The organism is Vibrio sp. ECSMB14106 (assembly GCF_000972265.1).
GTDB lineage: Bacteria > Pseudomonadota > Gammaproteobacteria > Enterobacterales > Vibrionaceae > Vibrio > Vibrio kanaloae.
Window position 1 is genome coordinate 1 of the sequence record NZ_LAUM01000023.1, and the last position, 57,671, is coordinate 57,671.

The following is a 57,671-nucleotide window of genomic DNA, read 5'->3' on the forward strand; positions in this document are numbered from 1 at the left end:
CCCAACGAATCAGAACGATTATATTGGGAAAACTCTAAAACCGTGGCCATTTTTAGTTGACCACTACAGTCATACCTATCTCGAAAGCCTTTTAACGAGTTTGCTGAACAACCTATTATATCCGCCAAGCTTTTAATCGCTCTTGTCTGGTTCCCAAAACCCAATCGATTAAGATGACCAAATTTTGCCAAATAAAGCGCCGATATTAACAGGTCTGTTCTATTAACTTCTGACGTGGGCATAGGGGTACGCAAAGTGTCTTTCTTAGGAGTGAATATTTCTGACTCATTTCCTTGTAGTTGGATATTGAAGAAAGGTTCTATCAATTGCCAACTGCGTAAAAACAGTTCAGATGTATCAGCCACACCATTTCCCAATGACAATAGTGGTTCCATCACTTCTGATTTGAATTCGGATCTTGTGAGAACAAAATCAAAGTTTATCTTTTCATCATTCGCCGATATTTCTTGGAGTTTATCCTTCACAACATCAAGTTCAGAACAAACATTCGCGTTAGTGAATGGTGAGACAAAATAAATAGAAGATGTTTGATCGGGGAAATAGCGCTTCGCAATTAGTGCTGATCTAACTAACTTTTTATAGACCCTCATTGCCGTTGTTAATTTATCACCATAATTCAACCCACCAAGGTGAAAAGCTACATCTATGAAATATAGTCGGTTGTCGTAGAATGAAAGTCCTAGTACATCAACCTCTGCTTGACGCAATAGTTGCTCGTAGCTATTTTTGCCAAAAGCTTCCGGCCAAAGCTCATGAGCCGTATCAAAAAGTTCCGTTATCTCATCAGACTTAGGCAACCATTCAGGCGATGCTTTCCAGTTTAACTCAGCAAACTCACAACCACGGACATGTCGTAGCCATGAGCGCAAAAGAGATTCTGCTATTTCAATCTTCACAATACAGGCTTCCTCTTGATCGCCTTGTTTAGTTGGTATCCCCAAAAAAGAAGTATAGCAATGCTTAATTGGCAGAACTGCTCCCAAGCACGTATCAGATAGAAATACGCAGACAAAGTTGCTTTTGTTCCTGAGGAACACTAGAAACCCCAATAGGCCACTTCTAAGTCTTGATTATGGACTGTTGACATCCCCCATTCGAAGAGTACTCTTGTAATAGGGCGTCCGCCTTACTTGCGTATGAGTAAAAACAGACATTTCAATAAATGATTATCTATTAATGAATTAATTTTAATGACCTTTGGCTGATTAATATCGACTCAAAAGGTTTAAACGTGCGCCCGGAGTCGATCTAAAAGTCGGAGCATTAATCATGTTAGATAAGCAACTCGTACATGCCTTTCATCAATCATTAAAAAATTACTTACCGGATCTTAAATTAGGTCAATCCAGAGAAGTGGTTGCATCTTTTTATGGATTTAAATCTGCGGCTAGCTTAATTAAGGCTGGTTTCGTGCTATCTGAGTATGACCTTGATAGCATACAAGCAGATTTTTATGACGATGAATTTAACCAACACAATGAAACACGATTATTATTCACCAACGAAAAAAACGTTCGACATCGCCTTAGAAGGCTATCTAAAGCTGTACTAGCAGATGCAAGATTAGAAGAGCAAGTCCTTCTACATATACGTAATAACCTGTTTCTAAAGAACTGTAAGTTCTACAGTTGGAATGAGATCGAACCATGGATGGTAGATAGTTTAGGTGAGAAACTAGTTGAAAAATTGAGCCATGAAGGTAGCGCGTCCGCTGCGTATTCATATGCTGTTCATCACTTCGATGGGATTGAAATAGACGACAATGCAGGCCCGCACGAGGACTACTGGTATAAAAGGTACATTTCTGGCGAGGTTTTGGAAGGGGGCGCACTCCGCTTTGCAAAAGAATACGAAGAAAAACTATCTGTTCAATCCGAGTATCTATCACTACTAAAAAGAGCGGCAGAGTTAGGCAGTAAAGAAGCAATGATGCAACTCGCTGAAAACACTGATGACGTAGAGGTAATTCGAGAGTTGGCGAAACAAGGTTACTATCCAGCAATTGAGTTTGCTTATGAAGCCTATAGTGACACTCAATATGAGGAATTGCTTGCATTTAGTGGAAATACAGAAGCTATTCTTAACCTCATGGAAAAATACGAACATTCCTCAAAAGAAATTGAACAATATAAACTCGTTTTTTTGAACGAGCTAGCCAACCTTTATGGTTATTACCCGACCCAATCGATTGCTGATAATGATGAAGATTATGGGCCAGTATTCATCCTTTATGCAGGCATATCGCTTCCTAAAGTAAGCAAAGAATTGGAGCTGAAAGCGAAGGCAGAAGCTCAAAAGGTTTTCAACCAACATAACTACTAGTTAATAGTAAAAGCAGCTTTCGAACTTTGTACGGGGGCTGCTTTATCCCCTAATGCAGCACATTCGAAATATAAACATTTAGGTTACAGACTCTAAGGCGCTTCTGTCCCGGAGCTAGCCGGAACAGGTTCGTACTAGAGATCTAATTAAATGGTCAACTTCAGCATGCCACTACAACCACTACAACGATATTCAACTTATCTTTTCGAACAACTTTGCCAGATGTTCTTGGAGAAGGCTATAAACTATCAACGAGAGCAATATTGACACTGAAACTTAACTAGTAGATTGATACATAAGAGGTTTCAGTCTTTCTCCATCTAGAGTAACTTGATCCGAATATATCATTAACTGAGAATAACCATGAAGGCCTCTCCATCGGAAATGTAAAGGAACCCTATAAATTTCCCGATCATTGACGAGCATAACAATATTACTCTGCTCATCATCCTCTAGAAGCAATATGGGCTGATAGTTTATGGCTTGCGAAAAAGATGAATAGCAACTTGATTCTCTTAAAGCATATGGAAAAATCCAGATGTTGAGGGATGCATGAAGGCTAGTGTTTAAAGGTTTTGGCAGGGGAATATTAAAATCGCTAATATAGACGACCATATTTTTAGGGAATGCAATGCCATGGTGCACTTGTACTCTTGGTATGCGAGTTTTTAAACGCCAAGTGTCTATGATTAGTCTGCAAGCATCCCTTATAAGATTGCGAACTAGAACAAATAAAAAGACGATAAAATAAACACTTAGCGCAAATAGGATAAACTCAAAGAAAGTTATGTCACTTTCTTCATTATATAGTTCTGGCGGTATTCGAGCTGCGTAAGTAGCCGATACCAACAATTTTCCCAGAATCATTCCTTAGTTCACCCTCAATGCATTTAGACAAGTGTAATTCTAGTTGATAATGCAGGTAGGGTTACAGGATACAATAAAGAGTTAAACACAACAGCAAGCTGAGTTGCTTTATCCCAAGTTAAGACTTAATCCGCACCACCAGTTTTAAATACCAAGTTAAGTATGTCTAAGTCTAAGGCACTTCTGTCCCTAAGTGACCCATCACTAAAACCTAAAAACTTACTTTCAATGCATAAATATTTGCTGCGACACATAAGATATATTTGGGCAAATCACGACTGATTGAAAACGCGAATTTGTTCGACGACACTGATAATGGGGCAGAAGTGCTTCAGAGTGATTTTTGCAACAGGCTCTTGCAAAATTGGGGTTGGAGTTTGTCCAACAGCTTGTTGGCCAAATCAATCTTATGATGGTTTTCCAGTACCTAAACTTGTTTTGGGGCACTTTAGAGTTAGAAGAGCCAACTTTCTCTCGCCAATTCAACCTAATTTGTTGTGAACTATTAGTAAAAAGAGCCAGCACAGCTAGTTCTGGCTCAGCATTGGAGATCAAGTTACTTTGATAAGTGGCCTTTTCTCATTTTGAGGATTTACTAGGCTTTAACCCTGGTGTATTTCCTGGCGTTTTTTTATTGTCACGTCGACGTTGATCTGGCTTTCCTGTCGATTTAGCGATTGGTTTTGGACCTGGTTTCAAACTCATTATTATATCCACTCTATTATTGAGGTTATTCCTCATTCACGATCTGTGGGCAGTATTGAGACCTTTCAAGGCATGAGCAAAAAACAAATAAAAAGAATGTGAGTTCAATCGCTGAAATACGTTTCGTGGCACTTTTGAGTTAGAAAGTACCACGGGTAAAAATTCAGCCTATGAAGGTTCTGAATAGAAGCGAGTAGGGTACTAAGGGCGAAGTCTATCCTACGGGTTAATGTGACTTACACCCAATACACAGTCTTGAATGCCCGTATAAAGAGCAAAGAATTACGGAATATATAAATACTGCTTATTACACGAAAATGACTGAGTCTACTTAACAACGATTTTTTCCTTCATTTCAATGATTCCGTACTGAATCATATCACTCCATGTTAGTTGTTTGCATATCGTCCAATCACGGAAACAAGGCTCTACAGAGAGAACCCATATCACTGCAACTAAACAAGAAAATAAGCTAACCATTATTATGCCCATGATGAAACTATAATAAGCGGGATATACACGAGCACCTTCCGGTAGTGGTTTGAATTCTGGCGTGATCCTTCCTATTCCAATCTTGACATGCAAAGGTTTGATTTGTGTATAGGTCGGCTTATCTTTCTTATTATTATTTTTCCAATGCGATATGTTGGGTGGTGAGACCCCACACAGGTCTGCGATATCCTTTTGCTTGAGCCCCATTTGGATTGCTAAATCATAGATATTGTCGAAATTTTCTACCTTTCGATTATCGTAAGCGGGGTCTCTTAACCACATTCTCCAAAACATATTAACCCTTAAGTTGTTGATAGATAACGGAATAAGTAGTTGTTAGCATCACTTAAGTATAATTAAGTATTCAAACTATGACAATGTAACTAGTTTTATCAAGCAACTCAAATATGAACCACTCAGGTTAGGTAGGAAAAAATGAAATTAAGTTATGACGAAGAGATACCAAAGCATGTTGTAGATTTATTGGTTTATGTATTTCTAGAGCAGCAGGAAGAGAAAGAGCCTATCGCTATCTTAAATGAATTGAATACTTGTTGGGACCAAAAAAATTGGGGCTTAATTGAGGGGCGTGGTCAAACACAGGAAGAAGCTTTCGACAATGCCAAACAAAAAATCTCAAATCGATTCGGCGAGAGATTGAATGAAGTTACTTGGACGGGTAGTTGTAATATGCATGATTACGATGAACGAATTCGATTGCCCTATTACACTAAGTTTCATTATTTATCGCATAAGTACAAGGTAACGATAGTATTAACACAAGCTGAATTTAATCAGCTAAATGGATGCTTTATGAGTTTAGGTAGTATTAAAGCGGTTAAATACAGCGATAAGAAGTCTCGTTATCCGCATCCTGCAACAATAGAACTTTATGCAAACAAGATTATTCAACGTGATGATGAGTCAATATTTGTCGATTTGATTCGTTCGGTTGAATCTGTATCTCCTACAACGGAACAAAGATTGACTGGTCTTCAGAAACTACCATTTGATTTGCTCTGCGACATTGATCAAGTAGGCTTTGGTGGGGACAACATAGATAATCGTATTTTGGCTTATCTAGAAGACCTTGACCCATCGATTATTAATGAAATGCGATAAAAGGAGATACGTGCGCAAAACTTTCCGAGTAAAAGTGGTACAAGGTAGTACTACTCACAGCCCTATCATAGCTAAATATAGGCATAAGATGCAGTGAGTAGTACTTGTCGAACTGACTGTTCTGGCGCAATAGCGTTTTATAGTAGCCACACTAAGACGATTTTATCTCGTATCTAATTGGAAAAAGGAAAGTCTCATCGATCTATAGGATTAATTACAAGTCGTATTTCCGTAGTCATCTGAATAGCATGTAGTACCGTCTGAGAATGTCGTATTCCCATAATCATCCGAATAAGACGAAGTCCCATCACTATATGTAGTATTTCCGTAATCGTCCGAATACGATGATGAACCATTACTAAATGTTGTATTCCCATAATCATCTGAGTACGAAGAAGATCCATCACTGTACGTAGTGTTACCATAATCATCGCTATACGCAGAAAGGCCATTGGTGCATGTGGTATTACCGTAATCATCACTATAGCAAGTCGCGGCATTAACATGTGCCGCACCTGATATAAGGGCTAGAATAAGAAGTCTTTGCATGATTTTGCTCTTGTAGTGACTAATTGTATAAAGTGTAGTAAGGGTATTTTAGCTTAATTGAGTCGCTTTCGTCTCTAAGCGGACAGTAACATATATGCGCTATCTGGTTGAAAAACCTAGCTCTGTCACCAAAGTTAATTCGCCACAACGTTTGTCTAACATACATATAGTATCGACTGTATCGACTGTATCGCAGCTATCTAAATTATTTCAATATGTCTAAGCTACCACATAGTTCTTCAACTTTTGTATACGCTTCTGCGCCGCTATATAAGTTCTGAGAGTAGTGTGTTGTAGGCTTCTTGTATAACTCGTAAAAATAGGACTTACCTTTTAAGCAAACCTTTTCACCAAGAAAAATTGCTTCTTCACTATAACCAATATATCCAATGTATCCGACGTAGCCTCCAACGTATGACTGTCCTGTGAGTTTGAGAACCATCCCATCTTTAAATGTTAAGATCTCATTAGATTCACCTTCAATATTGTATGACGTTAGTTCAGAAGCTGCGGCACTTCCGAGCATTGATAGAGCAAGTGACGTTGCAAGAGCTAATTTTACGGGCAATGACATAGGTTGTTACTTGGTAAACAGGGGAGGGAGGAGTTTTACTCAAAAATTACTAGCTCCTTTTGATTGAGATCATGATGACTTCATTCAACTCGCTTTTGTTTAGAAATGACTTAGACAGTTTTTCTAATAGTTGAATGTGGTTAGAAATACGCCTAAGATTTTAATCAAGAAAAACTACTGTATAAGTCCACCTTTCGTCCACCCTTAATCCACCCAAGCAAGATTGGGATAAAGTGGGGAAGGGGAAAGTTGATTATTTTCAGTGTATTGCGCGAGATTTACGACGTTTATGAGGGCTCAAAAACGGTGAAACCCCGATGTTGGTAGCATCGGGGTTTCGAATTTCTAGATTTTTCGACTGGTAAGATCGATTATCTTTTCTATGCAGAAGGCTTGGATTTATCCAATCTTATTCCTTGGTAGGGAATTAGATACGGATGAAGTCCATGTGCTCAACTTTAGGCTTGAACGCGTGACGTTGAACGTCTTGCGGTTTAACCTTAACTTCTGCGCCGTCAATCACTAGAGTGATTGTTTCGTAGAATTCAGGCTTATCCATTTGGTTGATCACGTCAGCGTGAACAAGTTCGATAGCTACAGCTGCTGCTTCGCCACCGTAGATTACAGCTGGGAATTTACCAGCGTGACGTAGGCGGCGGCTCGCACCTTTACCTAGTTCAGTACGTACTACTGCTTCAAATTTCATAGTTTTACTCTCAAATTAGTAAAAATTAACTTCACACCTCAATGCGACCTTGAGTATGTGGCAATGCTTAAGCATAAACGAGATCATGCTTAAGCGAGCGCGGATACTAACATCACATAATTAATTGAGCAAGTAAGATCCTTTTTGATCGCTAATTTAGAGGACTAAAAAATTTGTTTGTCGATAAAGTGTTCGTTTATGTCGATGATGTTTGGTCTGTCTTTCAAATGTCGGGCTATTTGGAAAATAGAATTCACCCTCTTTGGTTAAAGGTAGAATTAGACAGTAATAGTTACCAACTTACTCAATAACCGGTATCGAGGTTCTAACGAGTCTGAGAAACCTTTAGGATTAGAGAGGCTCTTAAGCCACCCATAGAGCTTTTGCGGAGTGTTAGACTACCTCGATAACTGTGAGCCATCTCATTCACAATATTAAGCCCAAGTCCTGTTCCTGGTGTGGTTTCGTCAAGACGAATACCTCGCTTCGTTACCTGTTCGAGTTTTTCTTCAGGGATACCTTGTCCGTCATCCTCTACAATTAATTCAACATTGCCGTCAGTAAGCTCCTTGGCGTGCACTCGAATAATACTACGCGCCCATTTATAGCTGTTCTCGAGCAGGTTTCCGAGCATTTCATCGAGGTCGGTTTTTTCAACTGCGACATCAAGTTCTAAATCCAGTTCGTTGACCATGGTTACGTTGTTGTCGGCATAGACTTTGTCAAACGCCATCGCAATTGCCTCGACACGTTCACAGGGCGACGACTTAACCGAAAGGATGTTCATTGCGCCTGCCATACGTGCACGGCCAAGGTGATAATCTATTTGGCTTTGAATTTGATGGATAGGTTCCTGTAAGAGTTTCTTCTCATCATCGGGAAGCCTCTCTATTTCATTTTTGAGAACCGATAGTGGTGTTTTTAAGGCGTGAGAAAGGTTGCCTGCGTGGTTACGAGCTCGCTCTAACAATTCTTGATAATGGAAGAGTAAGGCATTGAGATCGGACACTAATGGCGACACTTCTTTTGGGTAATTATCGCTTAAGCCTTGTTGTTCCCCCTTTCTTAGTAATGCTAACTCTCGTTGCATCTTATTCAGAGGAAGTAGAGACCAACTGACTTGAATACCAATCAACAATAAAACACCAACGAACAATAGCAGTAATATAAGCCACACTTGCCCTGTGAGCTGATTGAGTGTCGATTCTAATGAGTTGTCATTCATACCTATAGTTATAGTGACAGGGTCACTTATTTCGGGGAGGTAGATATCTTGCTCAATATAGATCAGCTTCTCCTCTTTAGGCCCTTTGACTGACGTATGTATCGGTGACCGTTTTATAGTGAGGTCTTTGTCCCATAGCGAGCGAGAACGAATGATTTGATCTTGGGTTGAGGCGCGCCAATAGATACCGCTGTAAGGTTGGTTTAATCTGGGGTCTGAAAGGCGCTCAGCCATTATCAGCGCTCCATGATTATTGGTTTCGATATTGGCTGTTAGCTCATCCATGGTTAAGCCAAGCTGTTGTTTCATGTCATCGACGAGGTAGTCGTTAACCAGTTTTGGTATACCGATACCTGCTGCTAATATCATAGCACCTAGCCAAAAAGCCGCAGCAAGGAGCAAGCGGCTTTTTAGGCTGGTGTTTTTAAGTGTTTTTCTTTTTAAATTCATTCATTACCAGCCAGTTTATACTCATCAGCAGTACGATGATCTGAATAGGCTGTCCACTTATATTGAGAGGGTTACTCGGCATTTAATTGGTAACCAAGCCCACGAACCGTTTTGATGATCTTCGGTGCGATTTTTTTACGAATACGACCAATAAACACTTCGACAGTGTTTGAGTCACGGTCGAAGTCTTGCTTGTAAATATGTTCAATGAGCTCAGTACGAGATATGACTTTGTTCTGATTATGCATGAAGTAAGCAACAACTTTATATTCTAATGCTGTCAGGCTTACAGCTTGCCCTTGCCAAAGTACTTTAGAGCTGCGAGTGTCTAAGCTTAAGTCACCAATCTGAAGGATAGGTGATGCACTACCAGATGCTCGACGTAGTTGAGTTCGAATCCGAGCGATTAGCTCAACCATTTCGAAAGGCTTAGTGATGTAATCGTCGGCCCCTGCGTTTAATCCTTCTACACGCTGAGTTAGGGTGTCACGAGCGCTCAAGATAATAACTGGTGTATTGATGTTTTCATCTCGAATGCCTTTTAATATTGTTAGCCCATCAAGCTTTGGTAAACCTAAATCAAGAACGATCGCGTCCCATGCTTCTGATGTTGCTCGGTAAAGTGCATCGATCCCATCTCGAGAAAGTTCTGGAACCCAGTCGGCTTCCTCGAGTGTTTCAATAATCTGTTGTCCCAAACGCGGCTCGTCTTCAACGACTAAAATTTTCATGACGGGTTCTTCTTCTTATTTTTAGGCTAAATCTTGCTGATATCGCTGGTTAACTTTTCAGCGCCTACTAGTGATGGTCCTTTTTGATAGCTTCTTTAAAGTTGCGACCTTTTATCATCAGCATCTCTAATGTTTCAGCATTGTATTCAACTTTGATAATGTTGTTTTGAAAATTGATTTTCAGCTCATAGACCCAGACGTCATCGTCTTCTTCTAGCTCTACTTTTATAATTCTGCCGTGCAGATCATTTTCGACCGCTGCGTACATTTCTGAGAAAGGACGAATATACCCTGCTCGTACAGCGTCATAGACTTCATCTTGATCTTCTTCAAATTCGATACGAGTTCCTGCTTTATGGACATCTTGTACAAGGTCATGGCCGTTATGAGCTGAATCAGCCCATACGCCAACAGAAACCAGTAAGCCTAAGCTTAAAGAAAACAAAGAAATCATAGTTTTATTAAACATAGCGAATCCTTGGGAAGGTTGATAGCCTGCAGTATAAAAAAGTTATTCTGAATAGAAAATGAACCAGATTCATTCTGAGATTTAGGCTCTTGGAAAGTGATACGCTAGCGATGTTGGAGTTCATCTTCGAATATCTTGTCCCTCATTTTCCAAAAGCGCCCAACTTTGCGTGCAATTACGAATTGAGGAGGGCGGAATCTATGTTGGTGAGCGACCACTTTTGTAGGTGAGGACTCTTCAAATGACCTGTGTCTGTCGGCAAGGTGGGGGCGAACAAACTGATCCTTAAAATTTTGCTTTTGCTTCTTGGTGGTTAATGACCAAAATTCATGTACTTGTGCCTGGTTTTCGCCGCGGTAGGTGACTTTAAGTTGTGATTTGCCTTTGTCGTCTTTAAGCACGTTGAGATCCATTTCCAGACACTCAAACACCAAGGCATCTTTTAGGTTGAGTGCTTCTTTAAGCTTTTTGTCTGGGTCAACCAGAGTTGCATCGCACTCATGACAAATTCGCGCGGCAATGTCGTTGTCCGCACCACACTCACCACAATATTTCGCTCGGAAGCGATAGTTACAGTGTTCGCGTTCGCCCGTGTCTTCATCGGTAAAGTAGCCTTGGCATTTACGACCAAAATGTTCGAGTAACAAGCCATTACTGTCTAGTTTGCCCCAGAAATTGTTGTTGAAGCCACAAGCAGGGCAGGGAATAGTAATGATCTCACTGTCTGAATCGGGTTTAGGATCGCCGACTTCTGGTTGGTAAAGGTCATAGCTGTTGCCCGCGTAATCGAGCACCAAACACTCTTTCTTGCCTGGAGATAAACGTAAGCCACGGCCTACGATTTGTTGGTATAAGCTGATGGACTCTGTGGGGCGCAATATGGCTATTAAATCGACATGCGGTGCATCAAAACCTGTTGTCAAAACTGACACGTTGACCAAGAATTTTATTCTACGTTCTTTGAAGTCATTGATGATTTGGTCGCGTTCTAACGTAGGTGTGTCACCAATGACAAGCGATGCTTCACCTTCCGGCAGTAAACCGAGGATCTCTTGCGCGTGTCGAACGGTGGCGGCAAATACCATGATGCCGAGTTTGTCTTGGGCTAAGAGAATGATCTGGTCGACAATCTGCGGTGTAGCGCGTTTTGATTGTTCGATCACCATGTCTAACTCGGCTTCTTTGTAGCGACCCGTGCTTGCTGGCTTTAATTGCGAGAAGTCGTAACTCAATACTGGCGCATCTATCATGCGGGCAGGGGTTAAGAATCCTTCATCAAGTAGGTAACGAATGGGCAGCTCAAAGATACAGTCTCGAAAGAAACGTGGCTCGTCTGAACGCACTTGACCGCGGGTGTGATATTGATAAATCCATCCCATACCAAGACGATAAGGGGTCGCTGTTAATCCAAGCACCTTAATTCCCGAATTATTTTCACGTAAGTGAGTGATTACTTTCTGGTAGCTACTATTCTTTTCGTCAGGCACACGGTGGCATTCATCGATAACTAAAAGTGAAAATTGATTGGAGAATGAATCGAGGTTACGGACCACGGATTGAACCGATGCGAATACCACTTGTTGGTCGGTCTCTTTGCGGCCTAAACCAGCAGAAAAAATTGAGCCTTTTAACCCATAACCTTCATATTTTTCATGATTTTGCTCTACCAGTTCTTTAACGTGAGCTAGCACTAGCACACGTCCCTTCGCAAGCCTTGCTAATTCAGCAATCACAAGGCTTTTGCCTGCCCCGGTTGGCAGTACCAAAACCGCTGGAGTTTGGTGTTTTCTGAAGTAATGAATCACTGATTTTACGGAGTCAGCTTGGTACGGGCGGAGTGTATACATATCGCATCTTGTAAAATGAAAAACAAATAGTGTGAAATAGCTCAACTAATTGAGCAAAGGTGACTATAATACCTGACTTAGATTAGTTGAGGTATTCATGCGTTTAGATAAATTTCTGTGCGATGCATTAGGCGTCACTCGAAGAGAAGCAACACACTTATTAAAATCCAAGGCAGTGACAGTAAATAATGTCATTCAAAAAAGCGGCTCACTTAAGGTAACTGAAGAGTGCGTGGTAGAATGGCAAGGCAATGAACTGCATGTTCACGGTCCACGTTATATCATGCTGTATAAGCCAGAAGGCTTTGTCTGTTCGCATGAAGATGGCGCAAATCGCATCGCGTTTGAATTGCTTGATGAAATCAAAATGGACAAGCTACACTTTGCTGGTCGTCTAGATGTTGATACTACGGGTCTTGTGTTGATTACTGATGATGGAAAGTGGTCTCACCGTATTACTTCGCCAAAGCACAAGTGCGAAAAGACGTACCGTGTGTGGTTGGTTGAACCTGTTGAAGACGATTACGTTGAAAAATTCAAAGAGGGCATCCAGCTTAAGAGCGAAGATGGCCTAACACTTCCTGCACATCTTGATGTTCGTGCAGAACGTGAAGTGCTGTTAACGATTCACGAAGGCAAATACCACCAAGTTAAACGCATGTTTGCTGCACTTGGTAACAAGGTAGAAGCACTGCACCGTGAACGTATTGGCGAAATTGAGATGGACGAATCTTTAGAGCTAGGTGAATACCGTTACCTAACGCAAGAAGAAGTCGATTCTATCTGGAAGTAGTCTTTTCTGTCGTAAGATGTAGCCGACCAAGGATAGCGTCGGCTGATGATGTTGACTGGTACTAGGAAAGTTTCAGCCATTATTCCTATTTGTTATTGTTATGCCCATATTCGTGTATTGTTGTGCGAATGTTCCTGCTCACATAAACCTCGTACTTAGTCGGAGAGTTATGCAAACATCTACCCAACAGACCCTAAATTCACAACCACAAACTCCTCAGTTAGGTTGGATGCTATTTTTGGTTCTGGGTGCGATTGGTGCGCTGACACCACTCGCCATCGATATGTACCTGCCCGCAATGCCAACGATCGCCAAAGATCTCGGCGTAACAGCGGGTGAAGTACAAATCACACTCACAGCTTACACCGCAGGTTTTGCGTTAGGTCAGTTGTTACATGGTCCATTAGCCGACAGTTATGGTCGAAAGCCAGTTCTACTGATTGGTGTTTTCTTCTTTGCGATTGCGTCTGTTGTGAGTGCCACTACTCATGGTATTGAAGCGTTAACGTTAGTTCGTACTGCTCAAGGTTTTGCAGGGGCGGCGGCGGCGGTTATTATCCAAGCCGTTGTGCGTGATATGTTTGACCGTGAAGATTTCGCAAGAACGATGTCGTTCGTTACCTTGGTGATGACGGTTGCGCCACTTATCGCACCTATGATTGGTGGTTACTTGGCATTGTGGTTCGGCTGGCGTTCAATCTTTTGGGTCTTGGCTATTTTTGCGGTGATTGTGATTCTCGCGGTAATAATCAAAATCCCTGAGACACTGTCTGTTGATAATCGCCAGCCACTGCGCTTTAAAACGACGATTCGTAATTATGCTCGTTTATGTAAAAACCCGACCGCTATGGGCCTGATTTTCTCGGGTGCGTTCTCGTTCTCTGGGATGTTTGCATTCTTAACCGCGGGTTCTTTTGTCTACATTGATATTTATGGCGTACGCCCTGACCTGTTCGGTTATCTGTTTGGCCTGAACATTGTTGCGATGATTCTAATGACGACAATCAATGGTCGAATCGTTAAAAAGGTCGGTTCTCATACCATGCTAAGAACAGCGTTGGTCATTCAATTACTGGCTGGCGTGGGTTTACTGGCCGGTTGGGCATTGGATCTCGGGCTTTGGGGTATTGTGCCGTTTGTGATGCTGTTTATCGGTACTATTTCTACAATTGGCAGTAACTCCATGGGTCTATTGCTAAGTGGTTATCCAAACATGGCAGGCACGGCTTCATCGCTTGCGGGAACATTAAGATTTGGTACTGGTTCTGTCGTTGGAGCGATCGTTGCGATGCTACCAAGTGACAGTGCTGGGTCTATGGCTATGGTAATGGCTGCGTGTGCAGTAATGTCAGCATTACTATATTGGACATTAGGAAAGAAGGCATAATGTCAAAATACTATATTGAAATTCAGAAGTTAGTGAATGATGCGCTAGGTGAGTTATACGCTCTGCATAAGTCAGGTAAAGCGATTGACGCACCTATTGCAAACAACCTTTACCTTGTTCGTTGGGTAACCAAAGCGATTAAGGCTCAATCTTACGATCGCGTGATTGTGCCGGACTTAGTTCGCTGGCAAAAGCAGGGGCGCTCAAAGGGTAACAACTCTGATTTAACCTTTACCTTCAAACGTATCTCTGCTTTCTACGGTCAGTTTTTCCCTAAAGGCGAGGAGCCGAAAGCGCTAAAAGACAGCGATGTTGAAGCGTTTATGGACAAGATGTACGAGATGGGTTGGAGCGTATCAAGCGAAGACGAGCTAACCACTGGTGGAAAAATCCAGTTCTTTACCGATGGTGAGCACTCATTTGCCTTGTGTGGCAAACAGTGTGACGACTCTTTCGACGGCGAGTTAATGGTTAAGCCAATGAACTGGTTTGTTCGCGGAAACCACGCTGAGTTTATTCAAGCGGCGATGGAAGCGGGTTTTATGCTTCACAAAGTGACGGACTACAAGTCTGCGGTGAAGTACCACGGTGAATATATCGTTTATCCTGCAAACCAAGGCAATCAATTGGCTGAGATTCCAATTAGCTTTATTGGCTAGTAGCGGATTCGGGATACGAAGAGCGGAATTATCCGCTCTTTTTTTGCCTCTCATAGCGCGTGTCGCAAATTTGCTGTTTAGTCTTTTCGCATCCCGTCCCCCGAATCTCGCACCTGCTTTTAATCTCTTCGCATCCCGTCATCCGAATCTCGCATCTGCTCTTGTGCTTGCTCCTCAATCGCCTTCACCATGCCTTTAAAAATAAACAGGTGAGCTGGCATCATCGCAAACCAATACAGTAATCCTAGAAAGCCCTTTGGATGCCACCAAGCCGAGATGTTCAGCTCGCGAGAATCACCGTGGTCAGAAACGGTAATCTCGAGTCGCCCTAAACCTGGGCCCTTCATTCCGAAAAGCAGAGATAAGAACTGATTCTCTTCGCAACGGATCACTTTCCACGAATCGATTTTGTCACCCACTTTTAAGTTTGGGCCTTCAGGCATTTGTCGAACGGGTATACCGCCACCGAACAGAACATCTAACCATTCGCGTGTGCGCCATAGAGCATTAGCAAAGAAGTAACCCTGCTTAGGGCTGCCTATTTGCTGTGCGACATACCATAGTGATTCTAATGATGCAGTTGAATTGATACTTGCACCGGTTTTCTTGGGGTAGTAGCCATACCCAGCTTGCCATCGTTTGAACGCGGTTTTATCGAAGCCCCAGACATTACTTTTAACGAAATTTCCTTCAGCGTGAATGGCTTGTTCAACCATGCTTTCGAAGGAGATAAGTTTCTGAGGGTACATTTCTCTTATGGTCGTCGAACTAGCAATAAAGTCATGCTTTAAACCTGCAAGAAGTGCTCTGCCTATATTTGAAGGGACAGAAGTTACCACGCCTAACCAATAGGAGGCGATTTTAGGTGTTAGCAGGGATGTAGCCCAAAGCCTCAGTGGTCGATCGGCCGTTTTGGCAATATGTGCAAACTGGTTGCGGTAAGAGACAATGTCTGGACCGCCCACCTCAAAGATTTGATTATCACTTGGTGTGTATTGTGCGAGTTTGAGTAGGTAATGATTAAGGTTCTTTAAGGCGATAGGGTTGGCTTTCGAGTCGACCCATTTTGGCGCAATCATGATTGGTAGGTTGTAAACGAAGTCTCGCATGATCTCGAATGCCGCAGAGCCTGGGCCTATGATGACGCCTGCTTGAAGCTCGGTAATCGGAACTGGCCCTTTACGAAGCAACTCACCGGTTTTCTTTCTCGCTTGAAGGTGTTCTGAATCACCGGTTTGAGGCTGAAGAGAGCTGAGATAGATAACGTGTTGATTCTTCGGCCCAAGCGCTGCAATAAAGTTACGCGCCAAGCTGAGTTCGTAATCAATGAAGTCGTGGCCTTCCGCCATCCCGTGGACAAGGAAGAAGATAAGGTCAAAGTCGGGAACCAAAGCTTGTGTTGCCGTTTGGTCTGCCAGATCGAGATATTTGAGTGACAAATTCTCATGAGGCTCAGTTCGCGCTTTTAAGTAGTCGATATGTCTTGCTGCTGCAGTGACTTGGTAGCCTTGTTCAAGCAGGAGAGGGAGGAGTTGTGAACCAACATATCCAGAAGCGCCTAAAACCAGTACTTTCTTCATTGTTACTCCATTTATCTCTGTGGTTAAAAACCGAACATTGATATAATAGCGCGATATTTATCTTTATTCATCAATACGTTCCGTTTAGGTATCTCTATGTTGCTCTCTTCCATTCTTCATCACACTCGCGGTGATTTTGTTCGTAGGCTTATTGCGATTGCTTTGCCTATCACTTTGCAGAGCATTATGTTTTCAAGCCGAGGGTTAGTGGATGTGTTGATGTTGGGGCAGCTTGGAGAAGCAGACATTGCCGCAGTCGGTGTCGCAAGCCGTGCTATGTTCGTGACCACCATTATGTTGGTGGGTGTGACCACGGGTGGCGCATTGTTGACAGCACAATATTGGGGAGCGGGCGACAAACAAGGTGTGAGAGAAAGCACGGCACTAACGTGGTTGGTCTCGACGTTGTTTGCGTTACTGACTATTGTTTTCTTTGTCTCTTTCCCTGCGCAAATCATGGGCGTGACCACAGACTCTCAAGAAGTCATTAATTTGGGTATGGAATACATCGTTATCACCTCATTTAGCATGTTGGCGGTATCGTGTGTTAGCAGCATGGCTGTTGGCTTGAGAGCGATGCATAAGCCGGGGCTCAGTACTTTCTTTAGTGGTATTGGTATCCTTTCTAATGTGTTCTTAAACTGGGTGCTGATCTTCGGTAATTTGGGCTTTCCTGCTCTTGGAATTAAAGGCGCTGCGATTGCGACGGTAATGAGTGGGGCTATTGAGGTGGCGACCTTGTTTGGTTACCTTTATTTATCTAAGCATTTATTAGCCTTTAAATTCTGCGATATAAAAGCGGCAGCGACTGTTGAGAAAGTGGTTCGTTTCTTGAAATTATCGTTACCGACGACGTTTAATTTCTTAGCTTGGGCTGGTGGTCTTTTTGTTTATCACGCAATCATGGGACAATCGGGCGTTCAAGGCTTGGCTGCACTGTCAGTCATGACGCCGGTTGAGTCTATCTCATTGAGCCTATTGATTGGCATGTCGAATGCGGCTGCGGTTTTGGTCGGCAATCAACTTGGTGCTAAGCACAATGAAGCGGTTTACTATCAAGCTTTGGGCTTAACGATTTTGTGTTTCTTGACCAGTATTGCTGTTGCGATTTTTCTCTACTTTATGCAAACACCAATACTGAATTCGTTTAGCGCTTTGACTGAGGAAACCAGAGCTCTTTCGGAAAAATTTATTCTGATTCTAAGCGTAGGGATTGTGCTTCGCTCAATTCCGATGACGGTCATTGTAGGGGTACTGAGAGCTGGAGGGGATGTTAAGTTTTGTCTCTATCAAGACTTGATTGCTCAGTGGGTTATCGGTATTCCATTGGCAGCGATCGCTGCAATTTATCTGAAGTTCACGCCTGAGTGGGTGTATTTGCTGTTCTTAACTGAAGAGGTGATTAAATGGGGCGGTTCGCTCTATCGGATAAAAACAAGGAAATGGATTAAAAATTTAATAGAAAATTGAAGTAGAGCGCATCTATCACATCACTTTATTATTGGCGTGTGATCTATCTTTCAAAATACTTCCTCCTAACAGGGAATTAGTGTAGATTCTTCTTCCCAATTCTAACTAATGTGAGCGGTTTAATGTTAAAGCTGTCAGACCTATGTAAAGGCTATGTCGATGGGGGGGAGTTTCACCCTGTTTTGCAAGGTGCAGAGTTAACGTTAAACCAAGGTGATCAGCTAGCTTTAATGGGAGAAAGCGGTTCTGGTAAAAGTACTTTACTGAATCTTATTGCGGGTTTAGACCTTGCCGATTCTGGTGAAATCGCTTTCCCTAACTTCAATATGCATGATTCGACTGAGCGCAATCGTACTGCATATCGCAGAAATAATATCGGTCACATCTTTCAGCAATTTAATTTACTTCCAACGCTTAACATAGCCGATAACATCCGCTTTTGCCGACAACTAAAGGGCTTACCTGAAGATAAAGGTTTGTGGCGACAAATCCTATCCGCTCTCGATTTAATGCCTTTACTTGGACGTTACCCAGAAGAGGCGTCTGGTGGTCAACAACAGCGTGCAGCGATTGCACGAGCTTTGTATATGGAACCAAAGATTCTATTGGCTGATGAGCCAACGGGTAGTTTGGATGAGCGCAATGCAGAAGCGGTAATGCGTTTACTGACTTCGTTGACTCGTCAATTAGAATGTACACTGTTGCTTGTCACTCACAGTGAAAAAGTGGCGCTACACATGGATGGTCGAATCCGTCTGCAAGGAGGGCAATTACATGTTATGGCCCGTAGTTAAAGCGCTACTTGGTCACTATCGACGTTACCCTCTTCAGATTATCTTGGTATGGCTTGGTTTAACCCTTGGCGTCTCACTACTGGTTGGTGTTACAGCCATCAACCAACATGCCAAACAAAGCTATACACATGGCGAACGACTGTTTTCAAATCCTCTTCCTTACCGTATTCGACCAAAACACAACGCCAATAAAATTCCACAAGGTTTTTATATTCAGCTTCGCCGTGATGGATTTCAGCAGTGCTCTCCTTTTGACTATCATCGTATCACCGATGAAAACGGGGCAAACTTTATGCTGACTGGTTTAGACCCTGTGTCTATGCTCCAACTTCAGCCTGGTACTGCCTTAAAAGACCTCACGACTTTAAACTTAATGAAGCCACCATACCCAATTCTTGTTAGCCATGATCTTGCTGAGTATATGGAGTGGATAAATGGGGACTATATCCACCTTATAGATGGCTCTGAGTTAGGGCCAATCGTCGTTGACCAAAATAACCAGATCAACGGCACTCGTCTCATTGCGGATATTTCTTTGCTTAGAATGCTCAAACGCAGTTCAGGGCTTTCGGTGATTGCGTGCTCAGACATGCCAACGGAGAAGTTTGAACGACTCAAAAATATATTACCGAATGGATTAACTATTTCTCGTAGTTCGAAGGCGGAACTTGAGTCTCTGACCAGTGCTTTTCACATGAACCTGACCGCGATGGGTATGCTGTCTTTTGTGGTAGGTTTATTTATCTTCTACCAAGCGATGTCGCTCTCTTTTATTCAGCGTCAACCGTTAGTCGGTATTCTAAGACAAACCGGTGTTTCAGGGTGGCAGTTAACAAAAGCACTTTGTTTAGAGTTGTTGCTTTTGGTTCTACTGAGCTGGATATGCGGCAATATATTTGGCGTAATGCTAGCTAACCAACTGTTGCCCGCTGTTTCTTCAAGTTTGGGCGACCTTTATGATGCTAATGTTGGTTTAACGTTAAGCTGGAGTTGGCGTTGGAGTGGCTATAGCTTATTAATGGCATTGCTTGGTGCATTTTTAGCTTGCGCTTGGCCGTTGGTTCGTTTGCTTAAGTCTCAACCTATTCGTTTGACCTCGCGGCTTTCATTGATGCGTTTTGCTGGTACTGAGTTTACTTGGCAGGCTTTGATTGGCTGTGGTTTCTGTGTCGCAGCTGTTGCTGTATATCAAGCTCCCCAGACCCAAGAATCCGGCTTTGCTATTATCGCTCTGATGCTGGTTAGTGTCGCTCTGTTTACACCTTTCTTGATGTGGAAGCTATTCAATGGTCTCTCTTATTCTTTACGTTGGGTTCGTGCTCGTTGGTTCTTCGCTGACGCTGCCTCAAGCATGAGCTATCGTGGTGTTGCGACCATGGCTTTTATGTTGGCATTAACGGCAAATATTGGTGTTGAGACCATGGTTGGTAGCTTTAGGGATACCACTGACAAATGGTTAACACAGCGTTTGGCGGCGGACTTATATATCTACCCAACCAACAATGCTGCTGCTCGTATGAGTAGTTGGTTGTCAGAACAACCTGAAGTAGACTCTGTGTGGTGGCGTTGGGAGAAAGATCTCGCTTCACCTGTCGGTAGTATTCAAATGGTGAGTACAGGTTCCTCTGAGGGGGAACTGGAAGCTCTGACGATTAAGTTAGGTATTCCAAATTATTGGTATCATTTACACCACTCTAGAGGCGTGTTGATCAGCGAGTCGATGTCTTTAAAGTTGGGTATTCGTCCTGGGGACTACATTGACCTTTATGACAGCCTAGGTTCCGGTTGGCAGGTTGTTGGTGTGTATTACGATTATGGCAATCCTTACCATCAGGTGATGATGTCACATCGAAACTGGTTGTATGGATTTGCAGGCAGAGGCAATGTAGGGCTTGGCGTTATATTAGAAGATGATGTGAACTCTGTAGGGTTACGTAGCCGGCTAGAGAGTATATTTCGATTAGGATCTGAACGTATTTTCGACAATAACAATATCCACAGCCAAGCCATGCGTGTGTTTGATAGAACGTTCGCGATTGCCGACACATTAGGTAACATCACTTTAGTTATTGCGGTTTTCGGGATTTTCTTTGCTACTGTCGCAGGGGAGGTGTCGCGTCAAAGACACATTTCTTTACAACGGTGTTTAGGTGTATCTGCAAAAGAACTGATTTTAACTGGTAGCTTACAGTTGTTTGTATTTGGACTCATTTCCTCTTTGATAGCCGTTCCGCTTGGTTTGGCTTTAGCGAGTTTGATTGTTGATATTGTTATTAAGCAATCTTTTGGTTGGTCACTCGAGTTGCAAGTGATTCCATGGGATTATTTGGTGACATTTGCGTGGGCAATGGCTGCATTAATGCTTGCTGGAGCTTTACCTGTTATGAGAATGATTCGGAACACGCCGATGAAATCACTTAGGGATGCGCTTTAATATGTCTCAACGGAATCGTACTACTAAACTAAGACACCGAGTTGTCTCTTCTCTTTTATTAGTCAGTTTTTTTGGTGCTCTTATCGGTATTTGGGCCTATTATTCATATTTCGCTGATGCTGGTGAAAAGGGAGTCAATGAAGTCAATTCGGTGCTGGTCAGTGAGCATTTCAATGTATTTGAACCAGTGCTGCCAGATAGAGACGTTTCTTTACCGCGAGATTTCTCATTTCATCCAGACTTCCAACACGAATGGTGGCACTACTTTGCGTCGTTAATAGGGGAAGATGGTAAAAAATACTCGGTTCAATGGAGTTTCTTTCGTATCGCAACTGATGAACGCGAGGCTTCGGGGTGGCAAAGTCCACAGATCTATATTTCAAATGTAGTGATCTCTTCTGAATCTAAAGTCTGGAAGGAGCAGCGTTTGGCGCGTGGTGGTATTGGTCAAGCTGGAATGACCAATCGCCCGTTTAGAATTTGGATTGATAACTGGAACTGGCGTTCGCTGGGGAACACACCATTTCCTAGTCGTCTTCAAGTCAAAACGGATACATTTAGTCTTGAATTGGATACCGTGGCAAAAGGGCCATATGTGTTCAATGATGAGCATGGGTATCAGAAAAAACACGACTTACTGCCTGTCGCGTCATACAACTTCAGTGCGCCCTTTTTATCATTGAATGGTGTGTTGAACCTAGATGGTATTACCAAGGAAGTTAAAGGTACTGCATGGGTACATAAAGAGTGGGGTAGTGGCTTGCTGGGCGTCGGGCAACAAGGCTGGGACTGGTTTGTTTTCAACCTCGATGATGGTACAGCTCTGAGTATTAGCCGCTATCGCCATAACCAACAGTTACCTTATGTGTTTGGAACATTAGCCACTCGTTCAGGCAAAGTCTACCAATTAACGGATTCTGATATTTCTATTAAGCCTTTGCAGAACACGACGTTATTGAATGGCAGAAGAATGCCATTACAGTGGATAATCAACGTGCCACAGTACGATATCAACCTTACGACACGTATCCAACGCAGAGATATGTGGTTGCCTTTTGTTATACCTTATTGGGAAGGACCAATTATGGCGAGTGGCAGCCATGAAGCGAAAGGCTTTATGCAATTAACCGGTTACTAGAAAAACACCTAAGGCTATCATTTGATAGCCTTTTTTTATGTGAATCATTTCCGTCCGGATTAAAAAAATTGTGAATACAGCTTCGTTTATCTCATCTATACTTATTTAATGGAGCATATTAACATTATGGAATTTACGACGTATTGTTTAGTATTTGTAGGAAAAACCGAAGCTAAACATCCGAAGAAGTGATTATCTATCGTTAAAGCTTGGATATAAACTCATAGCTATTCTTTGTTATTCGTTTATTTAAATAATAAATATAAGGGCGAAATCATGACCGACGTCATTCGTGACTTCTTTAAAATGGAATCTGCTGGCGGCATCATACTAGTCATCGCTGCGGCGATCGCAATGTTTGTAGCAAATTCACCACTGAACGAAATGTACCAAGGTGTACTTCACAGTTACGTTCTTGGTATGTCTGTGTCTCACTGGATTAACGATGGCTTAATGGCTGTGTTCTTTCTTCTCATCGGTTTGGAAGTAAAGCGCGAACTTTTAGAAGGCGCATTAAAGTCTAAAGAAACAGCAATCTTCCCAGCTATCGCAGCCGTGGGCGGTATGCTAGCTCCTGCACTTATCTACGTGTTATTCAATTCTGGTAACCCAGAAGCCTTACAAGGTTGGGCTATCCCTGCAGCAACTGATATCGCATTCGCATTGGGTATAATGGCTCTACTAGGCAACCGTGTGCCAGTAAGTTTGAAGGTATTCTTACTTGCGTTGGCAATTATTGATGACCTTGGTGTTGTTGTCATTATTGCACTGTTTTATTCAAGCGATCTATCCACACTTGCATTAACTATTGGCTTTATTGCGACTGGCGTGCTGTTCATGTTAAACAACAAACATGTAACTAAGCTGAGTGTGTACCTAATTGTTGGGGCAATTCTTTGGTTCGCAGTACTGAAGTCTGGGGTTCACGCAACATTGGCAGGTGTAGTCATTGGTTTTGCTATCCCGCTGAAAGGTAACAAAGGGGAGCATTCTCCGCTGAAACATTTAGAGCATGCATTGCACCCATATGTAGCTTTTGCGATCTTGCCAATTTTTGCATTTGCAAATGCAGGTATTTCTTTGGAAGGCATCTCAATCTCAAGCTTAACAAGTATGTTGCCTTTAGGCATCGCTATGGGTTTATTGATTGGTAAGCCTCTTGGCATCTTTGCATTTAGCTGGGGTGCGGTGAAACTTGGTATCGCTAAGCTTCCTGAAGGTGTGAACTTTATGAACATTTTCGCAGTATCTGTGTTGTGCGGTATTGGTTTTACAATGTCAATCTTTATCTCTTCACTGGCGTTTGGCCCCACGAACGCGGAGTTTGATACGTTTGCTCGACTCGGTATCCTGATGGGGTCAACGACAGCTGCGATTTTGGGTTATATCTTACTGCGTCTGTCTCTACCGAAAACAAACCAACAGTAAGTGGGAATTTAATCGGTTCACCAAGTAACCAGAACCGAGTCACATGGGTATCACAATGATTCATGTGACAACAAATAAAAAAGCCGTGGAGGGTAACCCTATCACGGCTTTTTATCTTATTCTCTAGCAATTATTTTTCTAGCAACTAGTTGTGTCAGGCATTTTCTTGCTTCGTGCTGTTGCTTCTAAAGCCAAATCCATAAACCTTTAGAGACTAGAGTGTTACGCTACTTTTCAAGCGTGGTAAATATTGTCCACTCCTCGACGATTTGTTCACTTAGCCCTACTACCGTCGCCGTTACTTTTCGATTTAGTGCGTGAGACTTAGGGTCATCGCCATCTTTTTCTAAACGCTCTTCACCGTAGCCTATAACTCTCACTCGACTCGGGTCGACGCCATTTGATAACAATTCATCTTCAACTTGGTGAGCGCGTTTTTTCGATAACTCTAAGTTGTATTCACTAGCTCCCACCTTGCTTGCGTAACCTTGAATCTCAATAGACGCGCTTTGATAGGTTTCTAAGAACTCAGCCATGGTCGTGATTTGATCAGAGAAGATCGGGTTAACTTCAAACGAATCATTGGCAAACAGAATTCTCAACTGTCTGACGTCTTGCGAACGAACTGTCTCTCCGCAACCTTCATTGTCAACGAGTGACGTTTCAGGTGTACCGGGGCAAGTGTCTCGAGCATTAACCACGCCATCGTTATCATCGTCTTGCAGGTCGGAAATCTGTTCTGCTTCCGGCGTTTCGATGTAGGTCTCTTCATTTTGGTTAGAACATGCACATAACGTTATCGTTAAAGCAGAAAGTAATAAGTAAGGTGTCTTCATCATTAATACTCCACGGCCGTTGTCCACTCGTCTGGTATATCGACCAGTAGAGCGTTCAATAGAGAACCGGTAGCGTTCATTACACGATATTTAGCGTACTGTTCAGAGTAATGGGCATCCAAGTAATCTTTACGGGCTTCAAATAATTCATTCTCAGTGTTGAGCAAGTCAAGCAGAGTACGTTTACCTATTCGGTACTGTTTTTCATAAGCGATAACGGTTTCCGAAGCTGAATCTACGTGATCAGATAAGAAGTTCTTTTGTTGTAACGTAAGATCCAAAGCACTCCAAGATAGGCGAAGGCCCTCCTCTACTTGGCGGTAAGCACGATCTCTCAGATCTTTGGCTTTATTCAGTTGGTAAGCTGCCGATTCAGAGTTCGCACTGTCAGTACCACCGTTATAGAGGTTATATCGCATTCTTAACATTGCCAGAGTTTCTTGGCTCGAACCTTCATCCCCTCCAGCGTCATCACGCCATGATTGAGAAGCTTCAATAGAGAAAGTTGGGTAATTTACTCCCTTCGACTGCTTGTATTGGAAATATGCTGAATCAACATCTGCAGAAGCGACTTTGATGACGGGATGCTTATCCAAAGCATCAACAATGGCGTCTGTTAGTGACAAAGGAATCATAGAGATATCAGCTCTCGGGTAAACTAAGCCTAGCGGTTCTTGACCCACAATTCGTCTAAATTGGGTATGGGTATCAATCAAATTATTTTGCGCGGCCAATAAATTACCGTGAGCTTTTGCGATCCTAGCTTCTACTTGGGAAACGTCTGCCGTTGAGCCTATACCAGAATTAGCTCGTTTTTTGATGTCTTTATAGATTTTTTTGTGTATCGCAAGGTTACTTTCCGATAGGGCTAATACCTCCGTAGCTTTTACTGCATCTAGATAGATTTGGGTAACCTCAAGTGCTTTGTCTTCGGCGTCCGCGAGCAATTGCAAGCGAACCGATTCGGCTTCAGCGGCGGTGCGGTCAATGTCGTATAGAGTCGCGGAACCATCCCATAATAATTGAGTTAGGGATATCGTCGCTTCCTTTCTGGTTAGATCCGTATCAGGTCCGTTATTTGGTGCTGGGTTTATACCTTCGTAACCGATACCTGCATCTAGGTCGATACTAGGCTTATAAGCGCCACCAGAGGCGTCATTTTGTTTTTTTACGCTCACATACTCATTGAATATACTTTTTATCTCTGGATTCGTTGCCAAGGTGATCGCAACAGATTGTTCTAGAGTTTGAGCTGCAAGCGGTGTTGCAGTAATTAAGCAACACATGATGGATAGTTTAAACAATTTCAAAGTAGCTCTCCTTCTACTTTTATATGTTTTGACCATTCTCTCAGCAGTATTTTCTGCTTCATTGAGAGACAGACTGTATAAACGAAGCTTAGGACATATGTAAAAAAATGCGAAGTTTGTTTGTTTTTTTCATTGGTAAGTCGCTATTGCTATTGACTAATTTTAAAACTGCTATAACAACACTCATTTAGTGAGTTGATTATCAATAATGTCGGTACTAAATTTATTGTATGCGACAGCCATAATGCAGAACTGTGAGTAAGTCGGCGTTGAGGGTGTTCTGGGTAGAGGAAGTGGGAACTTAGATATGGGAAATATCAACCTAAATATACTAGGTCTTGCTAGCGGGAGTGTAGTGCTCGACGCTCAAGGCCAAGTTAGACGTTTGTCTCCGGGCGAACAACCAGCCGCTAGCGACGTAATTATCAGTTTTGATACTAGTGAAGAGAGTGTACCAAGTGTTTCTGCACGTTTTGTAGATAACCAGGGCCAACAAAATGTGCTAGATACTGATGATGCGATCGCTCAAGTACAACGTGCTATCGAAGAAGGGTTTGATCCAACTGAATTAGGAGAAGAATTTGATACTGGAGCCGGTGAGCAAGGTTCGAGTTTAACCAACAGCGGAAGAATAGAACGAACTGGTGCAGAGACTCTCGCTCAAACTAACTTTGAAACGGAAGGTTTTGAGTCGCAAGGGTTATCAGAGACCCAAAGTATTGCGTTGTTTGACATTATTGCGTTGGTGCTTGTCTCTGGAGAAACTAATGTATTTGAATTTGAGCTAGATGAACCAATTGAAACTGGGGGAGTTCTGACTACCGACCAACCAGATGTTGTTTTTCTGGCCAAAGAAGAAGAAGGGGAAAATGGACTAGGTTTATTTGTTATAAACGAAGATGGCACTTGGACCTTTGTTGCCAATAGCCCATTCAACGAACTCTCTGAAGGTGAGGAAATTCAAGATACCATTACTGTTCAAACCTCCGATGGGGGAGAACAAGTGATTAACGTAACTATTATTGGTACAGATGACCTTGCTGTTGCTACTAATGGCTCGGGAAGCGTAACAGAAGATGTTAACGTTGATGAACTGACAAATCAGCTCGAGACATCGGGTCAAATCACAATATCTGATGTCGATAATGAAACTCCGACCTTCTTGCTTGATGGCGATTTTGAACCTGAGGGGTCGACGAATCAATCACCGTTGGGAGCGTTGACTATTTCTCCGGGTGGAGAATGGACTTATGTCGTCAACAATGATGCTGTGCAGTACCTGGATGACGATGAGTTCGTTACCGAGGTTTACACTGTTACTGCGATTGACGGTACAACAAGCGAAGTCACGATTACCATCAATGGTGCGGATGATCCGTCGGAAATCACCGTTGGTGAAGGCGATTCGGATATGGGAGAAGTAACAGAGGATGTAGATGTTGATCTAGAAAGCAATAACTTGATGACCTCTGGGACACTTACCATTACAGATGTTGATGCCAATGATGTCGCGGCTTTTGAGCCCAACGGAACGTTTAATCCGGAAAGTTCGACCAATGAGACCGCGTTGGGTATGTTGACCATAACCGATGATGGAGCATGGACTTACGTCGTGGACAACGATGATGTGCAATACCTTGACGACGATGAGTTCGTTACCGAGGTTTACACTGTTACTGCAATTGACGGTACAACAAGCGAAGTCACGATTACCATCAATGGTGCGGATGATCCATCTGAAATTACCGTTGGTGAAGGTGACTCTGATACTGGAGAAGTGACCGAAGACTTGAATGTCGACTTAGAGACAAACGAACTCATGACGTCGGGTACTCTCACGATTTCCGATGTTGATACTAATGATATGCCGGCCTTTAAGCCTAATGGTGTGTTTACACCGGTGGGTTCTACCAATGCATTAGCACTGGGTATGTTAACTATCACACCTGAGGGGGCGTGGAGTTACGTGGTTGATAATGATGCCGTTCAATACCTAGGTGACGACGATACAGTTATTGAGAATTATGTGGTCACCGCAATTGATGGTGTTGAACATGTTATCGAAATAACGATCAATGGTGTTAACGATGCTCCTGAAGCAACGAGCTTTGTGGTGGTCAATGATGACGACGCCGTTATTCCTATTCTGTTCGACTCTGAAGATGGTGGCATGCCAGATTACATCTCAGACATAGAAGATGATTACAATGAGATCCCTTTAAATGTTCGTATTAATACTCTACCAACCAGTGGCACGCTTCTTTATACGGATGAAAATGGAGTCACGAGAGAGATAGTGCAGTCTGATGTGGATAACGGCGTGCTGTTTGTTCCAAATAATATTAGTTTTGTCGCTGGGGCTGGAGAGTTGTTTGAAATGGGCTTCAGTGGCGATCCTGAGGACATGCCTGACCTTGTCGATGGCTTCCATAATTGGGGAGTGGCGGTATCTCCAACAGAAAGACTGATCACCTTAGCCAACGGCAATACCATTACATTAACTATCGAAGATAATAATGACAAGCCACTTAAGCAGTATCAAGGTGAGCAGCCTCATGTTGGTTATGGGATTGGTGATACTGATGGTAGAGGTATGAACATGCAGGAGACCTTGATCATCGACTTTACCAACAACCCGCTTGATGTCGTTCACTTTGGATTAGATGGTATGGGAGGAGAGTTTAATACCAACAGCAGCGTACATATTGAAGTTATTTACACGTTTGCTGACGGGACAACGGCTAGCGAGCAATATCAAAAAGACGAAGGCGATACAGGAAACCAGCAGATTCTTTACGAGTTCAGCTACTCGTCACCAAGTAATCCTATTGTGGGTATGGAGCTTTCATCTTCGGGTGGTAACTGGGAGCTGCGTTATGTTCAAGGTAACGAGACTGTAACCGATGACCCTCAGTTTGACTATGTCGCCGTAGATTCAAGTGGCGCTGAAAGCACGGTCGAAACGGTGACCGTTGATACTGAAGAGCCACAACTATATAACGTGATTAGTGCTGCGAGTAACGAACCGCTGTTTGCTGTTGCTGGCAATGATTTATTGATTGGTGATAGTGAGGACAACATCTTTACTTGGTTAGACTCTGCGATCGATAACGGTACCGACATCATTAAAGGCTTTGATCTTTATACTAGTGGCGTAGGTGATTTAATTGACCTGAATGATCTCATTGAAGATCCACAAGATGAAACTCAAATGGCTGAGTTACTTAGTATGATTGAGGTGACGGTTGATGGTGAAGATATTGCACTGTCTATTCCAATTAATGGTGGGGGTGATGCTCAAACCATAATCATAGAAGGAATTACAACGGACATGGGGGCTTCAGTTGACCTTGGTAATGATCTCGCGATATTGGGAGAACTTATCAAAAACGATGCAGCTTAAGTAACCGTTAATTTAAATAACAATCAGTTAAGTCAATATCGCAACAACGTTAAGTAAGAGAAGAAAGCCTTCAATTTGGAGGCTTTCTTTTTCATCGAGCCATAATCTTTTGTGCTAAAAATCAAAAAAAAGCCCAAACCAACGTGGTTTGGGCGGATACAAGTCTAGGAGTTAATAAGGAAAATGCAGTAATTAAGAAAGCAGTGAGAAGCACAAGTTTGACGGCCTGTTAAACTTCTAAATACTCTGTTTTCTACCTAATTTATGACCTTCCATTTCCATTTCAGTTCCAAGAAAATTCATTATTTTTTTCTTTTTTTGTAAACACACATCGATTCAAGCGGTTAGTGCTGAGTTTTATTAACTGGTACGACCAATTTGTGAAAATGTGATGTTGCTTGCTTGTTAAATAAATGTACTAAGCGTATATTTCAAACAGTTGTTTAATACGAGTGATTGAAATGGCACCAAGAAGTACAACCAAAGACAAAATCTTAGATGTGGCTGAAGGCTTATTTGCTGAGCACGGTTTTAATGACACCTCTTTACGCACGATTACGAGTAAAGCGAATGTCAACTTAGCTTCAGTGAACTATCACTTTGGCGATAAGAAAACTTTGGTTCGTGCGGTTCTCAATCGTTATTTAGAGGCGTTTATGCCAGCACTGCAAGACGCTTTGGTGAACTTAAACTTGGACGAAACGTATTCAATGAATGATGTGTTTGAGTCTTTAAGACAACCACTAAGAGCCCTTAATGATGTTAGGCCTAATGGTACAAGCCGATTCATGTTACTTATCGGCAGAGGCTATACGGATGTGCAAGGGCATCTGCGTTGGTTCATTACTACTCGTTATAGCGAAGTACTTTCTTTATTTACGACGTCAGTAATGAAGGCGAATCCGAACCTCACTCAAGAACAGCTATTTTGGCGATTACACTTCACCTTAGGGACTTGTGTATTCACCATGGCATCAAGTCAGGCTCTGGTAGAAATTGCAGAAAATGACTACGACAGAAAGATAGATGCTAAGGCAGTGGTCGATATTCTTATTCCATATTTAGCCGCTGGCATGTCAGCAGAAGAATAAAACAATAAAAAGCGAAATATTCACAACCAATATAGTGAACAAAAGGATCTGAACTATGAGCTCTCTAAGACAAAAATGGGTAAGTGACCCAGCTTTTAAACTCTTTAAAAAAGTACTACCACCACTATCTAACACCGAAAAAGAAGCGATGGAAGCGGGTAGCGTGTGGTGGGACGGAGAGCTGTTTTCTGGTAAACCAGACTTCACTAAGCTGCACCAATACCCAAAACCTCAGCTGACAGTAGAAGAGCAATCGTTCATGGATAATGAACTTGAAACGTTGCTTGCTATGCTCGATGACCACCAAATCGTAAAAGAAGATCGAGACCTTCCTGAGGAGGTGTGGAACTTCTTACGCAAAGAGCGTTTCTTCTCGCTAATTATTGCGAAAGAGTACGGCGGTCGTGAATTTTCAGCACACGCCAACTCGACTATCGTAACTAAGATTGCGACTCGCAGTATCAGTACTGCGGTTTCGGTCATGGTTCCAAACTCTCTTGGTCCTGGTGAGCTGTTGTCTCACTACGGTACTCAAGATCAGAAAGACTACTGGCTACCGCGTCTTGCTGACGGTACAGATATTCCATGTTTCGCATTAACCGGCCCTGAAGCAGGTTCTGATGCGGGTGGTATCCCTGATGTCGGTACGGTATGTATGGGAATGTACGAAGGCAAAGAGACACTAGGCATCAAGCTTAGCTGGAATAAGCGTTACATTACGCTAGCACCAGTGGCAACGGTACTTGGTCTGGCTTTCAAACTACACGATCCAGAAAAACTACTGGGTGACAAAGAAGACATTGGTATCACTTGTGCGCTTATCCCAGCTGACCACGAAGGCGTTGTGATTGGTGAGCGTCATGACCCACTTGGTCTTGCGTTTATGAATGGTCCAACACGCGGTCACGATGTATTTATTCCTATGGAATGGCTAATCGGTGGCGCAGATTACGCAGGTAAAGGCTGGCGTATGCTGGTGGAATGTCTGTCTGCAGGTCGTGGTATCTCATTACCCGCACTGGGCACGGCGATGGGCCACCTAACCGCGAAAACGACTGGTGCGTACGCTTATGTTCGTAAGCAGTTCGGTATGTCGATTGGTAAATTTGAAGGTGTTGCAGAGAGCTTAGGCCGTATTGGTGGTTTAACGTATCTATTAGAAGCGACTCGTACACTGACAACCACTTCACTTGATATGAAAGAGAAGCCGGGTATCGTAACGGCAATCGCGAAGTATCACATGACAGAAATGGCTCGTACTATTCTGAATGACTCGATGGATATCCACTCAGGTCGTGCAATTCAAGATGGCCCAATGAACTACTTGGCTGCGCCTTACCTAGGTATTCCAGTTGCTATCACAGTAGAAGGTGCGAACATCCTAACTCGTAACCTGATGATCTTCGGTCAAGGTGCGACACGTTGTCACCCATACGTATTGAGCGAAATGGAAGCGGCAGCGAACCCAGACGAGAAGCAAGGTGCAAAAGACTTTGATAGCTTATTGTTCAAGCACATCTCACACGCAACTAAAAACACCTTCGGCGCTTTTGGTGCGGCACTAACAGGCTCTAAGTTCATTAAAGCCGACATGAGCGGCCCAACAAAACCTTACTACCAAGACCTGACTCGTTTAAGCCGTGCGCTTGCAGTCAGTGCGGATTTCGCAATGTTGACACTAGGTGGCGAACTGAAACGTAAAGAGCTTATCTCTGCACGTTTAGGTGATGGTCTAAGTTACCTATACATGGCGTCTGCTGCGCTTAAGAAGTATGAAGACGAAGGTCGTCAACAAGCTGACCTAGACTACGTACATTACGCGGTTCAACACTGTTTCCACAACGCGGCTAAATCGTTACAAGAAGCGTACCGTAACTTCCCGAACAAGATGGTTGGTAAGGTACTTAAAGGTCTAGTTTTCCCTGTTGGTAACCACTTCGAAAAACCGAGTGATAATCTAACAGTTCAACTAGCAGAGAGCTTGATGACTCCGGGAGCACACCGTGAACGTCTGACTCACCTTTGCTACATCGGCAAGGAAGAGGATGATAGTGTTGGCCTTATGGAGAACGCTTTCAATGCAATGTACAGCATTAAGCCTCTGGAGCGTAAAATCTTCAAAGCAGTGAAAGAAGGCAAAGTGGCTCGTAAAGGCTTGCTGGCAGACAAACTGGCTCAAGCACTTGCTGCCGATGTTCTAACGCAAGAAGAAGTCGACCAAATTGTTGCTGCTGATAAACTGCGTTACACAGCGATTCAAGTTGACCACTTCAGTCATGACTTTAGTGAAACTTTGACGCGAAAAGAGTTAAAACCTAAGCTAAATAGCGTTGCTTAGATAACGAAATGATAAAAGGCACCTAATCAGGTGCCTTTTTTGTTTTTGTCGTAGAAGTCGCAATAGAAGCGTTAACAAATGGTGACTTAGTCGGCAAATATCAGTTGAGTGCTCCAACCACTTGCATTTTCACCACATTTTTACAGAAATTAGATGCCATTTGCGCACGAAACTCTTATCCTTAACCTGATTTTTTAAGGAAGTTGAATATGATCATCAAACCTCGAATTCGCGGATTCATCTGTACTACAACACATCCAGTCGGTTGTGAAGCTAATGTAAAAGAACAAATAGCTTACACAAAAGCTCAAGGCCCAATCGCAAACGCACCTAAACGTGTACTCGTTGTTGGCTCTTCAAGTGGCTACGGCTTGTCTTCACGTATTGCGGCTGCATTTGGTGGCGGCGCTTCAACTATCGGTGTTTTCTTCGAGAAAGCCGGTACTGAGAAAAAACCTGGCACAGCTGGTTTTTACAACTCAGCAGCGTTCGACAAGTTAGCTAAAGAAGAAGGCCTGTATTCAAAAAGCCTTAACGGCGATGCTTTCTCTAACGAAGCGAAACAGAAAACAATTGATCTGATCAAAGAAGATCTAGGTCAAATCGATATGGTTGTGTACTCACTGGCATCTCCAGTGCGTAAAATGCCAGAGACTGGCGAAGTGATTCGTTCAGCTCTAAAACCTATCGGCGAAACGTACACATCAACAGCGGTTGATACCAACAAAGACGCCATCATTGAAGCAAGTGTTGAGCCTGCATCTGAAGAAGAAATCAAAGACACTGTTACAGTAATGGGCGGTGAAGATTGGGAACTTTGGATCAACGCTCTTTCTGAAGCGGGTGTTCTAGCTGACGGTTGTAAGACGGTTGCTTACAGCTACATCGGTACTGAACTAACGTGGCCAATCTACTGGGATGGCGCACTAGGTAAAGCTAAGATGGATCTAGATCGTGCAGCATCAGCGCTTAACGAGAAACTAGGCCAAACTGGCGGCACTGCAAACGTTGCTGTTCTTAAGTCTGTTGTGACTCAAGCAAGCTCTGCCATTCCTGTTATGCCTCTTTACATCGCTATGGTGTTCAAGAAGATGCGTGAAGAAGGTATTCACGAAGGTTGTATGGAACAGATCTTCCGTATGTTCAGCCAACGTCTATACAAAGAAGATGGCAGCGCAGCAGAAGTTGATGAAGTAAACCGTTTACGTCTAGATGACCTAGAACTTCGTGACGACATTCAAGAGCATTGTCGTAACCTATGGCCTCAAATCACAACTGAAAACCTAAAAGAGCTGACTGACTATGTAGAGTACAAAGAAGAGTTCTTGAAGCTGTTCGGTTTCGGTGTTGAAGGTGTGGATTACGAAGCTGACGTTAACCCAGCGGTTGAGTTTGATGTAGCTGACATCTAATCCCAACAATCGGTTCAAATGAAATAGGCGCTCATTGAGCGCCTATTTTTTTGTCTGTTGTTTGAGTAAAGAGGTAAAGGTCAGATAGGGAATTCGAGTTGCGAGATGCGAAGAGATTTAAGAGCAAGTGAAAGAGAAGAAGTAATAAAAAATGCACTAACCCAAAATGAACGAGTGCATTCGAAATATCTAAGCTAGATTGTCTTTAAAGTCTCAGACGCTAGCTAATGATGATGATAAAAGTACCTGCTAGGGTCATCAAAATATTCGCTATCGCGTAAGTCCCTGCGTAACCTAGTGCTGGGATGGTTGAGCGAGCGTGGCCATTGACTATGTCCATTGCCGGGGCGCAGGTTCGTGCGCCAATGATGGCTCCAAACAGCAGAGCACGGTTCATTTTCAAGACGTAAGCGCCAACTAAGTAAGCGAAGAAAACTGGCAGTACACTTACTATGAGAGCGATACCGATCACCTGGGGACCTACTTGAGTTATGTGCTCAAACATCTTTCCACCAGCACTTAAGCCAATACCAACCATAAAGAACATCAAGCCAAGATCTTTGACCATGTTTAACGCCCCTTGAGGAACGTAGCCAAAGGTAGGGTGGTTAGCTCTTAAAAACCCAAGCATGATACCTGATAGAAGAAGGCCTACAGCATTACCTAACCCAAATGAAACCTGACCAAATGTCATTGTGATCAAGCCGAATAAAATACCCAGAATGAAGAAGCTACAGAAAGCCATCAAGTCTGCCATTTGACTATGGATTGAGATGAAGCCTATTTGCTCCGCTAAGCCATGGACTCGACTTTTCTCACCACTGACTTGTAATACATCACCCTTAGAAAGCACAATGTTTAAGTCCATTGGCATCTCAATCTGAGCTCTTACTACTCGGTTTAGGAAACAGCCATACTCAGACAAATTCAGGTCCGACAGTCGTTTACCCGCGATACTGTCACTCTTAACGACGATCTCTTCTTCTACGATACGAAGATCAAGAAGGTTACGGTCGAAAACTTCTTTACCGTTACGGAAACTCGGGTCAAGACGCGCGTGGCTGTCTGGGAAACCAACCAAAGCAATCTCATCTCCTTCTTGCAGAATGGCATCACCATCAGGGTGGGCAAGGATACCATTACGGCGAATACGCTCGATGTAACAGCCGGTTTGACGATAGATACCCAGTTCACGCAGGTTCTTACCGCCTGTCCACGAAACAAGTTCTGGTCCCACACGGTAAGCACGAATAATTGGAAGGTAAACCTTACGTTGCCCTGAAGAACCCAGGCCACGCTCTTGAGCTATTTGCTCTGCTGAATCGTGCAGGTTTACTTTCTGAAGCTTTGGAATTAAACGGGCGAACATAATCATACTGATCAAGCCAACCAAGTAAGCCATTGCGTAACCGACAGAAAGGTTTTCAATGATCAGGCCTAAATCCATGTTCCTTGGTATTTCTGCAAGCCCGGAATTCAGAGCGTCTTGAGCTCCTACTAAGATTGGTGTTGCAGTCAAGGCTCCCGCCATCATACCTGCAGATAAACCAAACCCAAGACCAAGGTAGTGGCTGCTGAAGTAGGTTAATGCGATCGCGGTAGAAAGCACCACGAGGCTTAGAATGAGATAATGTTTACCGTCTCTGAAGAATATACCGAAGAAGTTTGGTCCTGCTTCAATACCTACACAATAGATAAAGAGCATAAAACCTATGGTGAGAGCGTCTGCGTTAAAGGAAAAACCAAGGTGCCCCATGATCAGGGAAGTTATAAGCACACCTATAGAGTTGCCAAGTTGGAGGCTACCAAATCGAATTTTGCCAATGGCAAGGCCAATCGACAAAACAACAAAGATGAGAAGGATAGGGTTTTGTTCTAGCAAAAAAACAACGTCGATATTCACAGTGGTCGCTCAATAATTGGCGTGGAACACAGGGGTAAGTTACAGAGGTGAATTGTATCTAAATATAAATAAATTATAAGCGGTATTTTGCCTTTTTACTTTAAATTTACTTCTACTTAGCTTGGGTCAGAAATAAAACAGCCCGCAAACAATTGCGGGCTGAGAAATATGCTAGAAAACTAGTTATAACTAAACAGAGTCTTAATCGAAAAGACCTAGGTTTTCTTTTGCGTATGCTTCAAATTCTGTGCAACCACCAATGTGGTCTTGATCGATGAAGATTTGTGGCACTGTGTCTACTGGCTTACCTACTGTTTTTTCTAGGTCTGCTTTGCTGATGCCTTCAGCATGAATATCAACATAACGATAGTTGAAGTCATCACGCTTAGCTTTAAGAGTTTCAGCATGCTCTTTTGCGCGGACACAAAATGGGCAAGCAGGGCGACCAAAAATAACTACAAACATTTCATTTCTCCTAAATACGGGATGAGGCTCGTTAACCTAAAATACGTCAACTATTCTTAAATGAATATGACTCAAAATTCTTGAATCCAACTATGCCTTAATGCATTAGGGAAATAAAGATGGAATTGCCTCTTAATACAATAGGTTTTGTCTATCAGAGCAAATAATGTTCATAAAAAAGATTGTGGTTGTTTTCCATGAATGATGCTCCATCATCAAAGGTTATTTTTGGAGATGGATCTGCATTGTCTCTGTTTAATCAATATGGCTGCAAAGTGCTATTGGTTACTGGTTTTACATTAGAGCGCTTGTGACTGTGAAGGGTTACAGTTCGACTACCTAATTGTATAAAGTTGATTCATCTCGTGTAAGGGCTATTAAAACCAATAAAAACGGAGCACTAGGCTCCGTTATTTAGTTCAACTTGTGTTCAGTTCCTGTCTTAGCAGTTTAGAACTGAGAGTATTTCTCGTAACGTGAATCACGCAGTGACTCTTTAACGCGTTTTAGGTTCTCTCTGAAACCAGAGCCACGACGAAGCGTAAAGCCTGTCGCTAACACATCAATAACCGTCATTTGGACAACACGGCTTGCCATTGGCATATAAACGTCAGTGTCTTCTGGAACATCCAGACAAATCGAAAGCGAGCTTGCTTTGTCTAAAGGAGAATCTTTTGCTGTGATAGCAATAACGGTTGCACCGTTTTCACGAGCTAGATTCGCGATCTCAACTTGGCTCTTTGTACGGCCAGTATGAGAGATAAGTACGATGACGTCGTTGTCACTGCAGTTAATGCAGCTCATTCGTTGCATCACGATGTCTTCGAAACACGTAATAGGGATATTAAAACGAATAAACTTATTTTGAGCATCTTTAGCGACGGCAGAAGAAGCACCCAGTCCGAAGAACGAAATGCGTTTTGCTTGAGTCAACAAGTCAACTGCGCGGTTGACTTGCATCGCATCTAAACTGTTTTTAGCTACGTCCAGACAGGCCATCGTCGATTCGAAAATCTTATGGGTATAAGCATCTGGGCCATCATCTTCCTCAACATTGCGGTTCACGTAAGGTGTACCGTTCGCCAAGCTTTGAGCCAGATGAAGTTTGAAGTCAGGGAAACCCTTTGTGTCTAAACGACGACAGAAACGGTTAACTGTAGGCTCACTCACGTCAGCCATTTTAGCTAAGGTAGCAATGCTAGAATGAATTGCAGTTTGAGGGGAAGCCATGATTACTTCGGCTACTTTACGCTCAGACTTGCTGAAATTTTCCAGGTTTTTTTGTATTTTTTCTAATGTATTCATAGTGTTCACAAGGGTATAGAGAACAACTTGCTAGTTAATATCTTTTACCAGGGGGTATGGCTGAAACAAATATCCGTAATGACAAAACCAGACTTATATTCGGTATTGTAAATACTGCTGCATCAAATAGATATCAAGCTAACTAGCACCGTAGAGTCAGTATAAACCCAACATACTATTTACTAATACAAAAACACGGCACGAATGCTTAAGAATATGACAAACCTCAACAAAATTTTAGAAAACTACAGAATTGGAAGAGGGTTTGAGCAAAAAGAATGCAATTTAAGTATGAACTGACAGCTTAGTTACATCAAAAAGAAAGAAATTTTCAATTTGATGCAACTAAAATTGAATGGCTATGCGCTTATTTGCACAATGAGTTTAGTGATTTTGCCCATTAAGTTAGGCGCTAGTTTAGAGATTTCACGCTGTTCTTCAAGCACTGAAGAGAGAATCTCCTTGCCCGTTAATGGGTTCGCTAACACTACGCGAAAAACGATGATCGGTTGATGTGCCCAAACTTCAGGGTTTAAGCGAGTTCGAGATACAAAAGATTTGCCTGTTTCACGTTGCTTCTTTTGAATAAACTTGGTGAGTTCATTAAGCAACTCATTCAATGCTACGCGTTGTTCTGGTTCCGCTTTAAGCAGTGCAGCTTTTACTGATTCAGGTATGTAGCGATAAGTTAGTAGGCAAAGCTCTGGTTCTGATACCAACTCGAAATCGCTTTGTTCTTTAATCAGGTCGGCGAAGTAGCGTGCTTTGTTGATGCTTTGATCGATAAGTAGCTCATAACCAGGTCGACTAATAATGTGCATCGAAGCATACACTAGCATCGCCATACCGGATCGAGAGCCTTCTAGAGTATGGCTACCTAGGTCTTTAGAGCCCTTACGCAGGATATATTGAGCGTGGTGTTCAATCGCCGTCATCGCATCTGGCTTCTTAAACAAAACCATGCCAGCACCCATAGGTATATAAAGCTGTTTATGCGCATCAATCGTAACTGAATCTGCCAGTTCAATACCATCAAGCAGATGACGATGGTTGTTAGACATCAGAGTCGCACCGCCCCAAGCCGCATCAACGTGGAAATGACAATCGGATTCGGCACACACCTTTGCAATGTTCCTTAACGGGTCGATATTACCGGTTTCGGTTGTTCCAGCTACACCAATGACCGCAAAAGGTTTGATCTTGTTCTGCTTGAGCTGCTCGATCTTCAATCTCAGGTCATCAGTGCAAATACGGTTGTCGTTATCCGTTTTAACCGATACCAAACCTTCTTGGCCAATACCAAGCACATCTGCAGCTTTCTTCAGAGAGTAGTGACCACGTTCAGAGACTAAGATGGCAAGGCCTTCGTAGTCGTAGTGCTTCATGGCTTTAAACAAGCCCTCTTTTTCCACACCTTTGAACGAACCTTGCGCTTTTAGTGCGTTGTTACGTGCAACCCAAAGCGCCGTAATGTTCGCGATGGTACCACCAGAACAAAACGCACCTAAAGAGTGGTTTGCGCTGTGCATCCAACGAGAATAAAACTGGTCATTATCTTGATAGATCAAGCGATGTAGCATGCCCAGAACTTGACGCTCTAGGGGAGTGAAAGCTTTGGAGGTCTCTATTTTTACTAGGTTTTGATTCAGCGCAATCATGATTTTAGAAAGCGGCATCAGGAAGTACGGCAACGCAGACGTCATATGGCCAATAAAACTTGGCGACGACGTATGGACCGAATGAGACACGAGAGAATCTAGGAGATGCTCAGTATGTTCTGAAACAAACTCAGGTTGCTCTGGGATATGAGCATTTGAAAAATCTTTCTCAATTTCACGTAGCGGCTTTTCTTCAGCCACAATATGTTCACGTAAGAACTGATTCAGGTTTCGTGAAAGTTTGTCTTCAATTTGAGTGAGTGTTGAATCTGGGCCTTCCGGTACCGTGAAGATACGTAGAAGACTGTCGAAGCTAACATCTGCTGTTTTTTGTTCCGTAACCATAGCAAGCGAGTTATTTTTCTAATATTGACGCGAGCGGAATAATCTAAACGAAAACGGGAACAATGTCCCGTCTTAATTATGAAATCCAACTTTTCAAAAAAGCATATTAAATGCGGGGTTATTTACACTTAATCGCTTCAAGTTTACTGATCGACTGGTTGTAACGCTGTAGCGCTGAGTCGATTTGCTTAGGGTGACTAAGCAGCTCTGCAAAGGCAGAACGTAGTTCGTAGTTTTGAGCGTGAGGCGTTGATTGGCGGTCATCGAACGTTGTTTTCGCGATTTTACCAAGCTCATCATCACGTGTTGATAGCGTTTTAATGTCGTGTTGCTCAAGTTGCAACCAGCCTTCTACAGGCTGCTCTGTTGCCACTTTGCTTGAATCGTTCACAAGGTAGTAGTTAACCGCAGCACGATTCAGCTCAAAGTGGTGCTTACGACCTTCTAGGAACCACTCACTCACTTCTGTTAGCTCTGGATACTGCTCAGAGGTTAATGCAGCAAGGTCGGCATACCAATTCAAAGAAGCGTCGATGTACGCATCATATTTTTTTGCTTGGCACTGGTTTGTCTCAGACATTGAATCTGCTGCAAAAGAGAAAGTAGAAGTTGAAGCTAGCAGTAATGCGACGCAAAGGCGTTTCATAGTGGTTCCTTTTGTAAGTTTATTCTTTTTATAACTTTGTCGTTACAGGTTACCGTGATCGTTATTTGTTGAGCAATGACACTTAGTGTCTTTTTATTTCGGTAACTGTATCGGTGTTTGGGCATTGGTATTCGAGTTGCATTCTAATCTAAAACAAACGCTATTCCTGCGATCTAGTTAGCAAGAGATACAAAGAACAACATCAATATCGGAACAAGCAAACTGAGGATAAAGCCACTGACGATAGCGATAGGCACACATCGAACGCCGCCTGTTGTTTGAATGACCGGTAGGGTGAAGTCCATCGCAGTCGCACCAGCATAACCAATGGAAGAGCATGGATAACTGCGAATCAGCACTGGAATCAGTACCAAGGCAACTAACTCTCTTAACAGTTCAAGCATGAAAGAAGCGCCACCATAGACAGGGCCAAAGGCGTCACCCATTAAGATACCAGCCAGAGAGTACCAACCAAATCCGGAAGACATTGCCAAGGCTTTGAACAGAGGGATATCTAGGATGTAAGCCGCGATTACACCACCTAACATTGAGGTGATGATAATGGTGATTGCGATAACCATGCCGTGCTTGTTGAGTAAGATCTGACGAAGTGTGAGTCCGCTATTACGCAGTTGAATGCCGATAAAGAACAGGAGAACAAACAAAATCCATTCGCTTGCGGTATCAACCCAATCAAGGCCAATAGGCAGCACTAAGCCAGCGATTAGCCCTGAACCCACCACTAAGATGAGTTTGGCAGATTCCATCGCCATAGAAGAGAGGGGAAGCTTCTTCTTGCTACTGTCGGTTTTGAGTGGCAATAACTTATCAATAGCGGGCAGTGCCATTAGGTTACAAACGCTTAAGCAGACAAAGAAAGTGACGGTATATAGAAGGATTGTCTGCAGATTACTGCCTAGGTTATCGAGGGCGGCTAAGCTTAGTCCCATCAACGCCAGAATCACGTAGATCAACCGCGATGTTGAGCGGTTGATAAATTCTAATGTCTGAGCGTTCGAAATTGCAAAAAGATACCCCACGACGAGTGGCGCAAATATAAAGATCATCCCTGTAAACATGCTTTCCCCATTGCATTTACTTCATATTACACTTACTTGTAATTTAACAGTGACTTAGAAGCCGCTAGTATTGATCACGTCGCTTAGCTTTGCATTAAAATCATGCTTGCTCAAGTTGCTTAATTTATAAAGCACCTCTGCACCTGTTACGTTTAGTTCAACTTCGTGATCATCGATGTTCTCATCCTTGTTTCTAAACATCAGCAGGTGGTTAGCGATTCGTGCAATATCCAAGTAAGACACTTCACGCTGTTCGTGGTTATTGATGGTATTGCTGCACACATCGATGAAATCACTGTCAAAACCCCAACGATTAAGTACCAGTTTACTGGTTGCAGAGCATTGGCCTTGGAAGATCTGTAGGGCAATGTCATGGTCTAGGTAGTTGCCGTTTTCGAGATAGAGGTGGTATTCATTAACCAAGCAGAACAAGCCGATGTCGGCCAGTAACCCAACAAGCAATGATTTCTCGTGCTCAAGGTAGCGATATTCAACAGGCGAAAGCGCTTTGAATCCGTTAGTCACTAGTACCATAGTGGCGCCTAGCTCTTTGGATACAGAAGCACTCTGAACCAACAACTGATTACACTCTTTACTTAGATCTACGGAATGCTTGAGTTGTTCAATAGCCTGTGCAGTAACGATGTCTCGTACTCTTAATATGCCAAGACGCGATACCGCCGTCATGATATCGACGCAAGTAATGTTGCGTCGGTTAAAGACGACTGAGTTAGCGACACGAATCACGATAGCAGTGAGGCCTGGGTCTTCAAGTAAGCACTCGGCAACTTCGCTAATCCCCGTTGATTCAAGGGTACACAGCTTTTGAATCTTCAGTACAACGTTAGGGATAGGAGGAAGTGTTATTTTTCCCGCTGAGATAGAATGTCCAACAAGTTGAGCAAACTCTGATTCCAGACCCTTTAAGAGAAGAGCCTTATTTTGTGGTAGCCAGAAAAACGATAAATGATTCATATAAGAAGTAACCCTATGTATGTCATACCATTTTACAAGCCGCGATGCTGCGAGGCAATACTGATTGGATCATATAAACTCCAGAAACTTGAACCGATGTATCACGGAACGTCAAGATTCAAGCTTAGCTCGATAGTTTATTGTGATGTCAATCATGATTAAAGCGAATGCATATTGGATTGATGTGAACTAGGTCCAGACTTATTTTTCTTTTCAAAGTATCATTTATTTAAAGGTGGAAAACGCAACTATAATATTCACCTAACTATAATAGATAGATTTAAATTTTTCGCATAAAAAGCTGCTTGTCTGGTGATCAACCTAATCGGGGTAATTTGATTAAGGATCAACGGAAATGACAGAGACAGCATTTATTAACTACGTGAATCAATTTGGCAAACATCAAAAACGTTCTATGTTTGGAGGTCTTGGCCTTTTTCAAAACGACGCTATGTTCGCTTTATTGACAGGAGGTTGTTTATTCATTAGAGGTGGTAATTCATTAGATAAAAAACTGACGGACCTTGATTGTGAAAAATATCGCCATGTTAAAAAGCAGACAATAGCAACGGTAAATTATTACGATATTACTGACCTGTTTACATGTGAACATCCTGAATTGGATAGCATTATTCGTACTTCAATCGATAATTCAATACAGCAACGTAGTTTCAAAAAATCTTCAGCGAGCCGCAGGTTAAGAGATCTGCCCAACATGCAACTTACACTAGAACGTATGGTGAAAAAAGCTGGTGTGGATGATGTTTCAATGTTTATGCAGTTGGGTGCGCCTGAAGTGTTTAATAAGGTTCGCAAAGCGTACGGAAATGATGTTGACTTAAAACTACTTTGGAAATTTGCAGGTGCAATTGATGGTATCCATTGGAAGCTGTTGCAAGAGCCACGCAAGCAGCAATTATTAAAGAGCTGCCATTAAAGAAACCCTCCTTATATGCTTAAGATTACTGTAAATAAATAAAAACCGAGGAATGTCCTCGGTTTTTTTGTTTCTGGCTTAACCTTCCTAATAAGAAAAGTAAGTGCTCATTGGAGCTGGCTCGTTGAGTTTTAGAACTTGAAACGAGTAGTGAACATTACCTGATCACCGTAGAAGTCGTTGATACGCGCTTCAGCACCGATAGAGAATAGTTCAGTAGAGTGGAAACGTGCGTAAACAGAACCTGTCCAATCATCGTTGTCATCGATAGAAACGTAACCACCTTTACCACCAACCTCTAGTTGTGGACCAAGCCATTGACGAACACCAACGTTGATCTCCATACCGATATCAGTAGAGCTTGAATTTTCAGGCTGAACGATGCGCGCTAGCATTTCACCTGTTAGATCAGCCCAGTTGTTGATTGGTGCGTGGAAACCAAGACCTACAGCTGAGTCGTAATCGCCTTCAAATTCTGAATCGATACGCGCCACAGCGTGAGCATTCGGATGGATTGACTTACTGAACGCACCACCAAATGTAACTGGGCTAGCACCGATACGTGCTTCGAAGTAATCGTAGCTGAAGTTGCTCATTACTTGTGGTTGTTCATCGACAGCTAGCGCTTGACTAGAAGCCAATAGCATAGCGGTAGTAAGTAGTATTTTGCGCATAACGATCGTAAACCTTTATTAGTGTTAATTCCTTTGGTTTGAGAAAAATCAGGCAAACCATAAACATCAAGATAGTTTAATCTAACTCACGGAAAAGTAATCCATAAAAATGCCAATCATTTGTTATTCGAATAAAAAACAATCACTTTTAGTGATACTCTGCTACTGAGATCTCATATTTATGGCGTTATTCTCTTTAATTTGAAAGCTAACCATCAAATTCTAAATGCTATTCACCAAAACTTGTGCGTTTATCCGACATTGAGGTGAGTATACGTTCTGTATCTAAGATGGAAGTCCAGTTTAACAGTTGTTCGTCGTTTTTGATTACAAAATCGGTAAGTTGTTGAGTAATGGTGCCTCTGAGTTGATCACCTTGCCAAGGTTTAGAGATATAGAAATCAAGTGCCGCATTATTGATAGCCGTTACCGTATCTTCAAGGCCTGCTTGCCCTGTGAGCAAAAGCTTTCGTGTAGCCTTAGTTGAATCTTGGTGGTTGAGTTCTATGAGAAAGTCGATTCCGGTTTTTTCTGGCATGATGTGGTCACACAAGATTAAGGCGAGTTTAATGCCGTCTTGAGCCATTTCTTCAATCACTTGCTTGGCTTCATCTACCGATTCAGCACCTTCAACGATAAAGTTATCTTCAAACATAGCCAGATCTTGAAGGACACTATTGAGAACTTCTGGTTCATCATCGACACATAAAATTAGGTACTTATTCATGAGGTGCTCCTTTTTGTTTGAACGGAAGCCACACTTGCATGGTGGTATGGCTTCCTACCTCAGACTCCACCAACATAAATCCTTGATGAGCCGAAACGATTTGTTGTGAAATGGACAACCCAATCCCTAAACCAAAGTTACCTTCTTTTTTGGTGGTGAAGTTTGGGGTAAAAATAGTATTGATGTCTTCTTTGGCAATACCGTGCCCAGTATCCGATATTCTAACCACTAAAAAGCTATCATCGCCTTTTTCCTGTCGAGAAGTGGTAATGGTAATTTTACCAGTGCCAGAAAGGGCATCGAGCGCGTTGGAGATTAGGTTAGTCCACACTTGTTGCAGCGCAAGCGATTGGCATAACAAAGGTGGTAAGTCTGTATCGTAGTGCTTTTCGAGTTTGTGATGCTTGAGTCGGTTTTCAAAAATCACTAACGTATCTTCAAGCCCTTCATGGATATCCGCGTAGTGATGAATCTCATTATCTTCGCGGGCATAACTTTTTAAGCTTTTCACCATATCGGCAATACGTTTACTACACACTTGGATGGAGCGAATAGAATTCCCAACATAGTGGTAATGCTCTAAGTCATTAAGTAGTTCTTTACCTGCAATAGGGGCGTCTTTCAGAGTGTCTAAAAACGTCAAATCTTGACTTAGGTTGAGCCTCACGGCTTTTTTGGCTAAAGCACGATCATTGATAGTCGATGTAAGGTGTTTTACAAGCAGTCTTTCTTGCGCCGTAGATAGTGGCTTCGCTAGCTTTGAATACGTTAATACATCAGTACCTCTATTTGACTCTGGAAGTAATGAATTTTCGAGTATATGGTCGAGATGCTCCGACAGAGTTTCAATACTTCGCAAGATCGCTGCAATCGGGTTATTCAGCTCATGAGCAACACCTGCGACAAGTTGCCCCAGCATCGCCATCTTCTCTTTTTCAATCAATTGCTGGTGGGCTGATTCCAGTGACTCCAACGTTTGCTGTAGCTTGATCTTATTAGTGATGCTTCGTTGTAAGCGTCGATTGAAGTGACGCAACAGCAGATTGGTAAATAACGGCAGTAGGGTATTATTTGAGTGCATAACCTGAGCAAAGCTATCTTTATCAAGCTTAATCACTCGTGTTTGGGTTAGGGTTATCGCTGTAGAGAACGAAGGTTCACCAGTCACAAAAGACATACCACCGACAATATTGCCTTTGGAGTGTCGTACTACTTCTCGTTGTTGTCCTAACTCATCCTTTTTGTAGAGCGCTGCTTGACCTTCAATGATCAACCATAAAAAGCAATTGTCTTCACCTTCTACAGTAAGTAAATGTTCCGGCGAGTACTCCCGAATAGCTTTGGTTTTATCCTCGATAGAGAATATATCTTGCAAGGCACTGACGACACGCTCTGCTAAAGCATTATCTGAAAGCTGATGATAATCGTGGATAAATCCGGATTGGAACGAATGAATTTTTTGTTCGATGTGAGCTCTCAATAGACGCTGTTGGTCTAACGTGTCGCTGTAGAATAGGAGGTTTTCGGAGTCGTATTGGATTACAAAAGAAGTCAGTTCTTTTTGTGCTGACTTGAATAGAACTTGATCTTGAACTGGTTTGGTCAGGCAGTGATTGAGCCGACCTTCATTCACCGCGGTCAGAATTGATTGAATCTCTGACGAAGCACTGATTAATATTGTTCTTGCGATACTACTGTGAGGCAGTTGCTCAATTTCAATAAGAAATTGTACGCCATTAAAATGAGAGTGATGATGAGTAATAACTAGGGCAACTGTCTGGTGATTGTCACCGATATCTTGTAATGCATGATACGCATCTTCTATGTTCTCGGCAGTATAAATGTCGAATACCGAAGACAGTGGAGCTAACTCCGAATGTATTCTTTCAATGCTAACTGGATTATTGTCCAAACAAATAACAGCGTATTGATTCACAGCTCAACCTTTGTAGTAGTGATGCTTTTAGCTTAACAAGAACTATTGAATAAGGATGAGAGCTAGACGTTAATTTGTTGAGTGGGTTGAGGTATCTAGCAATAGACTGATTTAACTCAATGTTCCTTGTTGGCTACTGATGGGGTAGACTGAAAAAAAACAGACTAGCGTAGAAGAGAACTCATGAAACAGTTAAGAAAAATTGGTGCAATTGGCGGAGCAATCTCATTGGCACTTTGTTGGCCGCTGGCGGTTGGGCAAATTGGGCAGAATGCTATTACTGATGGTGTCGCAAAACTTAACAATTCAAGTATTCTGGCTGAAATAGTCGAATATGATAGGGGATACTTGTCTTCTAATGTTAAGACTCGTCTAACAGTGACCGATGATAACCTGAAGCAGCAACTAGCGCTTGATGGGCTGCCGAGTGAGTTCGTGGTCAACAGTTCGGTCAGCCACGGTTTAGTGAGTCTGAATGCGTTGTCGACGCTTGAGAACTTAGAAACTTTGCCTCTAACTCTGACGACTAGCACTGAGCTCAACGGTAATACAGATTTTAATTTTGAATTGGACCAGTTCAACCACCAAGGTTCTGGTGAAAATGGTACGTCTGTATCCATCACTAAGTCTACGTTATCTGGCCATGCTACCGTGTTAGGTCAGGTTGATTACACGCTTTCTGTTCCTTCTGTACAAATTGATTTTGAAACAGGTGAAGAAGCGACACTATCAAATCTCAAGGGCACAGGCTCTGGCCAACAAGCGCAAGGCTACTGGCTGGGTTCACAGAGCTTTACTGTAGATCGATTTTTGGTTTCAGATTCAACCATGCAACCGTTCATGACCATAGAAAACTCACAGTACGACTTTGAATCTCATTTAGATGAAGAGACTAAGCGACTGCGCAGTAACTTGAAGTTGGGTGTCGAAAATCTTGAGACCAATGATGGGCAAGTCAATAACTTAAACGTCGATTTTGAAATGTCGAAACTGGATAGTCAGTCGTTTGAGAAAATTTTTGAGATCTACCAATCGAGTCCTGTTTTGACTCAAGAAGACGTTTCGAAGATCATTCCATTTATCGATATATTGTTTGCTAAAGGTTTCGACCTCTCAATGAATAATATGTCATTAGCTCTAGGCAAGGGGGATTTTCAATCAAACTGGTTGGTGAGCGTACCTGAAGGGACAGAGAACATTAGCAATAACCCTTCGACAATTCTGCCAGCATTGACGGGAAATATTCACTCGAGCTTCTCATATGAACTGGTTGAAGAGTACCCATTCATCCGTGAGGGTATCGATGAATTGATTGTGATGGAAATGATCAAGGAAACCGATAGTGGTTATGAAATCAGCGCTGAATTAGAAAATGGAAATCTAGTGTTTGAAAATGGGCAAGAAATCCCATTAATCGCACTTCTTATGCCAGTTTTTGTTCAATAAAAACAGTTGAGCTTATTACTGGTGGGTGATCTAGCGGGATAAGTTAAACATTTGATAATGTACGAAACAAAAGAGGTCTTAAGACCTCTTTTGTTGTTTTTATGTTGGAGAAAACATGGTATTAATTGCTTAGTTATTATTTAGCAGGAGCAATCATCCCCATGGAACTTACATTAGATAACGTATTCAATTTTAGTGCTGGTCCAGCGGCACTTCCTAAACCGGTAATGAAACAGGCGCAAGCTGATTTTATTGATTGGAATGGTTTAGGGACTTCCGTTATGGAAATCAGCCATCGCAGCAAGCAGTTTATTCAAGTTGCTGATGAGTCGGAGCAAGACCTACGTGATCTTCTGAACATTCCAGACAACTATAAAGTGCTTTTCTGTCAGGGGGGCGCTCGTGCTCAATTCGCAGCTGTGCCTCTAAACCTTTTAGGTGACGCGACGAAGGCGACTTACATTGACGCGGGTTACTGGGCCGAAAGTGCAGTGACTGAAGCAAGTAAGTATTGTGAAATTGATGTATTTAATGCCAAAACATCGATTGATGGTAAAGCGGCTGTTATTCCAGCAAAAGATTGGAAAATCGACCCAGAAGCGGCGTATGTTCACTTCTGTCCAAATGAAACCATCGACGGTATTGAGATCAGTGAGCTACCACAAACTGACAAGCCTATCGTTGCAGACATGTCATCGAATATCTTGTCTCGCAAGATTGATGTGTCTCAATATGGTGTTATTTATGCTGGCGCGCAAAAGAACATTGGCCCTGCGGGTATCTGCATCGCTATCGTGCGTGATGATCTGCTCGAGCTTGCGAACGAAGTATTGCCAAGCATTCTCAACTACAAAGTGCTTGCTGAAAAAGATTCTATGTTTAACACACCACCAACTTACGCTTGGTACCTATCTGGCCTAGTCTTCAAATGGCTGAAAGCTCAGGGGGGGGTTGAAGCGATGGAAGGTGTTAACCAAGAAAAAGCGGCACTACTTTACAACGCGATTGATGATTCTGATTTCTATAAGAACGACGTTCACACAGCAAACCGTTCAAGAATGAACGTACCATTCCAACTAGCGAAACCTGAGCTAGATGCGAAGTTCTTAGAGCTGGCAGACGCTGCTGGTTTGAAGTCGCTAAAAGGGCACAGAGCTGTAGGCGGAATGAGAGCATCACTATACAATGCAATGTCATTGGAAGGTGTCCAAACATTGGTGAGCTTCATGAAAGATTTTGAAGAGAAATATGCTTAATTTATTTACGTGAAATGAATAAAAATGCCGCGTAAGCGGCGTTTTTATATGTTTCAAATATTTATCGTAGTTCTTATGGTAATTAATACCAATTACAGTGAGTATTCCGAAATAGCGTAAGAAAAAGACTTGAGAACCAGGGCGGATTTTTCGATAAATAGTTATTCTATAATCAAAAATTTCAACGCAGTTATCGAGCGCTTTAACAAGCTAGGGTGACCAGTTATTTACTACGATTAATATAATCAGCATCTACAGCCAGAAATCTTTTAAAAGCATGTCAGAGCTGTAATGGTGCGCAATCTGTGCTTGGAGTAGTTCTGCTGTTGCAATGGCATCAGTCAAAGCGTGGTGTGGGGTGTAATCTGGTAAATGGTAGCGACGTCGGCTTTGTCCAAGCCTTATTGATGCGGGTTTCTTACCTTTTAGTCTATTCCAGAAACCACCAACCAATTTATTCTGAATTTGAGATTCGATTTCTAGTGTATCTAATACTGGAAATTCAATACCTTCTCCTAACCTTACTTTCAACGCGTTGTCTAAGAACTCACGCTCAATACGGCGGTAGTGAACAACAGGAATATGCCCGGCGATTGCGTCCAAAATCTCATCAAGCACCTCGTTTAAGTCCGGCGCATCGATGATGTCATTGTGTGTGATACCGTGAATAACGACAGATTCTTCTTCCAGTTTTTGCTTAGGCCTTAGCGTCCAATGCCTTGCTTGTCTTAGATAAATACGATTGAGTGTAAAAGGTACTAGTCCAATGGTAATAATGCCATCCTTCGCCGAATTTAAGCCTGTGGTTTCAAAATCCACAGCTAAAAAGGTCACCTCAGACAGCGGAGTGTCTGGATCGGGAAGTGGCTCACTGTAGAACTTCTTTAAACGCTTATCCTTTGAACGCTCTAGTTTTTGAGCAAATTTAAAAGGCCAATCGACCGCAGGTGATCTAAATAGTTTGTTCATAGGCCCTACTTAAACTTATTGCTAGCTTGGTAACGGAACTTAAGGAAGTTTTGCGCATTACTTAAGATTTGGAATGCGTCCTTTAGGTTACGTCGCTCGAAGTCAGACAGGTTCTCTGGCTCGATGTTGTTATCAGGCTCGATGTTGTTGTCGACATCGTGCGCTTGGTGGCGAATACGAACCAAAGAGATGAACTCCATGGCATCTTTCAGGTCTTGTGCTCTGCCTTTTGGCAAAATACCTGCGTCGATAATGTCATCTAATCGTTCAAATGAGTTCTTCGAACGAGAGGCCACCGCCAAAGAGTGAACACGAATCAGATCCGCCAACGGTGCAGTACCGCGACGCTTAAGGTTGATTGAGTTGTTATGGCGGCCATCTTTTTCCATAACGAAATCTTTGAAGAAGCCCAGAGGCGGTGTTCGATTGAGTGCGTTACGAGCAAGACACGCTAGGAAGCGGTTGTTCTTGCGTGCGCGTCTTACGATGAAACTGTTCAGCTGTTCAGCCCATTTCAAACGGCCGTAGACACCATCTAAGTCGAAGAAGATAGAAGCATTCAGTAAGGCTTTCGGATTTGGATCATCAATCCAGTCCGCAAAGCACTCTTCCCATTCTCTACGTGTCATACGCCAAGTCGGGTTGGTTGCCATGATGTCACCGGTACAGTAAACATAACCACATTGGTCTAAGCCGTCACAAATGAACTTTGAAAGCTCTTCAAAGTACTTGCCGTGTTTTGCTTCGTCGTATGTGTCATCAAGAATAATGGCGTTGTCTTGGTCGGTCACAAGCAGCTGTTCATCACGCCCCATAGAGCCGAGAGCTAGGAAGCAATAAGGAATGGGCGCCGTACCCAATTGCTCTTCCCCTAACTCGATAATACGTTGTTTGAAGCTACGCCCAATTACTGACATCGCGGTGCCGACCATGTGAGCATTGGCATCTTCGTTAACCAAGCGTACAAAGCTATCTTTCACTTGTTCCGAAAGCACTTTAAGGTCTTCAATACTTTGTTGTTGGAAGATACTACTTACCAGTAGCAGAGAGTTTTGAGATTCATACCGTACGATATCAGTCGCTTCGATAATGCCGATTGGCTTCTTATCTTTTAGCACGGGCAGGTGGTGTACGTTATAGCGAAGCATGGTCATCATGGCTTCGTATACGTAAGCATTGTGGTCGAGTGAGATAACTTCTGGCGTCATGACACTTGAAACTTCATTTGATGGCTCTAGACCTTCTGCAAGTACACGTGTACACAAGTCGCGGTCGGTAATAATACCGATCACAGGGGTTGAATCGTCCTCATCATCTTCAACAATATCTGGGTCGATGATCAGTAAGGAAGAGACGTTGTCTTCTGCCATCATGGTGGCGGCTTGTTGGATAGTGCACGTTTTCTCTATCATTGGGGCTTCGCCGGTGAGCAGCGTTTTTACCTTTGATGTCGATAGATCGTTAGCATCGTTATTATTGGAATTGGCTTGGCGTAATCGCGCATTGTCTTCCACTTCGACAAAATCAGCAAAAGAGTCATAGTTGTCATAAAGTTCTTGAAAAATTGCCTCTGGGACACAGTAGAGCAGAGTGTCTTCTATTGCTTTAACAGGGAAGCGAACTTTGTTGTTAGTGAGTAGACCCATTTGGCCGAATAGGTGACCTTCATCAAGGCGATTATAGAGTTCGCCCTTACGGCGATACACCTCAACCTCACCGCTTCGCACGATGTAAAGGTCGTGAATTTGGTCACCAAAGTGAATGATAGGTGTGTCTTGGCGATAATAAGAAATTTCCACACTACTGGTGACTTTCGCCAACATATCTTCAGGGAGATCGGTGAAAGGAGGGTATTGTGCCAGAAAGTTTTGAATCTCTAATAACTCAGCATCCATAATGATCATCCATTAGTTCGTATGATTTCATGGTACAACATTTCATAATAATTTGCCGTCACAAATCAATCTGTGAGGTAAAACCTTTTTGAAGTCTTATGGATAGGCTAATCTTTCAACTAATGGAGTGCTAGTTTAAGGATGATAGAAATGTCGAAGTGGAAGCTTAGTTTGGTATCTACCGTTTTTATGTTTTCTCCAAGTTTGTGGGCAGAAACTCATAGTGTACCCATTCTTGATTATGACCATATATATGCCACGGCGTATTCGGGGAGCTTAAATGAAGATGCTGGTGGAAATAACAACGCTTCGTCGTTTGGATTGGGTGGCAGTTATGCGATGACTGACGGTTGGTTGTTGTTGGGCGACTACAGTGCACGCTTCATTCACCCAGATGACACCACAACTCGAATTGATACGCTTATGCCGGGTGTTGGTTACCGTTACGGCATTAAGAAAGATCTAGATGTGGTTGCTTACTACCTGCTTGGTATCACTAAAGGTCAGGTCGAAGATAATGATACCAACCGAACTGAATCTTCAGACACTGAGTTCATTCAAGGGGGAAAAGTTGGGCTTAACTATGGCTTTGCGAAACGTTGGATTGCCAACGGGAGTGTGCAAGTGAATCGAAGTGATCTGTTTGATGAAGAGATCTATCATTTAGGTTTACGTTATCTAGTGACCAACAAGTTTGCGATTGGTGGGTCATACCAACATCGAGATGGTGAAGGTAAGATTCGTAGTGAACGTACTAATGAACTGGGCGTGGAGTTTTTCCTAGAGTACTAACTAGTAACGCAAAGACAACGTGTCTTAACCGCTCATAAATAAAGAAGACAGACACAAAAAAGCCAGCTTAGTCGCTGGCTTTTGCATATCTATAGGTCTACAAATATAGGTTTCGCTTTACGATTAAAGAACCGCAGCGATACCTTTACATAGAGGACCCATGTTTGACTTAGTCATACCAGCAACACTGATACGGCCAGAACCAACAATGTAGATAGCGAATTCATCTTTTAGGCGAGTTACTTGCTCTTTGCTTAGGCCAGAGAACGAGAACATGCCGTTTTGACGTTCGATGAATGTGAAGTCTGCGTCTACACCTTCAGATTTCAGTGTAGTTACGAATAGCTCACGCATCTCTTGGATACGGTCACGCATTTCTACTACTTCTGCTTCCCATTCAGCACGTAGATCAGCATCACCAAGGATGTGAGTAACAACAGCACTGCCGTGCGCTGGTGGGTTAGAGTAGATAGAGCGGATAATGCTCTTAACTTGAGAGAACGCTGTCGTTGCTACGTCTGCAGATTCTGCAACCAGAGTGAATGCACCTACACGTTCGTTGTACAAGCCGAAGTTCTTAGAGAACGAGCTAGCAACAAGGATCTCTTTGTTGTATTGAGCAAAAACACGTAGGCCAGCAGCATCTTCTTCAACGCCTTTTGCAAAACCTTGGTAAGCAAAATCGAATAGAGGAAGCAGTTTCTTCTCAGCAACCAGCTTAGCCAGTACTTCCCATTCATCAGCAGTAGGGTCGATACCTGTTGGGTTGTGACAGCAGCCGTGAAGAAGAACGATATCGCCTTCAGAAGCGTTCTCTAGGTCAGCAACCATGCCAGCGAAGTCTTTGTCTTTAGTTTCAGCGTTGTAGTAGCTGTATTGAGCTGTTTCGATACCCGCAGCAGCGAAAACGCCGTTGTGGTTAGCCCAAGTTGGGTTACTGATCCAGATTTTCACATCGCCCAGTTGGCGTTTGATGAATTCACCCGCTACGCGAAGTGCACCTGTACCACCTGGCGCTTGTGCTGTTTTAGCGCGTTGAGACGTAACGATCTCAGTATCTGAACCGAAAAGAAGCTTCTGAACCGCTAAACCGTATTCAGCTGTACCTTCAATTGTTAGGTAAGATTTGGTTTTTTCGTTTTCAAGAAGTGCAGCTTCTGCTTTCTTTACTGTTTTAAGTACAGGCGTTTGACCATCTTCATTTTTGTAGATGCCCACACCAAGGTTGATTTTCTCTGCACGAGAGTCTTTTTTAAACTCTTCAGTAAGGCCGAGGATAGGATCGGCGGGAGCAGCTAACACTTTTTCAAACATAATCTTCATCCATGTCAATTGAGAGGGGATAGTATCTATGGGTATTTATACCTGTATGGGATTTTTATGACAATACGAAGTGAACAGAAAGACCAAAAAAAATCCATTTCAATCAGATTTATTGACTAAAGAGGAAATTTGATAACAAAACACCCTACGGGTTACCTATAGGGTGCAAGAAGTTAGTGGTTTTTGAATAGATTAGGCAGGTTGAGCAATAAAGCTTTCGCGCTCGAGTTCGTTGGCTACATTTTTTCCATCTTTGTAGGTCGCGGCAATTGAAACGAACGCTTGTTCAACAGCTAGAAAAGCTTGGACAACTTGCGGATCAAAATGCGTCCCATTGCCTTCTAAGATGATCTGTTTGGCTTGTTCGTGAGTAAAGGCTGGCTTGTAGACTCGCTTCGAGATGAGCGCATCATAAACATCGGCCAATGCCATTAAACGGCCAGATAACGGGATATCTTCACCAGACAACTGATTAGGATAACCATTGCCATTCCATTTCTCGTGGTGAGTCAGAGATATCTCCTTTGCGACTCTTAAGAAAGAGCTACTTCCTAGCTGCTTTTCTGCAATAGAAAGTGCTTCAGCACCAATCGCGGGGTGACCTTTCATTATCTCAAACTCTTCGTCCGTCAATTTGCCCGGCTTCAATAACACGCTATCAGGCACACCGACTTTGCCTACGTCGTGCAAAGGCGCAGATTTGTAAAGCAACTCGATGTAGTTTGGTGTTAACAAGCTTGAGTGGGTTTCTGATTTACTGAGTTCTTGTGCGAGTACCTTGACGTACTCTTGAGTTCTTAGGATATGTGCGCCCGTTTCATTGTCTCGAGATTCAGCCAATGCCGATAAGCTCACAATGGCCACGTCACGTGTGGTTTTGACTTCGTTTTGCGCGGTTTCGAGGCAATCAAGCATGGTATTGGTCATAGATGCCATTGAGCCAAGCTCGTTGTAGCCGAAAATAGGTAAGCGAACGCCTTGCTCGCCATTGGTGACTTTGTTTAATGCGTGCTCTTGGCTTAGGAGAATGCGCTTAATTAGCTTGCTCCAAAGCGTCATGATGGTTATCGCGTAGCCACCCAGTACCACAGCCAAATAAATGAACTCTTTGATTACGCTGATCTTGCCGGTGCCATCCAATAAGCGGTCAGGGTTATGTTCTAGCCAAAATATGTCTTTGACAGCAATCATCGTCAACATAGTCGTCAGTGTTACCAGAAGCACGATAACCAAACCAATCATTTGGTTAACCAGCGAACTCCTTTCACCAACCAGTTGGAATTCAAATTGCCCAGTCGTCTCCATTTTATCCATTTGGCTGAGCTTGGCGTTCAATTGAAGAATAGTTCCGGTAAAGAAGCCGAATAGACTCATGCCAAAAAGCACCTTCAAATTACTATCTATGGTGAATTCATAGCTTAAGTTGTAGTAGAGCGCGAAAGGCACACTTGCAGCAAAAAATAGCAGGGTATCGAGTTTCGCGAATCGGCCTTGCTTGACCAAGGTATTTTGCGCCAATAGGTAACGACGCGCGAGCCATAGTAAGACAAACACAATACTGACTTGTGTAAAAATCTCTAAGGTTGTTAAGCTCTCGAGCATAGGACACACCCGACTGCCATAGGTGCCAAACAGCACACCAGCAATGACGTATAACTTAGTCGTTAGCGATTGATTGTAATTTGAAGTACCCATCGATAAGCCTTTGTTCTCATTCTTATTAGATTTACGCATTCATTGATTCACGACTTTAGAATTACGAATGATTAGCATAACTGACGTGAATAAGACCGGAGATTCTATCGATAGCTTTCGTGGATTGATACAAGAAACTGGTTTGTGTTGGAGATTTGTTAGCTAGGTGGGGGTTATTGCTGCATTTTCATGAAGATACTTGAATAGCCTCGGTCGAGGTTCGAGGCTATTCAGTCTGTATACTGGGTTAGAATCGCGAGTGATTGAGTTCGCTATCTACTTTACCCCATTACTTTTTGAGATTGATTTCAGCTTCGATGGAGCCTGTTTCAATCTCAGGATGAGACGCTAGCTTGTCTGCAGCCCATTGGTTTAAATGCTTAAGAATTGCCGACACCGCGTGTTTTTCAGTTGGTGCTTGGTTTTGATCGACGTCGAGTTTCTGCTTTGGATGTGAACCTGTCGCATCTTCAGCGATATGGAGCCAGTCTGGGTGCCAGTAATATGGCTGTCCACTCGGCGTTATCCAACTATGAACACCGTTTGACTCTCCTTTGTAACTTAGTTGGTCTGCTTCTATTTTTTTCATTATTGTCTCGCATGTTTTTTGGGTTACATCAAATTATTGAGGCGAATAGCGACCTTAGCTCGCGCCTTGAGTACAAAACTATCAAAGCTTACAAAGTTATCTGTGAACTATTTCACACAATTATAGAAATCAGGAGTAATCACTTGGATAGCAGCAATAGTTGTTAACGTTAGTGATAAAATCTGGGCCCACAAAATTTCTCTAGGTAGTACAATTAGATGGCGCGTTATGAAGAGCTTGCAAAGGATATTCGAACTCAGATTGCTAATAACACTTGGCGAACTGGGGAAAAAATTCCTTCTGTACGCGTGAGTTGCCGTAATTATAACGTCAGCAACAGTACTGTCTTACAAGCTTATCAATTGCTCGAAAGTGAGGGGTGGATCATTGCTAAGCCTCAGTCTGGCTATTTTGTCGCGCCACGAGTGGATGGCATTGATTATAAACTGCCATTCGTGCGCGAAAAGAAAGCGATCAACGACCGCCTATTCGATTTCTTGAAATCTAGCTCTGCAGAGGGTGTTATTCCTTTTGGCTCCGCATTCCCAGACCCTGACCTTTTCCCATTGCCGACTTTGACTCGAAACCTTGCCAGTGCTGGCAGGAAGATGACCGGCGCCAGTGTGATTAACAACTTGCCACCTGGAAGTGAGTCCCTAAGAAGACAAATCGCACAGCGTTATCTGCAGCAAGGTATAACGGTTAACCATCAAGATATTGTGATTACGTCAGGCGCGATGGAAGCGCTAAATTTAAGCCTACAAACGGTTACTAAGTCGGGCGACAACGTGGTGATTGAGTCGCCTGCATTCTACGGGGCTTTGCAGGCTGTTGAGAGGTTAGGGCTTAACCCGATTGAAGTGGATGTTTGCCCAATTAATGGATTGAACATCGAACAGTTTG

Annotated in this window: 45 protein-coding genes (1 of these 45 running past the window's edge); 19 read left to right on the plus strand and 26 right to left on the minus strand. The window is 42.8% G+C overall.

Annotated elements, in window-relative coordinates; translation table 11 throughout:
* A partial coding sequence (locus tag WR49_RS15250; protein WP_231574716.1) for a hypothetical protein occupies positions 1–917 on the minus strand: 917 nt, incomplete at its 3' end.
* Between the two features lie 373 nt (positions 918–1,290).
* On the opposite strand from WR49_RS15250, the gene WR49_RS15255 reads away from it, so the two are divergent.
* On the plus strand, positions 1,291–2,343 hold the full coding sequence (locus tag WR49_RS15255) for a hypothetical protein (protein WP_046224582.1): 1,053 nt from the start codon (positions 1,291–1,293) through the stop codon (positions 2,341–2,343).
* 1,899 nt (positions 2,344–4,242) lie between these two features.
* Here WR49_RS15255 and WR49_RS15270 read toward each other — a convergent pair.
* Positions 4,243–4,701 carry a helix-turn-helix domain-containing protein gene (locus WR49_RS15270; protein WP_108176353.1) on the minus strand — a complete coding sequence of 153 codons (459 nt, stop codon included), beginning with the start codon at positions 4,699–4,701 and terminating at the stop codon, positions 4,243–4,245.
* 141 nt (positions 4,702–4,842) lie between these two features.
* On the opposite strand from WR49_RS15270, the gene WR49_RS15275 reads away from it, so the two are divergent.
* Complete coding sequence (locus WR49_RS15275) at positions 4,843–5,529, plus strand: hypothetical protein (RefSeq protein WP_046224586.1); 687 nt, start codon at positions 4,843–4,845, stop codon at positions 5,527–5,529.
* A gap of 754 nt (positions 5,530–6,283) precedes the next feature.
* Here the strand turns inward: WR49_RS15275 and WR49_RS15285 are convergent.
* The 6 genes from WR49_RS15285 to WR49_RS15310 form a co-directional block, all read right to left on the minus strand.
* Positions 6,284–6,652, minus strand: coding sequence for a hypothetical protein (locus tag WR49_RS15285; RefSeq protein ID WP_046224588.1), 369 nt, complete (start codon positions 6,650–6,652; stop codon positions 6,284–6,286).
* Between the two features lie 427 nt (positions 6,653–7,079).
* Positions 7,080–7,358 carry a 50S ribosomal protein L25 gene (gene rplY / locus WR49_RS15290; protein ID WP_009847093.1) on the minus strand — a complete coding sequence of 93 codons (279 nt, stop codon included), beginning with the start codon at positions 7,356–7,358 and terminating at the stop codon, positions 7,080–7,082.
* 325 nt (positions 7,359–7,683) lie between these two features.
* On the minus strand, positions 7,684–9,033 hold the full coding sequence (locus tag WR49_RS15295; protein ID WP_046224589.1) for an ATP-binding protein: 1,350 nt from the start codon (positions 9,031–9,033) through the stop codon (positions 7,684–7,686).
* Between the two features lie 71 nt (positions 9,034–9,104).
* Positions 9,105–9,764, minus strand: a complete 660-nt coding sequence (locus tag WR49_RS15300) for a response regulator transcription factor (protein WP_017057576.1) — start codon at positions 9,762–9,764, stop codon at positions 9,105–9,107.
* A 67-nt stretch (positions 9,765–9,831) separates the two neighbouring features.
* Positions 9,832–10,233, minus strand: coding sequence for a PepSY domain-containing protein (locus WR49_RS15305; RefSeq protein ID WP_046224590.1), 402 nt, complete (start codon positions 10,231–10,233; stop codon positions 9,832–9,834).
* 104 nt (positions 10,234–10,337) lie between these two features.
* Positions 10,338–12,080, minus strand: a complete 1,743-nt coding sequence (locus tag WR49_RS15310) for a DEAD/DEAH box helicase (RefSeq protein ID WP_046224591.1) — start codon at positions 12,078–12,080, stop codon at positions 10,338–10,340.
* A 97-nt stretch (positions 12,081–12,177) separates the two neighbouring features.
* Between WR49_RS15310 and rsuA the strand changes: the two genes are divergently transcribed.
* The 3 genes from rsuA to WR49_RS15325 all read left to right on the plus strand — a co-directional run bounded on the left by rsuA (position 12,178) and on the right by WR49_RS15325 (position 14,919).
* A complete protein-coding gene (rsuA, locus tag WR49_RS15315; RefSeq protein WP_046224592.1) occupies positions 12,178–12,873 on the plus strand; it encodes a 16S rRNA pseudouridine(516) synthase RsuA in 696 nt (231 codons plus the stop codon).
* 169 nt (positions 12,874–13,042) lie between these two features.
* Positions 13,043–14,260 carry a Bcr/CflA family multidrug efflux MFS transporter gene (locus WR49_RS15320; protein ID WP_046224593.1) on the plus strand — a complete coding sequence of 406 codons (1,218 nt, stop codon included), beginning with the start codon at positions 13,043–13,045 and terminating at the stop codon, positions 14,258–14,260.
* Positions 14,260–14,919 carry a DUF2913 family protein gene (locus WR49_RS15325; RefSeq protein WP_046224594.1) on the plus strand — a complete coding sequence of 220 codons (660 nt, stop codon included), beginning with the start codon at positions 14,260–14,262 and terminating at the stop codon, positions 14,917–14,919. Before WR49_RS15320 ends, WR49_RS15325 begins: the two co-directional genes overlap by 1 nt.
* A gap of 119 nt (positions 14,920–15,038) precedes the next feature.
* On the opposite strand, the gene WR49_RS15330 is transcribed toward WR49_RS15325, so the two are convergent.
* On the minus strand, positions 15,039–16,499 hold the full coding sequence (locus WR49_RS15330) for a DUF2867 domain-containing protein (RefSeq protein WP_046224595.1): 1,461 nt from the start codon (positions 16,497–16,499) through the stop codon (positions 15,039–15,041).
* A gap of 96 nt (positions 16,500–16,595) precedes the next feature.
* On the opposite strand from WR49_RS15330, the gene WR49_RS15335 reads away from it, so the two are divergent.
* From WR49_RS15335 to nhaA, 5 genes are all read left to right on the plus strand, one after another.
* Positions 16,596–17,969, plus strand: a complete 1,374-nt coding sequence (locus WR49_RS15335; RefSeq protein WP_046224596.1) for an MATE family efflux transporter — start codon at positions 16,596–16,598, stop codon at positions 17,967–17,969.
* Between the two features lie 122 nt (positions 17,970–18,091).
* Entirely contained in the window at positions 18,092–18,763 is a 672-nt protein-coding gene (locus tag WR49_RS15340) for an ABC transporter ATP-binding protein (protein ID WP_017057568.1), read from the plus strand.
* Positions 18,744–21,197 (plus strand): ABC transporter permease, encoded by a 2,454-nt coding sequence (locus tag WR49_RS15345; RefSeq protein WP_046224597.1) that lies wholly within the window; start codon positions 18,744–18,746, stop codon positions 21,195–21,197. The genes WR49_RS15340 and WR49_RS15345 overlap by 20 nt, the downstream gene beginning before the upstream one ends.
* Positions 21,187–22,335 carry a lipocalin-like domain-containing protein gene (locus WR49_RS15350; RefSeq protein WP_017057566.1) on the plus strand — a complete coding sequence of 383 codons (1,149 nt, stop codon included), beginning with the start codon at positions 21,187–21,189 and terminating at the stop codon, positions 22,333–22,335. Before WR49_RS15345 ends, WR49_RS15350 begins: the two co-directional genes overlap by 11 nt.
* 276 nt (positions 22,336–22,611) lie before the next feature.
* Positions 22,612–23,763: a Na+/H+ antiporter NhaA gene (gene nhaA / locus WR49_RS15355; RefSeq protein WP_017057565.1), complete on the plus strand. Its 1,152-nt coding sequence runs from the start codon at positions 22,612–22,614 to the stop codon at positions 23,761–23,763.
* 227 nt (positions 23,764–23,990) lie between these two features.
* Here the strand turns inward: nhaA and WR49_RS15360 are convergent, their stop codons facing one another.
* Positions 23,991–24,602, minus strand: coding sequence for an OmpA family protein (locus WR49_RS15360; RefSeq protein ID WP_017057564.1), 612 nt, complete (start codon positions 24,600–24,602; stop codon positions 23,991–23,993).
* Complete coding sequence (locus WR49_RS15365; RefSeq protein ID WP_046224598.1) at positions 24,602–25,909, minus strand: TolC family outer membrane protein; 1,308 nt, start codon at positions 25,907–25,909, stop codon at positions 24,602–24,604. The genes WR49_RS15360 and WR49_RS15365 overlap by 1 nt, the downstream gene beginning before the upstream one ends.
* A gap of 307 nt (positions 25,910–26,216) precedes the next feature.
* Here WR49_RS15365 and WR49_RS15370 point away from each other — a divergent pair, with 307 nt between their 5' ends.
* From WR49_RS15370 to fabV, 4 genes are all read left to right on the plus strand, one after another.
* A complete protein-coding gene (locus tag WR49_RS15370; RefSeq protein WP_046224599.1) occupies positions 26,217–29,312 on the plus strand; it encodes a VCBS domain-containing protein in 3,096 nt (1,031 codons plus the stop codon).
* Positions 29,313–29,773: 461 nt separating this feature from the next.
* A complete protein-coding gene (locus tag WR49_RS15375) occupies positions 29,774–30,403 on the plus strand; it encodes a TetR/AcrR family transcriptional regulator (protein WP_046224600.1) in 630 nt (209 codons plus the stop codon).
* 55 nt (positions 30,404–30,458) lie between these two features.
* On the plus strand, positions 30,459–32,741 hold the full coding sequence (locus WR49_RS15380) for an acyl-CoA dehydrogenase (RefSeq protein ID WP_046224601.1): 2,283 nt from the start codon (positions 30,459–30,461) through the stop codon (positions 32,739–32,741).
* Positions 32,742–32,950: 209 nt separating this feature from the next.
* A complete protein-coding gene (fabV, locus tag WR49_RS15385) occupies positions 32,951–34,153 on the plus strand; it encodes an enoyl-ACP reductase FabV (RefSeq protein ID WP_046224602.1) in 1,203 nt (400 codons plus the stop codon).
* 220 nt (positions 34,154–34,373) lie between these two features.
* Here the strand turns inward: fabV and WR49_RS15390 are convergent, their stop codons facing one another.
* The 7 genes from WR49_RS15390 to WR49_RS15420 form a co-directional block, all read right to left on the minus strand.
* Positions 34,374–36,056, minus strand: a complete 1,683-nt coding sequence (locus tag WR49_RS15390; RefSeq protein WP_017057558.1) for an aspartate:alanine antiporter — start codon at positions 36,054–36,056, stop codon at positions 34,374–34,376.
* Between the two features lie 201 nt (positions 36,057–36,257).
* On the minus strand, positions 36,258–36,521 hold the full coding sequence (locus WR49_RS15395) for a GrxA family glutaredoxin (protein ID WP_009847069.1): 264 nt from the start codon (positions 36,519–36,521) through the stop codon (positions 36,258–36,260).
* Between the two features lie 450 nt (positions 36,522–36,971).
* Positions 36,972–37,826, minus strand: coding sequence for a MurR/RpiR family transcriptional regulator (locus WR49_RS15400; protein WP_017057557.1), 855 nt, complete (start codon positions 37,824–37,826; stop codon positions 36,972–36,974).
* 359 nt (positions 37,827–38,185) lie between these two features.
* The gene (panP, locus tag WR49_RS15405) at positions 38,186–39,829 is read right to left on the minus strand and encodes a pyridoxal-dependent aspartate 1-decarboxylase PanP (protein WP_046224603.1); all 1,644 of its coding nucleotides are present in this window, start codon (positions 39,827–39,829) and stop codon (positions 38,186–38,188) included.
* Between the two features lie 118 nt (positions 39,830–39,947).
* Positions 39,948–40,475 carry a hypothetical protein gene (locus WR49_RS15410; RefSeq protein ID WP_017065407.1) on the minus strand — a complete coding sequence of 176 codons (528 nt, stop codon included), beginning with the start codon at positions 40,473–40,475 and terminating at the stop codon, positions 39,948–39,950.
* Positions 40,476–40,648: 173 nt separating this feature from the next.
* The gene (locus tag WR49_RS15415) at positions 40,649–41,554 is read right to left on the minus strand and encodes a lysine exporter LysO family protein (RefSeq protein WP_046224604.1); all 906 of its coding nucleotides are present in this window, start codon (positions 41,552–41,554) and stop codon (positions 40,649–40,651) included.
* A gap of 54 nt (positions 41,555–41,608) precedes the next feature.
* Positions 41,609–42,529 carry an HDOD domain-containing protein gene (locus WR49_RS15420; protein ID WP_046224605.1) on the minus strand — a complete coding sequence of 307 codons (921 nt, stop codon included), beginning with the start codon at positions 42,527–42,529 and terminating at the stop codon, positions 41,609–41,611.
* Between the two features lie 355 nt (positions 42,530–42,884).
* Here WR49_RS15420 and WR49_RS15425 point away from each other — a divergent pair, with 355 nt between their 5' ends.
* Entirely contained in the window at positions 42,885–43,466 is a 582-nt protein-coding gene (locus WR49_RS15425; protein ID WP_017057552.1) for a TfoX/Sxy family DNA transformation protein, read from the plus strand.
* Between the two features lie 131 nt (positions 43,467–43,597).
* Here WR49_RS15425 and WR49_RS15430 read toward each other — a convergent pair whose 3' ends face one another.
* The 3 genes from WR49_RS15430 to WR49_RS15440 all read right to left on the minus strand — a co-directional run bounded on the left by WR49_RS15430 (position 43,598) and on the right by WR49_RS15440 (position 46,803).
* Entirely contained in the window at positions 43,598–44,140 is a 543-nt protein-coding gene (locus WR49_RS15430) for a hypothetical protein (protein ID WP_017057551.1), read from the minus strand.
* A 229-nt stretch (positions 44,141–44,369) separates the two neighbouring features.
* A complete protein-coding gene (locus WR49_RS15435; RefSeq protein WP_017057550.1) occupies positions 44,370–44,867 on the minus strand; it encodes a response regulator in 498 nt (165 codons plus the stop codon).
* Positions 44,860–46,803: an ATP-binding protein gene (locus tag WR49_RS15440; protein WP_046224606.1), complete on the minus strand. Its 1,944-nt coding sequence runs from the start codon at positions 46,801–46,803 to the stop codon at positions 44,860–44,862. The genes WR49_RS15435 and WR49_RS15440 overlap by 8 nt, the downstream gene beginning before the upstream one ends.
* 183 nt (positions 46,804–46,986) lie before the next feature.
* Here WR49_RS15440 and WR49_RS15445 point away from each other — a divergent pair, with 183 nt between their 5' ends.
* Both WR49_RS15445 and serC read left to right on the plus strand, forming a co-directional pair.
* Positions 46,987–48,249: a DUF945 family protein gene (locus WR49_RS15445; protein WP_017057548.1), complete on the plus strand. Its 1,263-nt coding sequence runs from the start codon at positions 46,987–46,989 to the stop codon at positions 48,247–48,249.
* A 161-nt stretch (positions 48,250–48,410) separates the two neighbouring features.
* Entirely contained in the window at positions 48,411–49,505 is a 1,095-nt protein-coding gene (gene serC, locus WR49_RS15450) for a 3-phosphoserine/phosphohydroxythreonine transaminase (protein WP_046224607.1), read from the plus strand.
* 252 nt (positions 49,506–49,757) lie between these two features.
* Here serC and WR49_RS15455 read toward each other — a convergent pair whose 3' ends face one another.
* Complete coding sequence (locus tag WR49_RS15455; protein WP_017057546.1) at positions 49,758–50,474, minus strand: 3'-5' exonuclease; 717 nt, start codon at positions 50,472–50,474, stop codon at positions 49,758–49,760.
* Between the two features lie 5 nt (positions 50,475–50,479).
* A complete protein-coding gene (locus WR49_RS15460) occupies positions 50,480–52,369 on the minus strand; it encodes a DUF294 nucleotidyltransferase-like domain-containing protein (protein ID WP_017057545.1) in 1,890 nt (629 codons plus the stop codon).
* Positions 52,370–52,519: 150 nt separating this feature from the next.
* Between WR49_RS15460 and WR49_RS15465 the strand changes: the two genes are divergently transcribed.
* Positions 52,520–53,161, plus strand: coding sequence for an outer membrane beta-barrel protein (locus tag WR49_RS15465; protein ID WP_046224608.1), 642 nt, complete (start codon positions 52,520–52,522; stop codon positions 53,159–53,161).
* A gap of 123 nt (positions 53,162–53,284) precedes the next feature.
* Here WR49_RS15465 and WR49_RS15470 read toward each other — a convergent pair whose 3' ends face one another.
* The 3 genes from WR49_RS15470 to WR49_RS15480 form a co-directional block, all read right to left on the minus strand.
* Complete coding sequence (locus tag WR49_RS15470; protein ID WP_046224609.1) at positions 53,285–54,475, minus strand: amino acid aminotransferase; 1,191 nt, start codon at positions 54,473–54,475, stop codon at positions 53,285–53,287.
* Positions 54,476–54,676: 201 nt separating this feature from the next.
* Positions 54,677–56,218 (minus strand): HD-GYP domain-containing protein, encoded by a 1,542-nt coding sequence (locus tag WR49_RS15475; protein WP_046224610.1) that lies wholly within the window; start codon positions 56,216–56,218, stop codon positions 54,677–54,679.
* Between the two features lie 250 nt (positions 56,219–56,468).
* Positions 56,469–56,768 (minus strand): hypothetical protein, encoded by a 300-nt coding sequence (locus tag WR49_RS15480; RefSeq protein WP_046224611.1) that lies wholly within the window; start codon positions 56,766–56,768, stop codon positions 56,469–56,471.
* Between the two features lie 218 nt (positions 56,769–56,986).
* Here WR49_RS15480 and WR49_RS15485 point away from each other — a divergent pair, with 218 nt between their 5' ends.
* Positions 56,987–57,671: the 5' end (the start) of an aminotransferase-like domain-containing protein gene (locus tag WR49_RS15485; protein WP_046224612.1), read on the plus strand. Its footprint extends 716 nt past the window's final position; only the first 685 of its 1,401 coding nucleotides appear in the window; its start codon is at positions 56,987–56,989; the stop codon falls past the right edge of the window.

What these genes read in the sequence shown, in the direction of transcription:
- nhaA (WP_017057565.1), top strand. Translation starts at nt 22,612, where the DNA reads ATGACCGACGTCATTCGTGACTTCTTTAAAATGGAATCTGCTGGCGGC.
- WR49_RS15465 (WP_046224608.1), top strand. Translation starts at nt 52,520, where the DNA reads ATGTCGAAGTGGAAGCTTAGTTTGGTATCTACCGTTTTTATGTTTTCT.
- fabV (WP_046224602.1), top strand. Translation starts at nt 32,951, where the DNA reads ATGATCATCAAACCTCGAATTCGCGGATTCATCTGTACTACAACACAT.
- WR49_RS15340 (WP_017057568.1), top strand. Translation starts at nt 18,092, where the DNA reads ATGTTAAAGCTGTCAGACCTATGTAAAGGCTATGTCGATGGGGGGGAG.
- WR49_RS15480 (WP_046224611.1), bottom strand. Translation starts at nt 56,768, where the DNA reads ATGAAAAAAATAGAAGCAGACCAACTAAGTTACAAAGGAGAGTCAAAC.
- WR49_RS15395 (WP_009847069.1), bottom strand. Translation starts at nt 36,521, where the DNA reads ATGTTTGTAGTTATTTTTGGTCGCCCTGCTTGCCCATTTTGTGTCCGC.
- WR49_RS15295 (WP_046224589.1), bottom strand. Translation starts at nt 9,033, where the DNA reads ATGAATTTAAAAAGAAAAACACTTAAAAACACCAGCCTAAAAAGCCGC.
- WR49_RS15320 (WP_046224593.1), top strand. Translation starts at nt 13,043, where the DNA reads ATGCAAACATCTACCCAACAGACCCTAAATTCACAACCACAAACTCCT.
- WR49_RS15310 (WP_046224591.1), bottom strand. Translation starts at nt 12,080, where the DNA reads ATGTATACACTCCGCCCGTACCAAGCTGACTCCGTAAAATCAGTGATT.
- WR49_RS15460 (WP_017057545.1), bottom strand. Translation starts at nt 52,369, where the DNA reads ATGGATGCTGAGTTATTAGAGATTCAAAACTTTCTGGCACAATACCCT.
- WR49_RS15425 (WP_017057552.1), top strand. Translation starts at nt 42,885, where the DNA reads ATGACAGAGACAGCATTTATTAACTACGTGAATCAATTTGGCAAACAT.
- WR49_RS15470 (WP_046224609.1), bottom strand. Translation starts at nt 54,475, where the DNA reads ATGTTTGAAAAAGTGTTAGCTGCTCCCGCCGATCCTATCCTCGGCCTT.
- WR49_RS15375 (WP_046224600.1), top strand. Translation starts at nt 29,774, where the DNA reads ATGGCACCAAGAAGTACAACCAAAGACAAAATCTTAGATGTGGCTGAA.
- WR49_RS15255 (WP_046224582.1), top strand. Translation starts at nt 1,291, where the DNA reads ATGTTAGATAAGCAACTCGTACATGCCTTTCATCAATCATTAAAAAAT.
- WR49_RS15335 (WP_046224596.1), top strand. Translation starts at nt 16,596, where the DNA reads ATGTTGCTCTCTTCCATTCTTCATCACACTCGCGGTGATTTTGTTCGT.
- WR49_RS15360 (WP_017057564.1), bottom strand. Translation starts at nt 24,602, where the DNA reads ATGATGAAGACACCTTACTTATTACTTTCTGCTTTAACGATAACGTTA.
- WR49_RS15400 (WP_017057557.1), bottom strand. Translation starts at nt 37,826, where the DNA reads ATGAATACATTAGAAAAAATACAAAAAAACCTGGAAAATTTCAGCAAG.
- WR49_RS15430 (WP_017057551.1), bottom strand. Translation starts at nt 44,140, where the DNA reads ATGCGCAAAATACTACTTACTACCGCTATGCTATTGGCTTCTAGTCAA.
- WR49_RS15410 (WP_017065407.1), bottom strand. Translation starts at nt 40,475, where the DNA reads ATGAAACGCCTTTGCGTCGCATTACTGCTAGCTTCAACTTCTACTTTC.
- serC (WP_046224607.1), top strand. Translation starts at nt 48,411, where the DNA reads ATGGAACTTACATTAGATAACGTATTCAATTTTAGTGCTGGTCCAGCG.
- WR49_RS15445 (WP_017057548.1), top strand. Translation starts at nt 46,987, where the DNA reads ATGAAACAGTTAAGAAAAATTGGTGCAATTGGCGGAGCAATCTCATTG.
- WR49_RS15350 (WP_017057566.1), top strand. Translation starts at nt 21,187, where the DNA reads ATGCGCTTTAATATGTCTCAACGGAATCGTACTACTAAACTAAGACAC.
- rsuA (WP_046224592.1), top strand. Translation starts at nt 12,178, where the DNA reads ATGCGTTTAGATAAATTTCTGTGCGATGCATTAGGCGTCACTCGAAGA.
- WR49_RS15345 (WP_046224597.1), top strand. Translation starts at nt 18,744, where the DNA reads ATGTTATGGCCCGTAGTTAAAGCGCTACTTGGTCACTATCGACGTTAC.
- WR49_RS15475 (WP_046224610.1), bottom strand. Translation starts at nt 56,218, where the DNA reads ATGCGTAAATCTAATAAGAATGAGAACAAAGGCTTATCGATGGGTACT.
- WR49_RS15285 (WP_046224588.1), bottom strand. Translation starts at nt 6,652, where the DNA reads ATGTCATTGCCCGTAAAATTAGCTCTTGCAACGTCACTTGCTCTATCA.
- WR49_RS15455 (WP_017057546.1), bottom strand. Translation starts at nt 50,474, where the DNA reads ATGAACAAACTATTTAGATCACCTGCGGTCGATTGGCCTTTTAAATTT.
- WR49_RS15380 (WP_046224601.1), top strand. Translation starts at nt 30,459, where the DNA reads ATGAGCTCTCTAAGACAAAAATGGGTAAGTGACCCAGCTTTTAAACTC.
- WR49_RS15415 (WP_046224604.1), bottom strand. Translation starts at nt 41,554, where the DNA reads ATGTTTACAGGGATGATCTTTATATTTGCGCCACTCGTCGTGGGGTAT.
- rplY (WP_009847093.1), bottom strand. Translation starts at nt 7,358, where the DNA reads ATGAAATTTGAAGCAGTAGTACGTACTGAACTAGGTAAAGGTGCGAGC.
- WR49_RS15270 (WP_108176353.1), bottom strand. Translation starts at nt 4,701, where the DNA reads ATGTTTTGGAGAATGTGGTTAAGAGACCCCGCTTACGATAATCGAAAG.
- WR49_RS15275 (WP_046224586.1), top strand. Translation starts at nt 4,843, where the DNA reads ATGAAATTAAGTTATGACGAAGAGATACCAAAGCATGTTGTAGATTTA.
- WR49_RS15300 (WP_017057576.1), bottom strand. Translation starts at nt 9,764, where the DNA reads ATGAAAATTTTAGTCGTTGAAGACGAGCCGCGTTTGGGACAACAGATT.
- WR49_RS15420 (WP_046224605.1), bottom strand. Translation starts at nt 42,529, where the DNA reads ATGAATCATTTATCGTTTTTCTGGCTACCACAAAATAAGGCTCTTCTC.
- WR49_RS15435 (WP_017057550.1), bottom strand. Translation starts at nt 44,867, where the DNA reads ATGAATAAGTACCTAATTTTATGTGTCGATGATGAACCAGAAGTTCTC.
- WR49_RS15325 (WP_046224594.1), top strand. Translation starts at nt 14,260, where the DNA reads ATGTCAAAATACTATATTGAAATTCAGAAGTTAGTGAATGATGCGCTA.
- WR49_RS15305 (WP_046224590.1), bottom strand. Translation starts at nt 10,233, where the DNA reads ATGTTTAATAAAACTATGATTTCTTTGTTTTCTTTAAGCTTAGGCTTA.
- panP (WP_046224603.1), bottom strand. Translation starts at nt 39,829, where the DNA reads ATGGTTACGGAACAAAAAACAGCAGATGTTAGCTTCGACAGTCTTCTA.
- WR49_RS15370 (WP_046224599.1), top strand. Translation starts at nt 26,217, where the DNA reads ATGGGAAATATCAACCTAAATATACTAGGTCTTGCTAGCGGGAGTGTA.
- WR49_RS15330 (WP_046224595.1), bottom strand. Translation starts at nt 16,499, where the DNA reads ATGAAGAAAGTACTGGTTTTAGGCGCTTCTGGATATGTTGGTTCACAA.